This window comes from Candidatus Pelagibacter sp. PS_31, assembly GCF_059417865.1.
This window is the reverse complement of the sequence record NZ_CM182069.1, coordinates 409,797-466,734: the sequence shown is the minus strand read 5'-3', so window position 1 is coordinate 466,734 and position 56,938 is coordinate 409,797. Positions and strand designations below refer to the sequence as shown.

Annotated in this window: 60 protein-coding genes and 6 tRNA genes (2 of these 66 only partly in view); 20 read left to right on the top strand and 46 right to left on the bottom strand. The window is 31.0% G+C overall.

Annotated elements, in window-relative coordinates; translation table 11 throughout:
- From rpsS to AC5SLN_RS02410, 21 genes are all read right to left on the bottom strand, one after another.
- Positions 1–179, bottom strand: partial view of a 30S ribosomal protein S19 gene (gene rpsS, locus AC5SLN_RS02510; protein ID WP_006996815.1) — the 5' portion only. Its footprint begins 115 nt before the window's first position; 179 of the gene's 294 nt are visible here — the first part of the coding sequence; its start codon is at positions 177–179; the stop codon falls past the left edge of the window.
- Positions 179–1,024 (bottom strand): 50S ribosomal protein L2, encoded by an 846-nt coding sequence (gene rplB, locus AC5SLN_RS02505; protein ID WP_006996814.1) that lies wholly within the window; start codon positions 1,022–1,024, stop codon positions 179–181. Before rplB ends, rpsS begins: the two co-directional genes overlap by 1 nt.
- Positions 1,025–1,026: 2 nt before the next feature.
- Positions 1,027–1,320, bottom strand: coding sequence for a 50S ribosomal protein L23 (gene rplW, locus AC5SLN_RS02500; RefSeq protein WP_006996813.1), 294 nt, complete (start codon positions 1,318–1,320; stop codon positions 1,027–1,029).
- 1 nt (position 1,321) lies between these two features.
- Positions 1,322–1,945: a 50S ribosomal protein L4 gene (gene rplD, locus AC5SLN_RS02495; protein WP_011282156.1), complete on the bottom strand. Its 624-nt coding sequence runs from the start codon at positions 1,943–1,945 to the stop codon at positions 1,322–1,324.
- Positions 1,945–2,655 (bottom strand): 50S ribosomal protein L3, encoded by a 711-nt coding sequence (rplC, locus tag AC5SLN_RS02490; protein ID WP_018414175.1) that lies wholly within the window; start codon positions 2,653–2,655, stop codon positions 1,945–1,947. Before rplC ends, rplD begins: the two co-directional genes overlap by 1 nt.
- A gap of 2 nt (positions 2,656–2,657) precedes the next feature.
- On the bottom strand, positions 2,658–2,966 hold the full coding sequence (gene rpsJ / locus AC5SLN_RS02485) for a 30S ribosomal protein S10 (protein WP_006996810.1): 309 nt from the start codon (positions 2,964–2,966) through the stop codon (positions 2,658–2,660).
- A 5-nt stretch (positions 2,967–2,971) separates the two neighbouring features.
- Complete coding sequence (gene fusA / locus AC5SLN_RS02480) at positions 2,972–5,050, bottom strand: elongation factor G (RefSeq protein ID WP_006996809.1); 2,079 nt, start codon at positions 5,048–5,050, stop codon at positions 2,972–2,974.
- A gap of 6 nt (positions 5,051–5,056) precedes the next feature.
- Positions 5,057–5,527, bottom strand: coding sequence for a 30S ribosomal protein S7 (rpsG, locus tag AC5SLN_RS02475; protein WP_006996808.1), 471 nt, complete (start codon positions 5,525–5,527; stop codon positions 5,057–5,059).
- 2 nt (positions 5,528–5,529) lie between these two features.
- The gene (gene rpsL / locus AC5SLN_RS02470; protein ID WP_006996807.1) at positions 5,530–5,901 is read right to left on the bottom strand and encodes a 30S ribosomal protein S12; all 372 of its coding nucleotides are present in this window, start codon (positions 5,899–5,901) and stop codon (positions 5,530–5,532) included.
- A 171-nt stretch (positions 5,902–6,072) separates the two neighbouring features.
- Positions 6,073–10,242, bottom strand: coding sequence for a DNA-directed RNA polymerase subunit beta' (gene rpoC, locus AC5SLN_RS02465; protein ID WP_494593974.1), 4,170 nt, complete (start codon positions 10,240–10,242; stop codon positions 6,073–6,075).
- 2 nt (positions 10,243–10,244) lie between these two features.
- The gene (rpoB, locus tag AC5SLN_RS02460; protein WP_494593972.1) at positions 10,245–14,336 is read right to left on the bottom strand and encodes a DNA-directed RNA polymerase subunit beta; all 4,092 of its coding nucleotides are present in this window, start codon (positions 14,334–14,336) and stop codon (positions 10,245–10,247) included.
- Positions 14,337–14,391: 55 nt separating this feature from the next.
- Complete coding sequence (gene rplL, locus AC5SLN_RS02455; protein ID WP_006996804.1) at positions 14,392–14,757, bottom strand: 50S ribosomal protein L7/L12; 366 nt, start codon at positions 14,755–14,757, stop codon at positions 14,392–14,394.
- A gap of 27 nt (positions 14,758–14,784) precedes the next feature.
- Positions 14,785–15,285, bottom strand: a complete 501-nt coding sequence (rplJ, locus tag AC5SLN_RS02450) for a 50S ribosomal protein L10 (protein ID WP_006996803.1) — start codon at positions 15,283–15,285, stop codon at positions 14,785–14,787.
- Between the two features lie 5 nt (positions 15,286–15,290).
- A complete protein-coding gene (gene rplA, locus AC5SLN_RS02445; RefSeq protein WP_494593970.1) occupies positions 15,291–15,980 on the bottom strand; it encodes a 50S ribosomal protein L1 in 690 nt (229 codons plus the stop codon).
- Complete coding sequence (gene rplK / locus AC5SLN_RS02440; protein ID WP_006996801.1) at positions 15,980–16,405, bottom strand: 50S ribosomal protein L11; 426 nt, start codon at positions 16,403–16,405, stop codon at positions 15,980–15,982. Before rplK ends, rplA begins: the two co-directional genes overlap by 1 nt.
- Entirely contained in the window at positions 16,405–16,935 is a 531-nt protein-coding gene (gene nusG / locus AC5SLN_RS02435) for a transcription termination/antitermination protein NusG (protein ID WP_006996800.1), read from the bottom strand. Before nusG ends, rplK begins: the two co-directional genes overlap by 1 nt.
- Complete coding sequence (secE, locus tag AC5SLN_RS02430) at positions 16,935–17,126, bottom strand: preprotein translocase subunit SecE (RefSeq protein ID WP_006996799.1); 192 nt, start codon at positions 17,124–17,126, stop codon at positions 16,935–16,937. Before secE ends, nusG begins: the two co-directional genes overlap by 1 nt.
- 19 nt (positions 17,127–17,145) lie before the next feature.
- Positions 17,146–17,221, bottom strand: a tRNA-Trp gene (locus tag AC5SLN_RS02425).
- A 7-nt stretch (positions 17,222–17,228) separates the two neighbouring features.
- Positions 17,229–18,419 (bottom strand): elongation factor Tu, encoded by a 1,191-nt coding sequence (tuf, locus tag AC5SLN_RS02420; RefSeq protein ID WP_271563404.1) that lies wholly within the window; start codon positions 18,417–18,419, stop codon positions 17,229–17,231.
- A 47-nt stretch (positions 18,420–18,466) separates the two neighbouring features.
- Positions 18,467–18,540, bottom strand: a tRNA-Gly gene (locus AC5SLN_RS02415).
- A gap of 46 nt (positions 18,541–18,586) precedes the next feature.
- A tRNA-Tyr gene (locus AC5SLN_RS02410) sits at positions 18,587–18,672 on the bottom strand.
- A gap of 131 nt (positions 18,673–18,803) precedes the next feature.
- Here AC5SLN_RS02410 and rlmB point away from each other — a divergent pair.
- Both rlmB and AC5SLN_RS02400 read left to right on the top strand, forming a co-directional pair.
- Complete coding sequence (gene rlmB, locus AC5SLN_RS02405; protein WP_018414179.1) at positions 18,804–19,547, top strand: 23S rRNA (guanosine(2251)-2'-O)-methyltransferase RlmB; 744 nt, start codon at positions 18,804–18,806, stop codon at positions 19,545–19,547.
- A gap of 33 nt (positions 19,548–19,580) precedes the next feature.
- Positions 19,581–19,656 (top strand) — tRNA-Thr (locus tag AC5SLN_RS02400).
- A gap of 4 nt (positions 19,657–19,660) precedes the next feature.
- Here the strand turns inward: AC5SLN_RS02400 and AC5SLN_RS02395 are convergent.
- From AC5SLN_RS02395 to AC5SLN_RS02370, 6 genes are all read right to left on the bottom strand, one after another.
- Complete coding sequence (locus AC5SLN_RS02395) at positions 19,661–20,440, bottom strand: NAD kinase (RefSeq protein ID WP_494593968.1); 780 nt, start codon at positions 20,438–20,440, stop codon at positions 19,661–19,663.
- Positions 20,441–20,444: 4 nt separating this feature from the next.
- Positions 20,445–20,529, bottom strand: a tRNA-Leu gene (locus AC5SLN_RS02390).
- 22 nt (positions 20,530–20,551) lie between these two features.
- Positions 20,552–21,274 (bottom strand): FkbM family methyltransferase, encoded by a 723-nt coding sequence (locus tag AC5SLN_RS02385; RefSeq protein WP_494593966.1) that lies wholly within the window; start codon positions 21,272–21,274, stop codon positions 20,552–20,554.
- 4 nt (positions 21,275–21,278) lie between these two features.
- Positions 21,279–21,363, bottom strand: a tRNA-Leu gene (locus AC5SLN_RS02380).
- Between the two features lie 78 nt (positions 21,364–21,441).
- On the bottom strand, positions 21,442–21,843 hold the full coding sequence (locus tag AC5SLN_RS02375) for a gamma-glutamylcyclotransferase family protein (protein ID WP_011282161.1): 402 nt from the start codon (positions 21,841–21,843) through the stop codon (positions 21,442–21,444).
- 4 nt (positions 21,844–21,847) lie between these two features.
- Positions 21,848–22,597 (bottom strand): competence/damage-inducible protein A, encoded by a 750-nt coding sequence (locus AC5SLN_RS02370; RefSeq protein WP_494593964.1) that lies wholly within the window; start codon positions 22,595–22,597, stop codon positions 21,848–21,850.
- Positions 22,598–22,618: 21 nt separating this feature from the next.
- On the opposite strand from AC5SLN_RS02370, the gene sfsA reads away from it, so the two are divergent.
- Genes sfsA through grxD form a run of 9 tightly spaced genes read left to right on the top strand, consistent with a single transcriptional unit; the run spans position 22,619 to position 29,848 of the window.
- Complete coding sequence (sfsA, locus tag AC5SLN_RS02365; protein ID WP_494593962.1) at positions 22,619–23,317, top strand: DNA/RNA nuclease SfsA; 699 nt, start codon at positions 22,619–22,621, stop codon at positions 23,315–23,317.
- Positions 23,310–24,080 (top strand): type I methionyl aminopeptidase, encoded by a 771-nt coding sequence (gene map / locus AC5SLN_RS02360; RefSeq protein ID WP_020169493.1) that lies wholly within the window; start codon positions 23,310–23,312, stop codon positions 24,078–24,080. Before sfsA ends, map begins: the two co-directional genes overlap by 8 nt.
- Positions 24,081–24,083: 3 nt before the next feature.
- On the top strand, positions 24,084–25,376 hold the full coding sequence (gene purB, locus AC5SLN_RS02355) for an adenylosuccinate lyase (RefSeq protein WP_494593960.1): 1,293 nt from the start codon (positions 24,084–24,086) through the stop codon (positions 25,374–25,376).
- Positions 25,376–26,158 (top strand): phosphoribosylaminoimidazolesuccinocarboxamide synthase, encoded by a 783-nt coding sequence (gene purC, locus AC5SLN_RS02350; RefSeq protein WP_494593958.1) that lies wholly within the window; start codon positions 25,376–25,378, stop codon positions 26,156–26,158. Before purB ends, purC begins: the two co-directional genes overlap by 1 nt.
- A gap of 1 nt (position 26,159) precedes the next feature.
- On the top strand, positions 26,160–26,402 hold the full coding sequence (purS, locus tag AC5SLN_RS02345; protein ID WP_494593956.1) for a phosphoribosylformylglycinamidine synthase subunit PurS: 243 nt from the start codon (positions 26,160–26,162) through the stop codon (positions 26,400–26,402).
- Positions 26,403–26,408: 6 nt separating this feature from the next.
- Positions 26,409–27,092, top strand: a complete 684-nt coding sequence (gene purQ, locus AC5SLN_RS02340) for a phosphoribosylformylglycinamidine synthase I (protein ID WP_494593954.1) — start codon at positions 26,409–26,411, stop codon at positions 27,090–27,092.
- Positions 27,092–29,284 carry a phosphoribosylformylglycinamidine synthase subunit PurL gene (gene purL / locus AC5SLN_RS02335; RefSeq protein WP_494593952.1) on the top strand — a complete coding sequence of 731 codons (2,193 nt, stop codon included), beginning with the start codon at positions 27,092–27,094 and terminating at the stop codon, positions 29,282–29,284. Before purQ ends, purL begins: the two co-directional genes overlap by 1 nt.
- Before the next feature lies 1 nt (position 29,285).
- Positions 29,286–29,516 (top strand): BolA/IbaG family iron-sulfur metabolism protein, encoded by a 231-nt coding sequence (locus AC5SLN_RS02330; protein WP_006996786.1) that lies wholly within the window; start codon positions 29,286–29,288, stop codon positions 29,514–29,516.
- Positions 29,516–29,848 carry a Grx4 family monothiol glutaredoxin gene (gene grxD, locus AC5SLN_RS02325; RefSeq protein ID WP_494593950.1) on the top strand — a complete coding sequence of 111 codons (333 nt, stop codon included), beginning with the start codon at positions 29,516–29,518 and terminating at the stop codon, positions 29,846–29,848. Before AC5SLN_RS02330 ends, grxD begins: the two co-directional genes overlap by 1 nt.
- 4 nt (positions 29,849–29,852) lie before the next feature.
- On the opposite strand, the gene AC5SLN_RS02320 is transcribed toward grxD, so the two are convergent.
- The 9 genes from AC5SLN_RS02320 to AC5SLN_RS02280 form a co-directional block, all read right to left on the bottom strand.
- Positions 29,853–31,043, bottom strand: a complete 1,191-nt coding sequence (locus tag AC5SLN_RS02320) for a class I SAM-dependent methyltransferase (RefSeq protein WP_494593948.1) — start codon at positions 31,041–31,043, stop codon at positions 29,853–29,855.
- 137 nt (positions 31,044–31,180) lie between these two features.
- Positions 31,181–31,798 carry a 30S ribosomal protein S4 gene (gene rpsD, locus AC5SLN_RS02315; protein WP_018414188.1) on the bottom strand — a complete coding sequence of 206 codons (618 nt, stop codon included), beginning with the start codon at positions 31,796–31,798 and terminating at the stop codon, positions 31,181–31,183.
- 40 nt (positions 31,799–31,838) lie between these two features.
- Complete coding sequence (locus AC5SLN_RS02310) at positions 31,839–32,552, bottom strand: RNA methyltransferase (RefSeq protein ID WP_494593947.1); 714 nt, start codon at positions 32,550–32,552, stop codon at positions 31,839–31,841.
- Positions 32,552–34,153: a citramalate synthase gene (gene cimA / locus AC5SLN_RS02305; protein WP_494593945.1), complete on the bottom strand. Its 1,602-nt coding sequence runs from the start codon at positions 34,151–34,153 to the stop codon at positions 32,552–32,554. The genes AC5SLN_RS02310 and cimA overlap by 1 nt, the downstream gene beginning before the upstream one ends.
- Positions 34,150–35,511, bottom strand: a complete 1,362-nt coding sequence (cysS, locus tag AC5SLN_RS02300) for a cysteine--tRNA ligase (protein WP_494593944.1) — start codon at positions 35,509–35,511, stop codon at positions 34,150–34,152. Before cysS ends, cimA begins: the two co-directional genes overlap by 4 nt.
- 45 nt (positions 35,512–35,556) lie before the next feature.
- Positions 35,557–36,294, bottom strand: coding sequence for an NAD(+) synthase (gene nadE / locus AC5SLN_RS02295; protein ID WP_494593943.1), 738 nt, complete (start codon positions 36,292–36,294; stop codon positions 35,557–35,559).
- Positions 36,295–36,333: 39 nt separating this feature from the next.
- Positions 36,334–37,713 carry a class II 3-deoxy-7-phosphoheptulonate synthase gene (locus tag AC5SLN_RS02290; protein WP_494593942.1) on the bottom strand — a complete coding sequence of 460 codons (1,380 nt, stop codon included), beginning with the start codon at positions 37,711–37,713 and terminating at the stop codon, positions 36,334–36,336.
- A gap of 35 nt (positions 37,714–37,748) precedes the next feature.
- Complete coding sequence (glmS, locus tag AC5SLN_RS02285) at positions 37,749–39,569, bottom strand: glutamine--fructose-6-phosphate transaminase (isomerizing) (RefSeq protein WP_494593941.1); 1,821 nt, start codon at positions 39,567–39,569, stop codon at positions 37,749–37,751.
- Between the two features lies 1 nt (position 39,570).
- Positions 39,571–40,194: a DapH/DapD/GlmU-related protein gene (locus tag AC5SLN_RS02280; RefSeq protein ID WP_494593940.1), complete on the bottom strand. Its 624-nt coding sequence runs from the start codon at positions 40,192–40,194 to the stop codon at positions 39,571–39,573.
- A 70-nt stretch (positions 40,195–40,264) separates the two neighbouring features.
- Here AC5SLN_RS02280 and AC5SLN_RS02275 point away from each other — a divergent pair, with 70 nt between their 5' ends.
- From AC5SLN_RS02275 to AC5SLN_RS02260, 4 genes are read left to right on the top strand one after another with little or no spacing between them, the layout of a single operon-like run.
- On the top strand, positions 40,265–40,954 hold the full coding sequence (locus tag AC5SLN_RS02275) for an HAD-IA family hydrolase (protein WP_026225075.1): 690 nt from the start codon (positions 40,265–40,267) through the stop codon (positions 40,952–40,954).
- A gap of 50 nt (positions 40,955–41,004) precedes the next feature.
- On the top strand, positions 41,005–42,507 hold the full coding sequence (locus tag AC5SLN_RS02270) for an MmgE/PrpD family protein (RefSeq protein WP_494593938.1): 1,503 nt from the start codon (positions 41,005–41,007) through the stop codon (positions 42,505–42,507).
- The gene (gene prpB, locus AC5SLN_RS02265) at positions 42,507–43,403 is read left to right on the top strand and encodes a methylisocitrate lyase (protein ID WP_006996772.1); all 897 of its coding nucleotides are present in this window, start codon (positions 42,507–42,509) and stop codon (positions 43,401–43,403) included. The genes AC5SLN_RS02270 and prpB overlap by 1 nt, the downstream gene beginning before the upstream one ends.
- Complete coding sequence (locus AC5SLN_RS02260) at positions 43,403–44,527, top strand: bifunctional 2-methylcitrate synthase/citrate synthase (RefSeq protein WP_494593936.1); 1,125 nt, start codon at positions 43,403–43,405, stop codon at positions 44,525–44,527. Before prpB ends, AC5SLN_RS02260 begins: the two co-directional genes overlap by 1 nt.
- Here AC5SLN_RS02260 and AC5SLN_RS02255 read toward each other — a convergent pair whose 3' ends face one another.
- The 3 genes from AC5SLN_RS02255 to AC5SLN_RS02245 are packed head-to-tail and all read right to left on the bottom strand — an operon-like array spanning position 44,528 to position 48,115.
- Entirely contained in the window at positions 44,528–45,154 is a 627-nt protein-coding gene (locus AC5SLN_RS02255; protein ID WP_494593933.1) for a class I SAM-dependent methyltransferase, read from the bottom strand. It abuts the gene before it with no gap.
- A 4-nt stretch (positions 45,155–45,158) separates the two neighbouring features.
- A complete protein-coding gene (locus AC5SLN_RS02250) occupies positions 45,159–46,172 on the bottom strand; it encodes a ribonucleotide-diphosphate reductase subunit beta (protein ID WP_011282174.1) in 1,014 nt (337 codons plus the stop codon).
- Positions 46,173–46,177: 5 nt separating this feature from the next.
- Positions 46,178–48,115 carry a ribonucleoside-diphosphate reductase subunit alpha gene (locus AC5SLN_RS02245; protein ID WP_494593932.1) on the bottom strand — a complete coding sequence of 646 codons (1,938 nt, stop codon included), beginning with the start codon at positions 48,113–48,115 and terminating at the stop codon, positions 46,178–46,180.
- 155 nt (positions 48,116–48,270) lie between these two features.
- On the opposite strand from AC5SLN_RS02245, the gene AC5SLN_RS02240 reads away from it, so the two are divergent.
- Both AC5SLN_RS02240 and AC5SLN_RS02235 read left to right on the top strand, forming a co-directional pair.
- Positions 48,271–49,725 (top strand): phosphomannomutase/phosphoglucomutase, encoded by a 1,455-nt coding sequence (locus AC5SLN_RS02240; protein ID WP_494593930.1) that lies wholly within the window; start codon positions 48,271–48,273, stop codon positions 49,723–49,725.
- Positions 49,709–49,990 carry a hypothetical protein gene (locus tag AC5SLN_RS02235; RefSeq protein WP_494593928.1) on the top strand — a complete coding sequence of 94 codons (282 nt, stop codon included), beginning with the start codon at positions 49,709–49,711 and terminating at the stop codon, positions 49,988–49,990. The genes AC5SLN_RS02240 and AC5SLN_RS02235 overlap by 17 nt, the downstream gene beginning before the upstream one ends.
- Before the next feature lie 324 nt (positions 49,991–50,314).
- Here the strand turns inward: AC5SLN_RS02235 and AC5SLN_RS02230 are convergent, their stop codons facing one another.
- From AC5SLN_RS02230 to AC5SLN_RS02205, 6 genes are read right to left on the bottom strand one after another with little or no spacing between them, the layout of a single operon-like run.
- The gene (locus AC5SLN_RS02230; RefSeq protein WP_494593926.1) at positions 50,315–50,494 is read right to left on the bottom strand and encodes a hypothetical protein; all 180 of its coding nucleotides are present in this window, start codon (positions 50,492–50,494) and stop codon (positions 50,315–50,317) included.
- A complete protein-coding gene (locus tag AC5SLN_RS02225) occupies positions 50,481–51,344 on the bottom strand; it encodes a tetratricopeptide repeat protein (RefSeq protein WP_494593924.1) in 864 nt (287 codons plus the stop codon). Before AC5SLN_RS02225 ends, AC5SLN_RS02230 begins: the two co-directional genes overlap by 14 nt.
- A gap of 39 nt (positions 51,345–51,383) precedes the next feature.
- On the bottom strand, positions 51,384–53,060 hold the full coding sequence (locus tag AC5SLN_RS02220; RefSeq protein WP_494593922.1) for a DEAD/DEAH box helicase: 1,677 nt from the start codon (positions 53,058–53,060) through the stop codon (positions 51,384–51,386).
- A 1-nt stretch (position 53,061) separates the two neighbouring features.
- Complete coding sequence (locus AC5SLN_RS02215; RefSeq protein ID WP_494593921.1) at positions 53,062–53,259, bottom strand: HNH endonuclease; 198 nt, start codon at positions 53,257–53,259, stop codon at positions 53,062–53,064.
- The gene (locus tag AC5SLN_RS02210) at positions 53,256–53,531 is read right to left on the bottom strand and encodes a hypothetical protein (protein WP_494593919.1); all 276 of its coding nucleotides are present in this window, start codon (positions 53,529–53,531) and stop codon (positions 53,256–53,258) included. Before AC5SLN_RS02210 ends, AC5SLN_RS02215 begins: the two co-directional genes overlap by 4 nt.
- 9 nt (positions 53,532–53,540) lie before the next feature.
- On the bottom strand, positions 53,541–54,044 hold the full coding sequence (locus tag AC5SLN_RS02205) for a hypothetical protein (RefSeq protein ID WP_494593917.1): 504 nt from the start codon (positions 54,042–54,044) through the stop codon (positions 53,541–53,543).
- Between the two features lie 497 nt (positions 54,045–54,541).
- Here AC5SLN_RS02205 and AC5SLN_RS02200 point away from each other — a divergent pair, with 497 nt between their 5' ends.
- Both AC5SLN_RS02200 and AC5SLN_RS02195 read left to right on the top strand, forming a co-directional pair.
- Positions 54,542–55,105 carry a hypothetical protein gene (locus tag AC5SLN_RS02200; RefSeq protein ID WP_494593915.1) on the top strand — a complete coding sequence of 188 codons (564 nt, stop codon included), beginning with the start codon at positions 54,542–54,544 and terminating at the stop codon, positions 55,103–55,105.
- 3 nt (positions 55,106–55,108) lie between these two features.
- Positions 55,109–55,486, top strand: a complete 378-nt coding sequence (locus tag AC5SLN_RS02195) for a hypothetical protein (RefSeq protein WP_494593913.1) — start codon at positions 55,109–55,111, stop codon at positions 55,484–55,486.
- Between the two features lie 369 nt (positions 55,487–55,855).
- Here AC5SLN_RS02195 and AC5SLN_RS02190 read toward each other — a convergent pair whose 3' ends face one another.
- Complete coding sequence (locus tag AC5SLN_RS02190) at positions 55,856–56,761, bottom strand: aminotransferase class IV (protein WP_494593911.1); 906 nt, start codon at positions 56,759–56,761, stop codon at positions 55,856–55,858.
- A gap of 130 nt (positions 56,762–56,891) precedes the next feature.
- Here AC5SLN_RS02190 and AC5SLN_RS02185 point away from each other — a divergent pair, with 130 nt between their 5' ends.
- Positions 56,892–56,938: the beginning of an NADP-dependent oxidoreductase gene (locus AC5SLN_RS02185; protein ID WP_494593909.1), read on the top strand. 877 nt of this gene lie beyond the right edge of the window; 47 of the gene's 924 nt are visible here — the first part of the coding sequence; it begins with the start codon at positions 56,892–56,894; the stop codon falls past the right edge of the window.

Below are 56,938 nucleotides of genomic sequence, written 5' to 3'. Positions count from 1 at the left end.
ACTGGAATGAATTTTTTTCCATTATAAATCAAAAAACTAACCCCTATAAACTCAGGAATTATTGTTGATTTTCTTGACCACGTTTTAATAGGCATTTTTTTTGGATCTAATTTTTGTTTTTCAACTTTTTTAATCAAGCTCTCTTCAACAAAAGGTCCTTTCCATACTGATCTAGCCATTATTTTTTAGAATCCTTCCTGTTGTTTCTTCTTCTAACTATAAATTTATCTGTACTCTTATTGTCTCTAGTTTTTAATCCTTTTGCAGATTGACCTGTTGGAGATACTGGATGTCTACCACCTGCAGTTTTACCTTCACCACCTCCGTGTGGGTGATCAACAGGATTCATCACAACTCCTCTAGTATGAGGTCTTCTACCAAGCCATCTTGATCTTCCAGCTTTACCAATCTTAATGTTTTTTTGATCTGGGTTTGAAAGCACACCAATTGTTGCCATGCATCTTGAATCAATTTTTCTAACCTCTCCAGAGGTCATTTTAATTAATGAGTAATTTCCATCTAACCCACTGATAGTAACAGATGTACCTGCAGATCTAGCTATTTTTCCACCAGCTCCAGGTTTTAGCTCTACATTATGGATATTGATACCAACAGGAATATCTCTAAGTGGCATACAATTTCCAACTTTAATTTCTTTTTCCGATCCATTTTCAACTTTATCTCCAACTTTAATTTTTTGAGGAGCTAAATAGTAAAAATGTTGTCCATCATCAAACTTAACTAACATGATGTAGCAAGATCTATTTGGATCATATTCAATTCTTTCGACAGTACCTGGCATGTCGATTTTCTTTCTATAGAAATCAACCAACCTATACATTTTCTTGTGTCCACCACCTGACATATTACGAGAAGTTATGTGTCCATTATTATTTCTTCCACGCATTGAATTTTTTGGCTCAACTAAAGCCTTAAATGGTTTGCCTTTCCAAAGACCAGCTCTATCAACTAAGATTGTTCCTCTTGTTGATTTTGTATACGGTTTGAATGTTTTTAATGCCATTTTTAAATTCCAGATGTTAGGTCAATACTTTGACCCTTTTTAAGTGTTATTATTGCTTTTTTGTAACCTTGAACATTAACTTTTTTTCCCCTAGCTACTTTAGTTCGATTTTGTTTATTGATAATATTTATCTTCGTAACATTAACTTTAAAAATCTTTTCAATATTTTTCTTCAAATTAGTTTTGTTTGCAGCTCTTGGTACTTTAAAAACAATTTTGTTTTGTTCTGACAAGTTAGTAGTTTTCTCAGTAACCATTGGTGATAGAATTTTATCGTATAAATGTATTTTATCCATTTTAAGAATATCTCTTTTCTAGTTCTTTAATTGAACTTTCTGTAAAAACTACTTTTTTAAACTTTATAATATCAAATGCACTGAAATGATTAATATCCGTAACTTTAACATTTGGAATATTTCTAACTGACTTTTCAATTTTCTCTTTGGATGATTTATCTAAAATGATTAATGAATTTGTAATTTCAAATTTTTTAATAATTGAATGCATTTCTTTAGTTTTTTTAATCTCATTTCCAAAATCACTAAAAATTATCAAATTATTAAGTTTATTCTTCTCAGTAATTAGTGAAGCAATACTTAGTTTTTTTTCACTTTTATTTAATTTTCTTTTTTTGTATGCCAGTTCACCTTTAGGTCCATGTGCAACACCACCACCAACGAAAATAGGTGCTTTTCTACTTGCGTGTCTAGCTCCACCAGTACCTTTTTGAGCATAAATTTTAGATGTAGATCCAGTAATCTCATTTTGTTGTTTAGTTTTTGCGTGTCTACCTTTGTAATTAGCATTAGTTTTATATAATACGTTATCAACCAATCTTTTGTTAATTTTAGCAGAGAAAATTTTATCTAAAACTTCAATTGAATCTTTTTTACCGTCTAAGTTTAATTTATCAATTTTCATTATTTTTTCTTTTTATCTGGTGTTTTTTTAGCTTCTTCAGCAGCAGCAATTTTTTCATTAATAGTCATTTTGTTTATAACTTTTACTGATTTTTTAACTAAGATTTCAGTATTTTTTGATCCAGGAATTGATCCTTTTAAATATAACAATTCATTTTCAATATCTGTCTTAATAATCTCTAAATTTTGCATAGTTCTAACTCTATCACCCATATGACCAGCCATTTTTTTACCTTTAAAAACTTTACCAGGATCTTGTCTTTGTCCAGTAGATCCGTGAGATCTATGTGATACAGAAACACCGTGAGTAGCTCTTAACCCACCAAAATTGTGTCTCTTCATAGCTCCAGCGAAACCTTTACCAATAGTTTTTGAAGTTGTATCAACAAACTTAACTTCATTAAATATTTCAAGACCAAATTCGTTACCTTCTTTATATAGTTCTGTATCTTTAACTCTAAATTCTTTTAATTTTTTCTTAGCTTCTGTATTTTTCTTTGCATACAAGCCCTTCATTGCTTTTGTAAGTTTAGATGCTTTAATTTTACCAAACCCTAATTGCACAGCTTTGTATCCACGTTTTTCTTCTTCAATAACTTGGATCACTCTAGCCTTTTCCATTTTAATAACAGTCACAGGAACTAAACGTCCTGTTTTATAGAACTCTCTAGTCATACCAATTTTTTTTCCAATTAATGAAATCTCGGTCATATTTAAATTTTAATCTCCACATCCACACCTGATGCTAAATCTAATTTCATTAAAGCTTCAACAGTTTGAGGTGTTGGCTCTATAATATCTATTAATCTTTTGTGTGTTCTTGTTTCAAATTGCTCTCTACTTTTTTTATCAATGTGAGGACCTTTTAAAACGGTGTATCTTTCAATTCTAGTTGGTAAAGGTATTGGTCCTTTTATCGTGGCACCTGTTCTTTTTACAGTATTTACAATTTCTTCTGTAGATGCATCTAGAATCTTATTGTCGTATGCTCTTAATTTAATTCTTATATTTTGTTTTTCCATAATAATTAGCCTGCAATCTTTTTAGTTACTTCATCCTGAACATTTTGTGGGACTTTAGAGTAATGATCAAAAAACATTGAATACTGAGCTCTACCTTGAGACATTGATCTTAAACTATTTATATAACCAAACATATTAGCTAAAGGAACCATAGCTGTAATCACTGTTGCATTTCCTCTATTTTCTTGAGTACTGATTTGGCCTCTTCTACTATTCAGGTCACCAATAACATCACCCATATAATCTTCAGGTGTAACAACTTCAACTCTCATAACTGGTTCTAATAATTTCAAAGTTCCTCTAGTACAAGCTTCTTTAAAGCAAGCTCTACCTGCTAATTCAAATGCAAGAACACTTGAGTCAACATCATGATGTAATCCATCTAAAATTGTAACTTTATAATCAATCATTGGAAACCCTGCTAAAATTCCGCCATCTGAAATTGTTTCAATTCCTTTTTCAACACCAGGAATAAATTCTTTAGGAATTGCACCACCTTTAATTTTGCTTTCGACAGATCTACCTGAACCAGGCTCTTGTGGCTCAACCAAAAGTTTAACTTTTGCAAACTGACCAGCACCACCACTTTGTTTTTTATGAGTATATTCAAATTCTGAGGCATTTTGTAATGTTTCTCTATAAGCAACTTGAGGAGCACCTACATTTGCCTCTACATTAAATTCTCTTTTCATTCTATCGACAATAATATCAAGGTGTAACTCACCCATTCCTTTAATAATAGTTTGACCAGATTCTTCATCTGACGTTACTCTGAATGATGGGTCTTCTTTAGCCAATCTTCCTAATGCTTCACCCATTTTTTCTTGGTCAGCTTTTGTTTTAGGTTCAACGGCAATTTCGATTACAGGTTCTGGGAACTCCATTGGTTCTAATAAAACAGGATTAGCTTCATCACAAAGAGTATGTCCTGTTATCGTATATTTTAAACCAGCTAAAGCAACAATGTCACCCGTATTTGCTTCTTTGATATCCTCTCTTGAGTTCGCATGCATTAAAAGCATTCTACCAACTCTTTCTTCTTTATCTTTTGAAGTATTATAAACAGCAGTTCCAGTTCTAATTGTTCCCGAGTAAATTCTAATAAAAGTTAATGAACCAACAAATGGGTCATTAGCAACTTTAAATGCTAATGCAGAAAACCCTGTGCCATCATCAAATTTCATTTCAACAACATCTTCACTACCAGGTTTAGTTCCATTAATAGACCCAATATCGATCGGGCTTGGTAAGTAGTTAATTACAGCGTCAAGTAAAGGTTGAACACCTTTGTTTTTAAAAGCTGAACCTGTAGTTATTGGAACAAAACTAAAATTTAATGTTCCTTTTCTTATGCATTTTACCAAATCTTCTTCTTTGATTTCTTCCCCATTTAGGTAAGCTTCCATTAGTTTTTCATCTTGCTCTACAGCCATTTCAACTAATTCAGTTCTGTATTTTTGTGAAATTTCTTTTAAATCATCAGGAATTTCTTTGTATTCCCATTCAGCTCCTAAAGCTTCATTTTTCCAAACTTGAGCTTTCATTTTAACTAAGTCAACAACGCCAGATAAATCTGCTTCAATACCAATAGGGATTTGAATTGGTAGAGGTTTACAGCCTAATCTATCCTTAATCATTTCAACACATCTATAAAAATCAGCACCCGTTCTATCTAACTTGTTTACAAAACAAATTCTTGGAACTTTATATTTATCAGCCTGTCTCCATACTGTTTCAGATTGAGGTTCTACACCGGCAACACCATCAAAAACACAAACAGCACCATCTAAAACTTTTAATGATCTTTCTACTTCAATCGTAAAGTCAACGTGTCCAGGCGTGTCGATGATATTAATTCTATGATCATTCCAGAAGCAAGTTGTTGCTGCTGATGTAATTGTAATACCTCTTTCTTGCTCTTGTTCCATCCAATCCATTGTTGCAGCACCATCATGTACTTCACCAATTTTATGACTTTTTCCTGTGTAATATAAAATTCTTTCGGTCGTAGTAGTTTTACCAGCATCAATATGGGCCATGATACCAATGTTTCTGTATTTATTTAATGTATGTGTTCTAGCCATAATTTATTACCACCTAAAATGAGCAAAAGCTTTATTTGATTCTGCCATTTTATGTACATCTTCTCTTTTTTTAACTGCAGAACCTTTTTTTTCATAAGCATCATACAGTTCGTTAAAAATTTTATCTGACATATGTTTGTCTTTTCTTTTTCTAGAAGCATCAACTAACCATCTAATTGCTAGTGCTTGTGCACGTTTAGTTTTAACTTCAACAGGAACTTGATAAGTTGCACCACCTACTCTTCTAGATCTAACTTCTACAGTTGGTTTAATATTATTTATTGCTTCATTAAAAACATTAATGGGCTCTTCTTTTGTTTTTGATTTTATTTTTTCTATAGCTTCATAGACAATTTTTTCAGCAACTACTTTTTTGCCGTCGTACATTATTGAGTTAATTAATTTAGGGATTATTGTAGAATTAAATATTGGGTCTGGAGTAACAACTTTTTTGGGTTGTGTTTTTTTTCTAGACATAATTATTTACCTTTTTTAGTTCCATACAAAGATCTACGTTTCTTTCTATTTGCAACACCTTGTGTGTCTAGGTTTCCTCTAAGGATATGATAACGAACACCAGGTAAATCTTTTACACGACCGCCCCTAATTAAAACGACTGAGTGTTCTTGTAAATTGTGACCTTCACCACCAATATAAGCTGTAACTTCAAAACCATTAGATAGTCTAACTCTAGCAACTTTTCTTAATGCTGAGTTGGGTTTTTTAGGAGTTGTTGTATAAACTTTTACACAAACACCTCTCTTCAAAGGTTGTTTCTGAAGTGCAGGAACTTTATTCCTAGCAACAGGTTTAATTCTTTTTTTTCTTAACAACTGGTTAATAGTTGGCATAAATTTTTTAAATTAATTAATATATTTTTGAGTGAAAATAACTGACAGGTTATTTTGTGGCAGCGTTTAGTTCCGTAAAGTAGGTACTACATTCCAACCAAAAACAGCGTCAAAATACTATTAAATCTCTGATTGTCAAACTAAAACTACAAGTTAAACGTGTTTTTTTTATTAATTTGCTGGAGTTTCTGTAGTCTCTAAAGGCTCAATTTTCTCTTGCTCAGCTAAGAATTTATTATCGGCATCAATGGCATTCTTATTCCATTTGTTCTTAATGTGACCTGTTCCAGCTGGAACTAATCTACCTACAATAACGTTCTCTTTTAAGCCATTTAATGGATCGACTTTACCTTTAATCGCAGCATCAGTTAAAACTCTAGTAGTTTCTTGGAATGAAGCAGCAGAAATAAATGACTCAGTTTGAAGTGAAGCTTTAGTAATGCCCATTAAAACTCTTTCACCAGATGCTGGATTCTTTCCTTCAGCAACTAGTTTTTCATTTGTATTATCAAACTTAATTCTGTCTATCATTTCACCTGGTAAGTAAGACGAGTCGCCAGACTCTTTGATTTCAACTTTTTTAAGCATTTGTCTTAATATCGTTTCGATATGTTTGTCGTTAATAATTACACCTTGTAACCTATAAACTTCTTGTACTTGGTTAACAAAGTATTCTGTTAAATCTTTTATACCAAGTATTCTTAAAATATCATGTGGCAACGGTTGTCCATCTAAAAGATACTCACCTTTTTTTATTTTTTCACCTTGGTTAAAATTAATATGTTTACCTTTTGGAATTAGATAATTTGAAGGTTCACCATTATCTGGTTGTATGGAAATTCTTTGTTTTCCTCTAACTTCTTTACCAAATAAAACTTGGCCATCATTTTCTGCAATTATTGCGCTATCTTTTGCTTTTCTAGCTTCAAATAATTCTGCAACACGAGGCAATCCTCCAGTAATATCTTTTGTTTTAGTAGTTTCCTTTGGAAGTCTAGCTATTATGTCACCAGCAAATATTTTTTGACCATCTTTCACTGAAAGAATTGAATCTGGAACTAAATAATATCTGGCTTCATTATCATCAGCTTTTTTAATAACATTCCCTTTATCATCTCTTAAAGTAATTCTTGGTTTTAAATCAGTATTTTTAGATTGAGCTCTCCAATCAATAACTGATTTAGATGAAATTCCTGTTGCATCATCAGTTGTTTCTTGAATTGAAACACCATCAATTAAATCTACATAACCAGCTATACCACTTTTCTCTGCGATAACTGGAGTTGTATAAGGATCCCATTCACAAATTTTTTCATTTGCTTTAACTTTATCACCATTCTGGAAGAATAATTTCGAACCGTAAGCAACTTTGTAAACTGCAACTTGAACTCCATTATTATCTTCAATTGATAATTGAGTGTTTCTTCCCATTACAATTAAATTTTTCTTAGAATCTTCTAATAGGTTAGAATTTATAATTTTTAAAGTTCCAGCTGTTTTCGTTACGATCTGAGACTCTTGTTTAACAGAAGCAGTACCACCAACGTGGAAAGTTCTCATTGTTAACTGAGTACCTGGTTCACCAATCGATTGTGCTGAAATCATACCAATTGCTTCACCAACATGAACCATTTTTCCTCTAGATAAATCTCTTCCATAACAAGTAGCACAAACACCGAGTTTAGAGCTACAAGTCATAACTGAATAAGCTTTGATAAATTTAACACCAGCTGCATCAATTTTATCGCAACCAGCTTCATCAATCATTGTTTCTTTTTTAATGACTACTTCGCCAGTGATTGGATTTTTTACATCGAAAGCTGTAACTCTACCAAGTGCTCTTTCTGATAAACTAACAACAACATTTCCACCTTCCAAAATTTCTGCTAATTCAATAAAACCTGGATTATCACACTTAATTTTAGATATAGTAAGATCTTGAGCTACGTCACAAAGTCTTCTTGTTAAATAACCCGAGCTTGCAGTTTTCAGGGCTGTATCAGCTAAACCTTTTCGGGCTCCGTGTGTTGAGTTGAAATATTCTAGTGCAGTTAAACCTTCTTTGAAATTAGAAATAATTGGTGTTTCGATAATTTCTCCAGATGGTTTTGCAATAAGACCTCTCATACCAGCCAACTGTTTCATTTGCGCAGCGGAACCTCTAGCTCCACTATCTGCCATCATAAATACTGAGTTAATCTTCATGCCATCAGGAGTACTTTCAGTAGCTGAAATACCTCTCATCATTTCACCAGCAACTTTATCTGTACATTTTGACCAAGCATCAACAACTTTGTTATATTTTTCACCTCTAGTAATTAAACCTTCTGAATATTGATTTTCATAATCTGCAATTAATTTTTTAGTATCTTCAATTAGTTGTCCTTTATTTACAGGAATAACCAAATCATCTTTACCAAAAGAAATACCAGCTTTAAATGCATGTTTGAAACCTAAATCTTTTAAATGATCGCAAAATATAACTGTAGTCTTCTGACCACAAAATCTAAATACACTATCAATAATTTCTGAAACAGTTTTTTTAGGAAGCAATCTATCAATCATTGAAAAAGTAATATCTTTATGTTTTGGAAGTAAATTAGCTAATAAGAATCTACCAGCTGTCGTTGTGTGTTTTTCAACTCTTTTGTTTCCCTTCTCATCTAATGTTTCAAATCTAGAAACAATAGTAGAGTGAACTTTTATTTGACCTGTAGATAGTGCATGTTCAATTTCATCATTATTTATGAAGTAACCATCTGGCTTTTCAGTTTGAAAAGGCGCTTGAGATAAATAGTAAAGACCTAAGATCATATCCTGACTGGGTACTATGATAGGTTTACCGTTTGATGGACTTAAAATATTATTTGTTGATAACATTAAAATTCTTGCTTCTAGTTGGGCTTCTAAACTTAGAGGAACGTGAACAGCCATTTGGTCACCATCAAAGTCAGCATTAAAGGCTGCACAACATAAAGGATGAAGTTCAATTGCATCTCCTTCAATCAACTTAGGTTCAAAAGCTTGAACCCCAAGTCTGTGAAGCGTTGGTGCACGGTTTAATAAAATTGGATGTTCTCTTACAATAAGTTCTAATGCATCCCAAACAGCATTTGTTTCTTTTTCTACCAATTTTTTTGCTTGTTTGATTGTAGAAGCTAATCCTAGTTTATTTAATCTAGCATACAAGAATGGTTTGAATAATTCTAAAGCCATCTTCTTAGGTAAACCACATTCATGTAATTTAAGGTCTGGCCCTACAACGATTACAGATCTTCCTGAATAATCTACTCTTTTTCCCAGTAAGTTTTGTCTAAATCTACCCTGTTTACCTTTAAGCATCTCCGCTAAAGATTTAAGTGGACGTTTACCAGTTCCGGTAATTACTCTTCCTCTACGACCATTATCAAATAATGCATCAACAGATTCTTGAAGCATTCTTTTCTCATTTCTAACAATGATATCTGGAGCTTTTAAATCCATTAATCTCTTAAGACGATTATTTCTGTTTATAACTCTTCTATAAAGATCATTAAGATCTGATGTAGCAAATCTTCCACCATCTAATGGAACTAAAGGTCTTAATTCAGGTGGTATAACTGGTATTACAGTTAAAATCATCCATTCTGGCTTTTGACCAGTTTCAATAAATGATTCAATCAATTTAAGTCTTTTAATTGATCTTTCTTCATTAACTTTTGATTTTGTTTCTTTAATTGTATTAATTAAAAGCTTTCTTTCAAGCTCAAGATCCATTGATTTAAGAATAGATAAAATTGCTTCAGCTCCAATACCAGCTTCAAATGACTCTTCACCAAATTCGTCTTGGTATTTTGCTAATTCTTCTTCGTTAAGTAATTGATTTTTTTGAAGACCAGTTAAACCAGGCTCAATAACTATGAAGTTTTCGAAATAGAGAACTCTTTCAACTTCTTTTAACTTCATATCAACGGCTAATGAAATTCTACTAGGTAAAGATTTTAAAAACCAAATGTGTGCAACGGGAGTAGCAAGGTTTATGTGACCCATTCTCTCTCTTCTTACATTGGATTTTGTAACTTCAACTCCACATTTCTCACAAATAATTCCTCTAAACTTCATACGCTTGTACTTACCGCACAAACATTCGTAATCTTTTATAGGACCAAAAATTCGAGCACAAAACAAACCATCTTTTTCTGGTCTGAAAGTTCTATAGTTAATAGTTTCAGGTTTTTTAATTTCACCATATGTCCAAGATTTAATTTTTTCAGGGCTAGCTAAAGTTATTTTAATACTATTAAAATTTTGTGCTTCAGAAACTTCACTATTTTTAAATAAATCTGTTAATTCTTTTTTCATATTTAATTTAACTCTATGTTTAGTGCTAATGATTTAATTTCTTTAACTAGAACGTTGAATGACTCTGGAATACCAGACTCAAAATTCTCTTCACCTTTAACAATTGTTTCGTAAACTTTAACTCTTCCAGCAACATCATCTGACTTAACTGTTAAAATTTCTTGTAATGTGTACGAAGCTCCATATGCTTCAAGAGCCCACACTTCCATTTCACCAAATCTTTGTCCACCAAGTTGTGCTTTACCACCCAATGGCTGCTGTGTAACAAGACTATAAGGGCCAGTAGATCTTGCATGAATTTTATCCTCAACCAAGTGATGCAGTTTAAGCATATAAATAATACCAACGGTTACAGGTCTATCAAACATTTCACCTGTTCTGCCATCCCATAAGTTAGTTTGACCTGAAGTAGGTAATTTTGCTAACTCAAGCATTTCAGAAACATCTTTTTCTTTAGCTCCATCAAATACTGGAGTTGAAATAGCTATACCATTTTGTAAGTTTTCACATAAATCTGAAAATTCGGTTTTGTTTAATTTGTCAATTCCTCCATCAAACACTTCATTACCATAAACAGATTTTAGGAATGATGAAATTTTTTCAGTTTTTTCAAATTTTTTATTATTTTCATTAACTAATCTTTTAACTTCTTCACCAAATTCTTTACAAGCCCAACCAAGGTGAGTCTCTAGGATTTGACCTACGTTCATACGACTTGGAACTCCAAGTGGATTCAATACAATGTCAACAGGTCTGCCATCTTCTCTATAAGGCATATCTTCAACAGGTACAATTTTACTGACTACACCCTTGTTTCCGTGTCTACCTGACATTTTATCACCTGGTCTTAATCTCCTTTTAATCGCAACGAAAACTTTTACCATTTTCATAACACTTGGTAATAAATCGTCACCACTTCTAATTTTTAAAACCTTATCTTCAAATCTTTCTTGAATATCTTGTTTTGCTTGATTGTATTGATCTTTTAATTGAGCAATACTCGCTTCATCATTAACATTGCCTACTGTTATTTTGAATACATCGTTAATATTAATTTTATTAATTGTCTCAAGATCAAGTTTGGTGCCCTCGTCTAAATCTTTTATTTTTTTAGATAAAGAAGCTCCTGATAAAATTTGATTAGCTCTTTGTTTTATGCTTCTTTCTAGAATTTCTTCCTCTACAATTTTGTCTTGTTGAACAGTATCAATTTCTGCTCTTTCAATTGTAATAGATCTTTCATCTTTTTCTATACCATGTCTATTAAATACTCTTACATCAACAACCGTTCCACTGCTTCCTCGAGACATTTTTAATGATGTATCAGTTACATCGATTGCTTTTTCACCAAAAATAGATCTTAATAATTTTTCCTCAGGTCCAGATGCTGAATCTCCTTTAGGTGTAACTTTACCAACTAATATATCGCCAGCTTTTACTTCAGCGCCTATATAAACAATTCCAGATTCATCAAGGTTTTTTAGGGCTTCTTCATTTACATTTGGAATATCTCTAGTGATTTCTTCTTCACCCAATTTTGTATCTCTAGCCATAACTTCATATTCAACAATATGAACTGATGTAAATACATCATCCGTGACACATCTTTCTGATATTAAAATAGAATCCTCAAAATTGTAACCTTGCCAAGGCATAAATGCTACTGTCACATTTTTTCCGAGTGCTAACTCACCTAGTTTAGTAGATGGTCCGTCAGCAATAATATCTCCTGATTTAACTTTATCACCTACTCTAACAAGTGGTTTTTGATTAATACATGTATTTTGGTTTGATCTTTTAAATTTTTGCAGGTTATAAATATCCACACCTGATTTAGTGAAATCTGTTTCTTCAGTTGCTTTGATTACAATTCTTTTTCCATCAATTTTATCTACTGTACCATCACGACTAGCAACAATAGTTACACCTGAATCAAGAGCAACATCACTTTCAATTCCAGTACCAACTAAAGGAGACTCTGGTTTTAATAAAGGAACCGCTTGTCTCATCATGTTAGATCCCATTAGAGCTCTGTTCGCATCATCATTTTCTAAGAAAGGGATTAGAGAGGCTGCAACAGAAACTAATTGTTTAGGTGAAACATCAATATAATCAATTTTACTTGGATTTGACAAAACGAAGTTTAAATTTTCTCTACAAGGAACAAGTTCTTCTAAAATTTTTCCAGATTTATCTATTTTTGCATTAGCTTGAGCAATTGTATATTTTGTTTCTTCCATTGCTGAAAGATATTCAACTTTATCTTGAACTACACCGTTTAGAACTTTTTTATAAGGACTTTCAATGAAACCATATTTATTAATCTTAGCATAAGTAGATAAGCTATTAATCAAACCAATATTCGGTCCTTCAGGCGTTTCAATTGGACAAATTCTTCCGTAGTGAGTTGGGTGAACGTCACGTACTTCAAATCCAGCTCTTTCTCTAGTTAACCCACCTGGTCCTAAAGCTGAAACTCTTCTTTTATGTGTAATTTCTGATAATGGATTTGTTTGATCCATAAATTGAGAAAGTTGTGAACTTACAAAAAAATCTTTAAGAGAAACTGTTAATGGTTTTGCGTTAATCAAATCTTGTGGCATTGCTGATTCAATATCAAGAGTTGTCATTTTTTCTTTAATCGCTCTTTCCATTCTGTAAACACCAATACGCGCTTGGTTTTCAACAAGTTCACCAACAGATCTTACTCTTCTGTTGCCCAAATGATCAATATCATCAACTTCATCTTTACCATCTCGTAAATCTAACATTTTATGAACGATAGCAATTATGTCGTCATTTCTTAAAATTGTAATTTTATCAGAACACTCAAGGTTAAGTCTCGAGTTCATCTTAACTCTACCAACATCAGAAAGATCATATCTGTCTGAACTAAAGAACAAGTTGTTAAATATCTGTGTAGCAATCTCAACTGTTGGCGGTTCACCTGGTCTTAAAACCTTGTAAATTTCAGTAATTGCATCATTTTTTGAATTATTTTTATCATTTAATATTGTTGTTAATAAATAAGGTCCTTTATTAATAGAATTAGTAATAGAAATTTCAATTGAGCTAATATTAGCCTCTAAAATTTGCTTAATAATGGCGTCATTTAACTCTGTACCTATTCCAAAAGTACCTTCTTCTTCATCATCACTAACTTTAACTTCATTATGTAAATATTTTCCAATTAAAGACTCTTGAGATACTAGAATGTCTTTAAGCCCATCTGAAGCTAACTTTTTAGCAGTTAAAAAATTAATTTTATCACCAAGTTTAATTACAACATCTCCTGTTTTAGCATCAGTAACTTCTTCAGAAAAATTTTTTGCTTTGTAATTTTCAGGATTAAATTTTGTTTTCCATTTTCCTGTTTTTGCATCAAATGAATAAGTGTCTTTATCATAAAACTCATCAGCAATTTCTGATTTAGTTAAACCTAAAGCCATCAAAAGAGTTGAAGCAAATATTTTTTTCTTTCTATCAATCTTAAAATATAAAAAATCTTTAACATCGTATTCTAAATCTAACCAAGATCCTCTGTTAGGAATAACTCTGCAATTAAATAATAGTTTACCACTTGCATGTGATTTGCCTTTATCATGATCAAAGAAAACACCGGGACTTCTATGCATTTGGTTTACAACAACTCTTTGAACACCGTTTGTTATAAAAGTTCCACTATCAGTCATCATAGGCACTTCACCCATATAAACTTCCTGCTCTTTGGCAGATAAAATATCTTTAGTATTGTTTTCTTGGTCAATTTCGTAAACAACCAATCTTAAAGTACATTTTAGTGCTGACGTAAAAGATAATCCTCTTTGAATACATTCTTCAGTATCAAATTTTGGTTTTTCAAGTCTATAAGAAACGTATTCTAATGTGGCTTTATCATTTAAATCTTCTATCGGAAAAATACTTTTAAAAACTCTATCAAATCCTTTTGATAAATCTCCAGCTTCACTGTCAAAATCAGTAAGTTGTTTGTATGAATTTTTTTGAACTTCAATTAAATTTGGAATAGATAAAGTTTCCGCAAGCTTTCCAAAGCTTTTTCTTACATTTTTCTTTTGAGTAAAAGATAATTGCATTTATTACTAATCACTGATTAATAAATTAACCAGTTATGAAATCTTTCTAATTAATTTATTTAAGTTCTACTTTTGCGCCAGCTGCTTCCAACTTAGCCTTGATCTCTTCAGCATCTTTTTTGTTTACACCAGACTTAACTTCTTTTGGTGCACCCTCAACTAAATCTTTTGCTTCTTTAAGACCTAAAGATGTTGCTGCTCTAACTTCTTTAATAACATTAATTTTTTTATCACCTGCAGAAATTAACATGATTGTAAAATCATCTTTTGCTTCTTCAGCTGCTCCACCTGCTGCTGCTGCTGGTGCTGCTGCAGCCATAGCTGTAACACCCCACTTTTCTTCAAGCTGTTTTGAAAGTTCAGCTGCTTCAACAACAGTTAAACTTGATAAGTCTTCAATAATTTTATTTAGATCAGGCATATTTTTTTTTACTCTTTAGGTTGTTTTTTAAGAATTTTCTGGGCTCAAACTACTCATTTTTTCGGATCGTGCAAGTAAAATACTTACTAATTTTGATGCTGGTGTAGCCAAAATTCCGACAAGGTTAGCTCTTGCTTCATCAAGTGTTGGTAAATTTGCTACATTTTGAACTGCAGCTTGGTCTAATACCTCATTACCCATAATTCCACCTAAAAGTTTCAAACTTTCGTTTGTTTTGGCAAATTTAGATAAAATTCTAGCTGATATTATCGCGTCATTAGAAAAAGCAACTGCAGTAGCGCCTGTAAATAAATTTGATAGCTCCTTACACTTAGTTTTTTCTAGTGCAATTTTTGTAATTCTATTTTTTGTTATAGTGAACTTAATGCCATGTTCTCTCATTTGCGCTCTAAGTTCATCAAGTTGAGACATTGTAAGTCCTTGGTAGTGAGTTACCATTACAGCTTCATTATTCTGAAACTGTGTTTCCATTTCACTAATGTAATTCTTTTTTTGTTCCTTGTTCATCATAACTATATAGCTTTTCCTAATTTAACTTTATACGAAACACCCATGCTTGACGTTATAAAAGTATTTTTTATTAAATCACCTTTTAAAGTTAGGTTTCCTTTTTCTTTTTCTAAAGTATCTAAAATAGCATGAAAATTTTTAAGTAATTGATCATCATGAAAAGATTTCTTACCTATACTTACACCAATATTTCCATCTTTATCGTTTCTAATTTCTGCTTGTCCAGATTTAGCATTTGTTACAGCTTGCTTAATATCCTCTGAAACTGATCCTAATTTAGGGTTAGGCATTAATCCTTTTGGTCCTAAAACTTTTCCAAGCTTAGATAATTTAACCATCATACCTGGTGTACAGATTAATTTTTCAAAATTAAGTTCACCTGCTTTAATTTTATCTATAAATTCATCGCTACCAACTACATCAGCACCAGCATCTTTGGCTTCTTTAGCTTTTGTATCCTCACAAACAACAGCTACTTTCACTTTTTTACCTGTTCCGCCAGGTAAGTTAACTACAGTTCTGATATTTACTTCACCTTTTTTTTGTTTGTTGTTTACTTGAAAGCTCAAGTCAATTGATTCATCAAATTTTGTAGTACAATTTTTTTTAACAGTCGCTAATAAATTTTCAATAACATCAGCAGTTAAATCTTTTGTTTTTTCAGGCAATTGTTTAAATCTTTTTGATGGCATTAGTCTTTAACCTCTATCCCCATTGATCTTGCTGATCCTGCAATAATTTTTACCGCTTGCTCGAGATCGTGAGCATTAAGATCTTTCATCTTTTGGGTTGCAATTTCTTCTGCTTGTTTTTTTGTAATTGATCCAGCAATACTTCTGCCTGGTTCTTTAGATCCACCTTTAAGTTTGGCAGCTTCTTTAATAAAATGTGATGCTGGCGGTGATTTAATTTCAAAATCAAATTTTTTATCTTTATAAACAGTGATTACTACTGGAATTGGTTTTCCAGCAAAAGCTTTTGTTTTATCGTTAAAAGCTTTACAAAATTCCATTATATTAATTCCACGTTGACCTAACGCAGGACCAACTGGTGGTGCTGGATTAGCTTGGCCACCCATAATTTGTAACTTTATATATCCACTAATTTCTTTTGCCATTAACTTGCTTTCTCTACTTGGTTATATTCTAAATCAACTGGTGTTGGTCTCCCAAATATTGAAACTGAAACCTTAAGTCTTGATTTCTCTTCATCTATATCTTCAACCATACCGCTGAATGATGCAAAAGGACCGTCAACGACCTGAACTTTTTCACCAATGCTGTATTCTATACCAGATTTTGGCTGAGCTACACCATCTTTTATTTGTCCTAAAATCTTTTCTATTTCTTTATCAGAAACAGGAACTGGAATGCCCTTTGAACCTAAAAACCCACTTACACGCTTTAAGTTTTTAATTAAATGATAAAGGTCATTATCCATTTCACTTTTAATCAAAACATAACCCGGAAAGTATTTCTTTTTTCTTTGAATTCTCTTTCCTCTTTTTACTTCTGTTACATCGTGTGTTGGAACAACAATTTCTTCAATTTTGTCAGAAATTTTTGCTTTTTCAGCTTCTTCCTTAATTAATCCAGCAACTTTATTCTCAAAATTTGAGTGAGATTGAACAATATACCAATTTTTCATTAAATACTTACCTTTAGTAAAGCTTCCAATAAAAATTTAAGTACTTGATCAAGAAGCAAAAAGAAAAGAGACATAATAACTGCCATAGCAAATACCATTAATGCACCTTGCATTGTCTCTTTTCCTGTAGGCCAAGAAACTTTAAAAGCTTCTTGTTTAACTTCTTGGATAAATTTTATCGGGTTTTTCATAATATACTGTTTAGCTTATTGGCAGGAGCGGAGGGAATCGAACCCTCAACCTCCGGTTTTGGAGACCGGCACTCTACCAATTGAGCTACACTCCTATAGAGTTTACTCTATAATTTTAGTTACTACTCCAGCTCCAACTGTTCTACCACCTTCACGAATAGCAAAGTTTAATTTTTCACTCATCGCAATTGGAGTAATTAATGTAACAGTGAATTTAGCATCATCACCAGGCATAACCATTTCAGTTCCAGCTGGTAATGTAACTTCTCCAGTTACATCAGTTGTTCTAAAGTAAAACTGAGGTCTGTATTTAGTAAAGAATGGAGTGTGTCTTCCACCCTCATCTTTTTTAAGTACATAAGCCTGAGCTTCAAATTTAGTGTGTGGTGTAATTGAAGCGGGTTTACAAAGAACTTGTCCTCTTTGAATATCATCTCGCTCAACACCTCTTAATAGAATACCAACGTTATCACCTGCTTCACCTGAATCTAAAAGTTTTCTGAACATTTCAACACCAGTACAAACTGATTTTTTAGTTGCAGTAACTCCTACGATTTCAACTTCTTCACCTGTTTTAATAACACCAGATTCAATTCTTCCAGTTGCAACAGTTCCTCTACCTGAAATTGAGAAAACATCCTCAACAGGCATTAGGAAAGGCTTGTCAATATCTCTAGTTGGTTGAGGAATAAATTCATCAACAGCTTTCATTAATTCTACAATAGAATTTTTTCCAATTTCTTCATCTCTGCCTTCAACAGCAGCTAATGCAGATCCTTTAACGATAGGAGTTTTATCACCTGGATATTTGTATGAAGTTAAAAGTTCTCTAATTTCTTCTTCAACAAGTTCAATCATATCTTTATCATCAACTTGATCTACTTTATTTAAGTAAACAACAATTGCAGGAATACCAACTTGTCTTCCTAAAAGAATGTGTTCTCTAGTTTGAGGCATAGGACCATCAGCAGCATTAACCACTAAGATAGCTCCATCCATTTGAGCTGCACCTGTAATCATGTTTTTTACATAGTCAGCGTGACCTGGGCAATCAACGTGTGCGTAGTGTCTTTTTTCAGTTTCATATTCAACGTGAGCAGTTGAAATTGTAATCCCTCTTTCTTTTTCTTCAGGGGCTTTATCAATCTGATCGTAAGCAACAGCTTTTCCTCCACCAAGTTCTGCTAATGTAATTGTGATAGCAGCTGTTAATGTTGTCTTACCGTGGTCGACATGACCAATTGTACCGATGTTACAGTGTGGTTTATTTCTTACGAACTTTTCTTTTGACATTACGTTTTTACCTCAGTTTTAGTTTTATTAATAATTTCTTTTTTTCTTGGAGCGGGTAAAGAGAATCGAACTCTTACATCCAGCTTGGAAGGCTAGCGTTCTACCATTGAACTACACCCGCACAACATCAAGAATAACACTCCATTGTTATAAAAAATTTTATTGATTGGTGGAGGGGGAAAGATTCGAACTTTCGAAGACCGAAGTCAACGGGTTTACAGCCCGCCCCATTTGACCGCTCTGGAACCCCTCCTTTTTGGGGAAGTGTCCCCTTGCTCAATAAAGCTTCAAACAACATGCGTTTTATATATTTTTATTATGCAATTGCAACACGAGATTTACTGTGAAAATGGAGGAAAATACGTATAAAACAAAGATAATTTTATGAATAAATCATCTTTTTTAATCGTTGGTCAACATGCTGTAATTGAGGCTTTAAGAAACCCAAAAAGAAAGGTTTTAAAAGTTTTTTTAACGGAAGAAAGTAAAAAAAATATTCATAGAAAGAACCCAAAGAAAAATGTCCTTGAAGACGTTAAAGTTTATTTTAAATCAAAAAAAGAATTAGATAAGTATACCTCTAAAGATCAAATTATGCACGGTGGGTACATTGCAGAAGTTGAGCATATTGATCAACCCGACTTAAAAGAATTTATAAAAGGAAAAAATAAATTAACATTTGTTTGTATTGATGAAGTAACGGATCCTAGAAATATTGGATCGTTAATTAGAAGTGCTTCTTCATTTCATATAGATGGATTAATAGTTAAAGAAAGACAATTCCCGTCTGATAGTAAGCTTATGTATAAAGCCGCAAGTGGATGCATGGAGCATATTAATATTTTTGAAGTATCAAACATAAATTCAACACTTAAAAATTTAAGAGAAAAGAATTTTTGGGTTTATGGGTTTGATGCAAGAGGAGAAAAAGACTTTACAGATATCAAATGGGAAGGGAAAAATGTTCTTTTGTTTGGATCTGAAGGTTTTGGTATGAGAGAGCATACTGGAAAGTACACAGATTTTTTTGTTAAAATTGATATAAATAAAGATGTAGAAAGCTTAAATATCTCGAATAGTGCAGCGATTGTGTTTCATCATTTAAGTTATTTGAAAAAAAATTCTTGATTAGTATAAGATTTATTAATAGAAATCGGTTATGCCCTTGTAGCTCAGCTGGTAGAGCAATTGATTTGTAATCAATAGGTCCGCGGTTCGACTCCGTGCGGGGGCACCATCACTTAATTATTTGAAGTTTCTTTACGTGTTTGTTCAATCTTTATTTTTTTGTGAAGACTGTTATTTTTATCATATAATAATTCAAAGCTAATTTTTTTATTGGCTTGAATTTTAATTGTCTTTGCATTTCTAACCTCAAAATTGTCTGCAGCAGCACTAATAGGTCTTTTACTTGTATCTAAATTTTTTATTAAAATTTTAGATTTATCACTAATAATTGTACCCTTCCATCTTCTAGGTCTAAAAGGACTAATCGGAGTTACTGCTAATTTTCTTGAATCTAAATTTAAAATTGGTCCATGTGCTGATAAATTATAAGCTGTACTACCTGCCGGTGTTGAAACTAACACGCCATCAGAGATTAGATTTTTAATAATATTTTTCTTATTAGCGGTAATCGAAATTGATGATGCCTGCTTACTTTGTCTTAATATTGACACCTCATTGATAGCTATTGATTTTTTTGTTTGATCTTTTTTATTAGTCACAGTCATTTGTAGAGGATAAATCTTTACACTGTTAGAGATATTCAAATTTTTAATAAAGTTTTTATTAGAAAACTTATTCATCAAAAAACCATAGTTCCCAGAATTAATTCCATAGAAAGGTTTTTTATATATATGTAATTTTTTTAAAGTTTGAAGCATGAAACCATCACCTCCTAAAACAATTATTATGTTGGACTTTCTTAAAGATGTAATGTTAACTTTTTTAATAAGAATTGATTTAATCTTAAGAGAGACTTTAGTTTTATCAAATACTAAATATACTTTATCTCTCATTTAGTGGTGCCCTCGGCCAGACTCGAACTGGCACTCCAAAAAGGCACGGATTTTAAGTCCGTTGTGTCTACCAATTTCACCACGATGGCGTTCCTGATATTCATTATTTAATTAATATTTATAATTATATTTATTATAAAAAACAGCATCAAATTGAAATAATTGACCAACTAACTTTTTTTTATAACCTGGAAAAATATTCCAAATATCATAATTATGGTCATTCATGAAATTTAAGATTTCTCTATATAAAGTTTGTCCTTCATACAATGTTTGTAAGCTTAATTCTATTTGAATTAGTTTAAATTTTGATAAATTATTTATGGCACTTTTTAATACATTCATCTCACTTCCTTGGACATCAATTTTAAGCATTAAATTCTTTTTATTCAATGAATAATAATTTATTAAATTATCTAACGTGTCACTCTCAACTTCTTCTTTATGTGTATATTTAGAGTTTTGATGATTTTCTTTATGAAGTTTAGATAGGTTTAATACAGAAGAATTATCATAGTCTTTAGAAACATTAATAAAAAGTTTCTTTATTTTTTTGTCTGAAATAATTATTTTTTTGTGTACCTGCCAATTAGCATCATTCAAAGAATTTTTTAAAAGTTTACTATGTGTTTTGCTTACTGGTTCAAAAGATATAATTCTTTTTCTATAACCAAATCGTCTCAATGTTTTTGCATAACCACCCCAACTTGCCCCTACATCAAGAACCACATCTATATTATGAAAATTAATAATTCTTAATAAATCGAAAGAATTTTCATAAATTTTTGAATACTTTGAAAATTTACTTATTAGTCTTCTAAGAAGGTCTTTCATCTAGTGGTGCCCTCGGCCAGACTCGAACTGGCACTCCAAAAAGGCACGGATTTTAAGTCCGTTGTGTCTACCAATTTCACCACGAGGGCATGTACTATTTTCATTTGTTAACTTTTTTTATTTATAACTCAACTTCTTTTTGTTAGCAAATCATATCAATATTTTAATTAAGCTTTTAATGCTTTTTTAAGAATACGATTATCTAAATTACAATCTTTATAACCTCTCTTTACAACATTTAAATATCGTTCTGTTGGATATGCAAATAAAGTTTTTTTAGTCATGGTATAGGTCATTACTTTTTTACCATAATAAGTAAAATAATATTTTTTATATAGAACTGGATAATCTTCATAAACATCTAATTTTTTTTCATCACTTTTAGATATTTCAAATAAAGCACCAGGAACAATTGAGTTTTTTTTAGGTTCTATATCAGCAGCTCTATATTTGCTTCTAAAGGTTAGTTTAAAATTAGTTAAATTAATTTTTTTTAAAAAGACACTGTCCTTGCATCTTCTTTTCATTTGAAAATGATTAAGATTACTTCCGTAAGCAAAATAAAGCATTAAACTATCTAACAACTACTTCTATTTTTTTTTGATTAACAAACTCTAATACTTCAGAGCTACACTTATCAATTTTAAGTTGATCTTCAGATCTTATTACTATTGATACGCCTAATTTTCCTGCATGAAAAAATGGGTAACTTCCAATTTCAACATCTTTATTGTTATCTTGAACATTGGTTAAAGAGTTTGCAATTTCACTTTCAACAGTTTTTAAACTTATTGTATGGCTTAATATTGGATCTCCCCCTACTATCTTGTTTTTTAATCCACCCAACATTGATTTTAAAATTGAAGGAACTCCTGGTAAGCAAAAAACGTTTTCTATATTAAATCCTGGAGCACCACTTGTTGGATTTAATATTAAATTAGCATTACGTGGCATCCATACCATTTTTTGTCGACCTTCGTTAAATTCACCCACTTTGTAGTAAGCTTCTAATATTTTAAAAGCTTCTTTATGAATTTCATACTCAAGATTAAATGCTTTAGAAATAGACTGAGCAGTAATATCATCATGAGTTGGTCCTATACCACCAGTTGTAAATACATAATTATTAACCTTTCTTAAATGATTAACAGTCTCAATAATTGTATTTTCTATATCTGGAATAACCCTAACCTCGTTAACTTTTACACCAATTGAGTTTAACCATTGTGCAATTGTGCTGGTATTAGTGTCTTGCGTTCTTCCAGATAGGATCTCATTACCTATAATAAGTATTGCTGCATTAAATTTTGTATTTTGGTTCATTATTAAATATACAATTTAAATATGGAATTTACCAAAGCTTTAATAAAAGGCAAACTGATCAAACGTTATAAGAGGTTTTTTGCAGACGTTAAAATTGGCAAGGAAATTGTTACGGCGCATTGCCCTAATACTGGATCTATGAAGGGCTTATTAGATGAAGGAAATGAGGTTTATGTATCTAAAAATGATGACCCAAAAAGAAAATTAAAATATACCCTTGAAATAGTTAAAGTTAAAAAAAATTTAGTTGGTGTTAATACTCATTTTGCAAATAAAATTGCCTTCCATGGTTTAACAAATAATCTAGTTAAAGAAGTTGCTAACAATGATAGTATCAAAGCTGAGGTATTTTTTGATAAAGAAACACGGTTTGATTTTTTAATTGAAAAAAATAAACAAAAAATATTTGTAGAAGTTAAAAATGTTACTTTATTTAGAGAAGAAAAAACTGCAGAATTTCCAGATGCTGTTACCACTAGAGGGTCAAAGCATTTAAAAACACTTATAGAGGCAGTTAAAAAGGGCTATAAATCCTATCTATTATTTTTAGTCCAAATAGAGGGTGTGGATAATTTTAAAATAGCAAAAGACATTGATAAAGAATATTATGAAAATTATTTACTTGCAAAAAAAGCTGGGGTTAACTTTTTGGCTTATCAATGTAAAATAAATTCAAAAGAAATTAAAATAGATAAAAAAATTAAAATTATTAATGCCTGATTATTTAGAAAAATTTGAAAAGATGAGAGTTGCTGGAAATCTTGCAGCAAGAACTCTTGATATGCTTACAGATAATATTAAGCCAGGTGTAACTACAGAGTTTGTAGATAAACTAGGATATGAATTTATTAGGGACAACGGTGGTTACTCAGCTCCACTTTTTTATAGAGGTTTTAAAAAATCATTATGCACTTCTTTAAATCATGTTGTCTGTCACGGTATACCTTCTGATAGAGTTTTAGTTGAAGGTGATGCTTTAAATGTTGATGTAACAGCTATAGTTGATGAACATTATGGTGACACAAGTCGAATGTTTTGTGTTGGAAAAACTCCTGTTAAAGTTAATAACTTAATTGATGCTACATACGAGTCGATGATGAGAGCAATCAACTTATTAAAACCAGGATTAAAATTGGGTGACATTGGATATGAAATACAATCTTTTGTTGAAAAAAAAGGCTACTCAGTCGTTAGAGATTTTTGTGGTCATGGAATAAGTACAACATTCCACGAACCACCTAATATTTTACATTACGGAAGAAGAAATACAGGGATGGAACTTAGACCTGGAATGACTTTTACAATTGAGCCTATGATAAATATCGGTGAATGGGATGTAAAGATGCTAAAAGATGGCTGGACTGCAGTTACAAAAGACAAATCTTTATCAGCACAATTTGAACATACGTTAGGTATTACTGAAAATGGTTATGAAATCTTTACAGAATCTGTTAAAGGTTATTCTAAGCCCCCTTACTTATAATTAATGATTGAACGATATTCTAGAAAACCACTAACTGACATATGGTCAGAACAAAACAAATACCAAATTTGGCTCGATGTAGAGGTTGCAGCAGCAGAAGCCATGGAAAAATTAGGTCAAATTCCAAAAGGTGTTTCATCAATTGTTAGAAGAAAAGCTAAAATAAACGTTAAAAGAATTCATCAAATTGAGAGTAAAGTTAAGCACGATGTTATAGCATTTTTAACATCTGTTACTGAAAAAGCAGGGATTAAAGCAAGATACCTTCACCAAGGTATGACCTCTTCTGATGTTTTAGATACCAGTTTAAATATTCAATTAGTTCAATCTGGTAAAATTTTACTCAGTGATATCGATCAAATTCTAAAAGTTTTAAAGAAACAAGCCAAAAAATATAAATACACTCCTTGCATGGGCAGAAGTCATGGAATTCACGCTGAACCTATAACTTTTGGTTTAAAATTAGCTTCATTTTATGAAGAGTTTAAGAGAAATAGAAAAAGATTAGTTGATGCAATTGATGAAATTTCAACATGCGCAATCTCTGGTGCTGTTGGCACATTTGCAAATATTAATCCTAATGTTGAAAAACATGTAGCAAAAAAACTTGGATTAAAAGTTGAGCCTATATCAACACAGGTAATACCAAGAGATAGGCATGCTTTTTATTTTTCAATTCTTGGAATTATTGCAGGATCAGTTGAAAGAGTTGCAATTGAGATTAGACATTTACAGAGAACTGAAGTTTATGAAGTTCAAGAGTTTTTTTCAAAAGATCAAAAAGGTTCATCTGCAATGCCTCATAAAAAAAATCCAATCCTAAGTGAAAATTTAACAGGTCTTGCAAGAATAGTTCGAAGTGCTGTAATCCCTGCTCTTGAAAATATTGCACTATGGCATGAAAGAGATATTTCTCACTCAAGTGTTGAAAGAAATATTGGTCCAGACGCAAATATTACCTTAGATTTTGCTTTAGCAAGACTAAGTAATATTTTAGATAAAATGATTGTCTATCCAAAAAAAATGATTGAAAATTTAAATATAACTAAGGGTTTAATTTTTTCACAAGAAGTAATGTTAGAGCTAACAAAATCAGGTTTAAGTAGAGAACAATCTTACAAAATGGTTCAAAATTATGCAAAAAAATGTTTTGCAGAAAATCTAAATTTATTTGATGTTATATCAGATGATAAATTCATAATGGCTAAAATTTCATCAAAAAGATTAAAAGCTATATTCAATTATTCATCGCATTTTAAAAACGTAGATTTAATTTTTAAAAGAGTATTCAAATAATGAAAAAAGGTAAAAAATTATACGAAGGCAAAGCTAAAATAATTTACGCAACATCTGATAAAAATTTGGTTATTCAATATTTCAAAGACGATGCAACTGCTTTTAATAATTTAAAAAAATCAACAATTGAAGGCAAAGGTGTTTTAAACAATAGAATTTCAGAACATATTTTATCAAACCTAACTCAAATTGGGATTAAAAATCATTTAGTAAAAAGACTAAATATGAGAGAACAAATTATCAAATTAGTTGAGATTATGCCTATTGAATTCATTGTTCGTAATGTTGCAACAGGCTCTATTACTAAAAGATTAGGTATCGAAGATGGAACAGTTTTAAAACAGCCACTATTAGAGTATTGCCTTAAAGATGATAAATTGGGTGATCCACTTATTGCTGAAGAACATATTTTAGCTTTTGATTGGGCTACAAAATCTGAATTAGAAAAAGTTAAAAAAATGATCCTTAGAATTAATGATTTTATGATTGGAATGTTTAGAGGAGTTGGGATTAAGCTAATTGATTTCAAACTTGAATTTGGAAGACTTAAAGAAAATGGGAAAAATGAGGTTATTCTGGCTGATGAAATTAGTCCTGACACTTGCAGATTATGGGACAGTATTACTGATAAAAAACTAGATAAAGATAGATTTCGTAAAGATTTAGGTGATTTAATACCCGCATATACTGAAGTTGCAAAAAGACTTGGTATATTGCATGAGCAATCAAATTTAAGTGCTGTTAATGTTACTAAATTAAGATCAGTTAAAAAAAGAAAATAATATGAAAATATCTGTAATTATAACTCTTAAAAAAGATGTTTTAGATCCTCAAGGTAAAGTTATCCATCAAACCCTGGATGGTATGGGGTTTGAAGGAATTAATGAAGTAAGACAAGGAAAATATTTTGAAATTAATACTAAAGAAGACGATAAGAAAAAAGCTGAAAAAAAAGTTGAAGAAATGTGTAAAAAACTTTTAGCAAACTTAGTAATAGAAGACTTTAAAATTATTGGATCACAATAATAAAAAATGCATTCATCCGTAATAACCTTTCCAGGATCCAATTGTGACAGAGATATGGATGTTGCTTTAAAAAAATTTGGCTTTAAAAATAAAATGGTTTGGCATGACGATGTTGAGCTGCCAAAAAGTGATTTAGTAGTTTTACCAGGTGGATTTTCATACGGGGATTACCTTAGATGTGGAAGTATGGCATCGAAATCAAAAATTATGAAATCGGTATTAAACTTTGCTCAAGGGGGTGGTAAGGTTATGGGAGTTTGTAATGGGTTTCAAATTTTAGTTGAGTCAGGTTTGTTGCCAGGAGTTCTGCTTAGAAATAAATACTTAGAGTTCATTTGTAAAAATGTTTTTGTAAAAGCTAACAATAAAGATAACTCTTATTTTAAAGATGATAAAAAAGACGTCTACGAGTTTCATATAGCTCATAATGAGGGAAATTACTTTTGCTCTAATGATCAAATTAAAGAAATTAATGACAATAACCAAATAGCTTTATTTTATTCTGATGAAAACGGAAATGTTAATGAACAATCTAATCCAAATGGTTCATTACAAAATATAGCTGGTATATTTAATAAACAAAAAAATGTTTTAGGAATGATGCCTCATCCAGAAAGAATGATAGACCCTGCTCTTTCAGGTGAAGATGGTTCAATTTTTTTTCAAAACTTAATTAATAATTTAAAATAATGATAGTTAACGAACAGCTTGCAATCGATCATGGTTTAAAAAAAGATGAATATAAAAAGATCTGTAATTTGTTAAAAAGAGTTCCCAATATTACTGAGCTTGGTATCTTCTCAGCAATGTGGAATGAGCATTGCTCTTATAAATCTTCAAGATTTCATCTTAAAAACTTACCTACTAAAGGAAAAAACGTAATTCAAGGTCCTGGTGAAAATGCTGGTGTTATTGATATTGGCGATGATGATGCAATAATATTTAAAATTGAAAGTCATAATCACCCTTCATTTATTGAACCTTATCAAGGTGCCGCAACGGGTGTTGGTGGAATTATGAGAGATGTCTTTACAATGGGAGCAAGACCAATAGCTAATTTAAACTCAATTCATTTTGGATCACCTCAACATAAAAAAACTAAAAATTTATTACGTGGAGTTGTTCACGGTATAGGTGGATATGGTAATTGCATGGGGGTTCCAACAATTGCTGGTCAAACTAGTTTTGACGAGTCTTATAATGGTAATATTTTAGTAAATGCTATGACCCTAGGTCATGTAAAAAAAGATAAAATTTTTTATTCAAAAGCTGCAGGTTTAGGAAAACCTGTGATTTATGTTGGTTCAAAAACAGGTCGAGATGGAATTCATGGTGCAAGCATGGCATCAGCTTCATTTGATGATAAAATTGAAGAAAAAAAACCTACTGTTCAAGTTGGAGATCCTTTTACAGAAAAACTATTATTAGAGGCTTGTTTAGAATTAATGGCAGGAGATTCGATTATTGCTATTCAGGATATGGGTGCTGCAGGATTAACTTCTTCAAGTATTGAAATGGCTTCAAAAGGAAATTTAGGAATTGAGATCAATTTAAATAAAGTTCCTTGTAGAGAAGCAAACATGTCCCCTTATGAAATTATGCTATCTGAAAGCCAAGAACGAATGCTTATTGTTTTAGAAAATGGGAAAGAAGAAATGGCAAAAAAAATATTTGATAAATGGAATTTAGATTTCGCTGTAATTGGTCAAACAACAAAAAGTAAAAAGATTGAACTTTATTTTAATGAAGAAAAGGTAGCAGATATTCCTGTTAACACATTGGTTGAAAACTCACCTATGTATGATCGAAAATGGAAAAAAGCTAAATTACCTAAAAAAATTAAAGTTGAGAAAGAACAATTTAAAACCTTAAAAATAAAAAATATTTTAAACAAAATATTATCTAATCCAAATGTGTGTAGCAAAGAGTGGATTTGGCAACAATACGATCATACTGTTATGGGAGATACTATTCAAAAACCTGGCGGAGATGCTGGTGTTGTTAGGGTTCATGGTACCAATAAAGCTGTTGCTGCATCTGTAGATTCATCTGCTGTATATTGTTGGGCTCACCCTTTAAGTGGAGGAAAGCAAATTGTTTGTGAAAGTTGGAGGAACTTAATTTCAGTTGGTGCTAAACCAATTGCTATTACTAATTGCTTAAATTTTGGTAGTCCTGAAAATGAAGAAAATATGGGTGAGTTTGTTGAATGTGTTCAAGGTTTAGGTGAAGCGAGTGCTTACTTAGAGTTTCCAGTAGTTTCTGGAAACGTTTCATTTTACAACCAAACTAAAGATATTGGGATTAAACCTACACCAGCAATTGGGGGGGTTGGTTTAATTAAAGATTACCAAAACATGGTTACAATGGATTTAAAAGAAGTTGGTAATATACTTTTAGTTATTGGTAAAACTGAGGGTCACTTGGATCAAAGTTTATTTGCAAGAGATATTCTAAATGAAAAAAATGGACCTCCTCCTGAAATTAATCTTTTTAATGAAAAAAATAATGGTGAAACAATTTTAAAGCTTATTGATAAAAAATTTATAAAATCTGCTCACGATGTTTCTTTAGGTGGAATAATTACTGCTCTTTCCAAAATGTGTATTAAAGGTAAAAAAGGTGCAACTCTTAAAAAATCTAATTACTTAATTAATAAATTTGAATACTTATTTGGTGAAGATCAGGGAAGATACATTATTGAAATTAGTAAAGATGATCTAGAAAATGCTACTAAAATACTTCAAGAAAACTCCGTACATTTTGATGAACTTGGGTTGGTAAATGAAGATAATTTAATAATTGACGATAAGACAAAAGTATCAATTGACGATTTGATTAAATCACATACAAATTGGCTAACGAACTACATGGAAAATTAAAATGGCAATGGATATAAAAGAAGTTGAAACACTCATTAAAGAAGCTTTACCAGATGCTATAATAGAAATTCAAGATCTTGCTGGAGATAGTAATCACTACTCAGCAACAATAACCTCTAAAGAGTTTTCAGGAAAAAGTAAAATTGAACAACACAAAATGGTATACAATTCTTTAAAAGGAAAAATGGGTAACGAACTTCATGCATTAGCAATTAAAACAAAGGAACAATAATGGACGATAGCACAAAAAATTTAATTCAAAGTCATATAGACACCAACGAAGTATGTTTATTTATGAAAGGAACACCAGATGCTCCTCAATGTGGATTTTCTATGGCTGTGTCAAATATGTTAAAAATTTTAGAAGTGAATTACAAAGGAATAAATGTTCTTGAATCTCAGTCTTTAAGAGAAGGTATAAAAGAGTTTAGTGACTGGCCTACTATTCCACAAGTTTACATTAAAGGTGAATTTGTTGGTGGCTGTGACATCGTTAAGGAAATGTATGAAAACGGTGAACTTAAAAAAGTCCTTGAGGATAAAAGAATTAATTTTAAAAAATAATTTATTACTTATAAATATAATCTCTAGTATTAGGAGTTGACATATAGTTCTTTGTTAGTTGGAACTGATAAACAACTTGGTCTCCCCACTTAAAAGCACTTTCACAGCTAGCTAAATAAAATTCCCACATCCTAAAAAATTTTTCATCAAACATATTAACTATTTGGATTTTATTTTTAATACAATTTTCTTTCCAGTGTCTAAGAGTGTGAGAATAATGCAATTTAAGAACCTCTATGTCAGATACTATTAATCCAGCTTTCTCAACAGGTGTTACCACCTCACTGAGACTAGGCGTATAACCACCTGGAAAAATATACTTAGTTATCCAGGGGTGTGGGTCTCTAGGAGGATTAACTGAGCCAATAGTGTGAACTAGTGAAACACCATCATCTTTAAGCAAATTATCAATTTTCTTAAAGAAATTTTTATAAAATTTCCTACCCACATGTTCAAACATTCCAACACTTACAATTCTATCAAACTTTTCGTCTAACTGACGGTAATCTATTAGCTTAAAGGTAACTTGATTTTCTAAATTAAGCTTTTTGGCTTTTTTAACACAGTAGTTAAACTGATTTTCGGATAGAGTAATTCCAGTAACTTCACAATTATTACTTTTTGCAATATCAATAGCTAAAGATCCCCAGCCACAACCTATATCAAGAACTTTTTGATTTGGCTTTATATTAAGTTTTTTTATTATATGTTGTATTTTATTATTTTGAGCATCTTCTAAAGTATCATTTTCATTTATAAAATATCCACAAGAGTATTGTTTTTTAGGATCTAAAAATAAACTATATAGTTCATCTGAGAGATCATAGTGATGTGCCACATTCATTTTTGATTTTTTTATAAAGTTAAAGTTTGTCAAATATCTATAAGAACCATAAAGCTTATTTATCAACATACTAAAAAAATTTAATTCACCTCTTCCTATATTCATAAGCGCTATATCTAAGAAATCAGTTAAACTTCCGTTTTCAATTTGTATATCTCCATTAGAATAAGCTTCACCAAAATATAAATCTGGCCTAAAAAATAATTTATAATGGAGTTTTTTATCTAATATTTTAACTGTGATTGGCTTATTGTTTTTCGGTGTGCCTATAATATATTTATTTGAATTTGCATCAATTAAAAGAAAACCATCTTTCTGGAACAATTTATTTAGATATCTTGCCAGTTGCATTTAAAATCTCATAAAAATTTTATTTATAAGAAAAAATATATAATGAATTTATGTAAAATTCACTCAGGATTAATCCACAATTTTATTGAAATTTTAAGAACAATATTAAAAGAATTTTTTAAAAAAAAGAATATTTATTATCTAGAGTAATATTCAATTACTAAATTAGGTTCCATTACTACTGGGTAAGGAACTTCGTCGAACTTAGGCGTTCTAACAAATGTAACTTTTTTATTTTTTTCATCTAAATTAATGTATTCAGGAGTTTCTCTTTCTTTGCTAGCTAGAGCAATATCAATTATAGCTAACTGTTTAGATTTATCTCTAATTTCAATTATGTCTTCTTCTTTAACAACGTAACTTCCAATGTTAACTTTTTTACCATTAACTCTTACGTGACCATGGTTAATAAGTTGTCTCGCTGAAAATACTGTTGTTGAAAATCTTGCTCTATAAACAACAGAATCTAATCTTCTTTCAAGCAAACCAATTAAATTTTCACCCGTATCCCCTTTTAACATGGTAGCTTTTTTATAAATATTTCTGAATTGTCTTTCGTTAATGTTACCGTAGTAACCTTTTAATTTTTGTTTAGCTTGTAGCTGAATTCCGTAATCAGAAGGTTTTCCTTTTCTACCTTGTCCGTGTTGTCCTGGACCATAATCTCTTTTATTAAAAGGACTTTTAGGTCTACCCCATAGGTTAATTTTTAACCTTCTATCTATTTTATGTTTAGCGCTTATTCTTTTTGTCATTTGATAGGTGGGTTTATAAACTTACTCATTATTTTGTCAATCAACCTTTTTTGGACAAACTTGCAAATACACTGGATAAAATACGTGTTTCTTTCTCAGAAAGCTCCATTTTAGAAAAAATACTTCTTAAGTTTTCAAGCATAATAGGTCTCTTCTCCAAGGGTTTGAAAAAGTGTTTTTCCTCTAGTTTTTTGATGCACAAGTTAGTCATAGCTTGAATATCCTTTTTGCTAGCGACAGTTACTTTTTTTGATTTAGAATATTTTGCACCCTTTAAATTAATGATGCTTGCTACTGTATGAGCAATAATAATAACACTGTGAGACAGGTTTAAAGATTTAAAATTGGGGTTAGTTGGGATTTGCATAGTGTAATTAGCATAACTGATCTCATTATTAGATAAGCCAGAGGCTTCAGAGCCAAATAAAAAAGCTATCTTTTTATTAAAATCAATTTTTTTTAAATCATCTAAATTAATATGTTTAATATTTTTATTTCTAAATCTTGCAGATGTTGCAATAACGTAATCTACTTTTTTTACAGCAGATTCTAAAGTTTCATGTACTTTGGCATTAATAATTAGATCTTTTGCACCAACTGAAGTTGCTAAAATTTTATCATTTGGAAAAATTGGTTTTGGCTTAACAATAACTAGTTTTTTAAAGTTAAAGTTTTTAAGAGCTCTCGCACAAGCTCCAATATTTTCAGATAATTGAGGTTGATGTAAGATAAATGATATATTGCTAAAAGACATTAAAGACTTGCTGGAGCTTTATCTTTAAATAATTTATAATCTAAACTATCAACCAATGCTTTAAATGAAGCATCAATTATATTTGCTGAAACACCAATGGTGAACCAATTTTTGCCTTTTGAGTCTGTGCTTTCTATTGAAACTCTAGTGATTGCCTCAGTACCTGTATTTAAAATTCTAACTTTGTAATCAACTAATTTTAAATCTTTTAAATATTTAGAGTATTTGTTTAACCGATCTACATTTTGTCTAATAGCATTATCTAGTGCATTAACAGGACCATTTCCTTCACCGGTACACATAATTTTTTCACCATCAACTTCAAGCTGAGCTTTTGCAGAAGAAACAATTGTGCCTGATGAATCTTTTTTAACAGAAACATCATATTCTTTAATCAATATATACCTTGGTATTTTGCTAATAATCCTTCTGGCCAATAATTCAAAAGATGCGTCAGCACCATCATAACTATAACCTATAAATTCTCTATCTTTTACTTCATCTAAAAGTTTTTTAATTTTAGGGTCACTCTCCTCTATTTCTATACCAATAGTTTTTAATCTTGAGATTATATTGGATTTTCCAGATTGATCTGAAACTACTATGTTTCGAGAATTTCCAACTTCTACTGGATCAATATGTTCGTAAGTTTTTGGATCTTTTTGAACCGCTGATACATGAAGGCCACCTTTATGAGAAAAAGCAGCAGCACCAACGTATGGAAGATGTTTGTTAGGTTTTCTATTTAAAATCTCATCTAACAATCTAGAGCATTCTGTTAATTTTTTAATATTGTCTGGTTTAATTTTTAATTCAAAATTAGTTGCAAAATCTTCTTTTAAAAAAAAAGTAGGGATTAGTGACATTAAATTAGCATTACCACACCTTTCACCTAAACCATTAATGGTTCCTTGCACCTGTCTAACTCCAGCCCAAACTGCAGCTAAAGAATTCGCAACTGCATTACCCGTATCATTGTGTGCATGTATCCCTAAATTTTTTCTAGGTATAGTTTTAGAAACTTCTGTAACTATTTTTGTAATTTCATGAGGTAAGGTTCCACCATTAGTGTCACATAAAACAATCCACCTTGCTCCCTCATCAAATGCTACTTTAAGACATGATAAAGCATAATTTGGATTGGCTTTGTATCCATCAAAGAAATGTTCTGCATCAAACATGAATTCTTTATTCATTTTAACAAAGTGTTTTGCTGTCTCTTTAATGTTTTCTAAGTTTTCTTCATTAGAAATACCAAGTGCTATATCAACATGAAAATCCCATGATTTTCCTACAATACAAACTGCCGGTGTGTTTGAGTTTAAAAGCGCTGATAGTCCAGGATCATTATCGGCACTGCGACCAGTTCTTTTGGTCATACCAAAAGATGTTAGTTTAGCATTATTAAATGAATGTTTTTTTTGAAAAAATTCAGTATCTGTAGGATTTGCACCTGGCCACCCACCCTCAATATAATCAACACCTAAATTATCTAAAGCTGAGGCAATTTTTAATTTATCATCTACAGAAAAGTCTACACCTTGTGTTTGTGCACCATCTCTTAGTGTTGTATCAAATATAAAAAGTTGTTCTTTGCTCATTTTAGTTTCCAAATTGTTTTACCATCTTTGTCTTCTATTAAAACCCCTTTATCTAAAAGCTTATTTCTAATGATATCAGCTTCTTTATAATTCTTATCTTCTCTTGCTTTGTTTCTAAGTGAAATCATTTCTAAAATGTCATCTTCATTAATGGATGATTTTTTCTTTTTAAATTCAATCCACTCTTCTTTTGTTTTATTTAAAATACCAATAAAATTACAAGCTAATACAAATAAACTTTTCTCTTCATTTCCTCCTTTTAAGGCCTTATCATAAAGTTGATGTAACTTTGCAATGTAGCCAGGTGTATTCAAATCATCGTATAATGGAGACAAAATATCTTCATCTAAAACTATTTTGTCTTTTGGGGGTAAATAAACTTCATACCATTTATCAATAGTATTTTTGCAATCTTCTAAGAGCTTTTCGTTCCAGTCTAATGGTTGTTTGTAGTGAGCACTCATAAGAGCAAGTTTTAAAACTTGTCCGTCAACATTATCTTTAAAATCTTTAATCTTAAGTATGTTGCCAGTTGATTTAGCCATTTTTTCATTGGACATAGTAATAAATGCGTTATGGATCCAATAATTTGCAAAAACTTTACTATCATTCGCACATCTTGATTGTGCAATTTCATTTTCGTGATGTGGAAAAATTAAATCAATTCCACCTCCGTGAATATCGAATACGTTACCTAGATATTTTTTAGACATTGCAGAACATTCTAAATGCCAACCAGGTCTTCCTTTACCCCAAGGAGAATCCCAAGAAGGTTCATCATCCTTAGAGGGTTTCCATAATACAAAGTCTTCTGATTTTTTTTTATTCTCTGAAACTTCAACTCTAGATCCTGCAATTAAATCTTCTAATTTTTTATTCGATAGCTTTCCATAATCATCAAATTTGCTAACTTCAAAATAAACATGGTCGTTTGCATCATAGGCAAAATTTTTTTCTATTAAAGTTGATATCATTTTAATCATGAGATCAATATGATCTGTAGCTTTTGGCTGTTGGGTTGGATTATCTAAATTTAAGTAATTACAATCATCATTAAAATCTTTAATAACATTGTTTGTTAATTCAGATATTGAAAGATTTTTTTCTTTTGCTGATTTAATTATCTTATCATCAACATCTGTAATATTTCTTATATAATTTATTTTATCATGACCATATTTTGATTTTAAAACTTTGAACAAAATATCAAAAATAACAAGAGGTCTAGCATTACCTATGTGTGGGTTGTCATAAACAGTTGGACCACAAACATACATTCCAATGTTTTCTTTATTTATTGGAACAAATTTTTCTTTTTTATTATTTAGATTGTTTGTTAAAAAAATATCCATGTTCATTATCTTAGAATTATACTTTAATTATAGATTTGTGAATCTATAAGATTAGTTGGGAATCTTGCAAACTGGGATTGGTTCCATTTTATGCAAGTTCATCTTTCTTATTTTTTCGTATTTTTCACGATTTATTGAATTAACATTGTTCATAGCTTCTTCTAATTCCTCGTATTTAAGACCTAACTGACCTTCATCAGTTCTGCCATCATCCCATAATCCATCTGTTGGAGCAGCATCAATTATCTCTTGAAGTATATTAATAGATTTACCTATTTCCCATACTTCTGATTTATTACAATCAGCAATAGGAGATATATCAACTCCACCATCTCCATATTTTGTATAAAACCCTACCCCAAAATCCTCAACTTTATTTCCAGTACCAACTACAATACCTTTGTTTGCAGCTGCTACTTGATAAAGAGTGGTCATTCTAATTCTAGCTCTAGAATTTGCCATACCAAGCTCACTATCAAAATTAGATAACGTACTCACAAACGTTTCAAATAATTTATCTAAATTTATTGTGTGTGCTTCAACATTATCAAAATTTTTAACAAGCCATTCTTGGTGTTTTAAACTTAAATCATGCTGTGATGATTTTTGTTTAATAGGCATTGATAAAACAATTGTTTTAATACCTGTCATTGCGCTCAATGTGCTTGATACAGAAGAATCTATTCCTCCAGAAATTCCAATAATTAAAGATTGTGCCTTACTTGGCATCTTGTTCACATAATCTTTAATCCAATTGCTTATAAATTGTGCTTTTTCTAAAGGTTTCATTTCCTAAAATTTAAACGAAATTGTGTTTAATACAATGCTTTAAGATGCCGCTTTAATATTTTTTTTAGAATAAGCAGCATTTTTTTTAATCTCATCAGAAATTAAAAAAGCTAACTCTAACGCTTGGTTAGCATTAAGTCTTGGATCACAATGAGTATGGTAACGGCTAGATAAATCTTGGTCAGATATTTTCTGAGCACCACCTGTGCATTCCGTAACATTTTGACCGGTCATTTCAATGTGTAATCCGCCTGCATAACTTCCTTCACTTTGGTGGCATTCAAAAACATTTTTTACTTCTTTGACAACACTATTAAAGGGTCTTGTTTTAAATCCAGTTGTAGCTTTAATTGTATTTCCATGACAAGGGTCACATGACCATATTACATTTAAACCTTCTTTTTTGATTGCTCTAATTAATTTTGGTAAAAATTTAGAAACATTTTCATGGCCAAATCTAGAAATTAAAGTTATTTTACCTTTTTCATTATTTGGATTAATTTTATTACAAAGGTTTATCAAGTCTTCAGCTTTTAATGTTGGTCCACATTTAATTCCAATTGGATTTTCAATTCCTCTACAAAACTCAACATGTCCACCATCTAGTTGTCTTGTTCTATCTCCTATCCAAACAAAGTGAGCTGAGGTATCATGATATTCACCTGTTGTTGAATCTACTCTCGTCATTGCTTGTTCAAAAGGAAGTAATAAAGCTTCATGTGAAGTCCAAAAATTTACTGTTTTTAATCTTCTATTAAAGTCAGAATTAATTCCGCAAGCATCCATAAATGCTAGGGCATCTGCAATTCTGTCTTCTAAATCTTTAAATTTTTTAGCAGCAGGTGTATTTTTAATAAACCCTAAGTTCCAAGTATGTACTTTTTTAAGATCTGCAAAACCTCCATGAGAGAAAGCTCTTATAAGGTTAAGCGTTGATGCTGATTGAGAATAAGCTTTAAAAAGTCTTTTTGGATCAGGAACTCTTGATTTTTCATTAAATTCCATTCCATTAATATTATCACCTAGGTAACTAGGCAGTTCAACACCATCAATACTTTCAACAGGGGAACTTCTTGGTTTTGAAAACTGTCCAGCAATTCTTCCCAGTTTAATAACTGGTAATGATGCCGAATAAGTAAGCACTAACGACATTTGCAGTATCAGTTTAAATGTATCTCTAATGTTATCAGGATGAAATTCTGCAAAACTTTCCGCACAATCTCCACCTTGTAATAAAAAAGCTTTTCCATCGACAACATCAGCTAATTGTTCTTTTAAATGTCTCGTCTCACCAGCAAAAACTAATGGTGGGAAATCTTTAATTTTACTTAAAACACCATCCAATTCTTTTTGATCAGGATATTCAGGAATGTGTTTTACAGGATAATTTCTCCAGCTATTTATTTTCCAATTTTTCATATTCAACCTAGGGGTGTTGTAACAGAGTTTAATTATTATTCAACTGTGACTGATTTTGCTAAATTTCTAGGTTTATCAATGTCATACCCTTTTTTAAGAGCTGAATAATAAGCTAATTTTTGCAATGGAACAGTTAATAAAAAAGGCAACAAGTCATCATTGGCACTTTCAACTAATACAGTTTCCCAAATATTTTCTGAAAAAACTTCGTCTTTGCTCTTGTTAGTAATCAATAAAACTTTAGCCCCTCTTGCTATTACTTCCTGCATATTAGAAATTGTTTTTTTATAATAATTATCCCTTGGTGCTAAGACAACAACTGGCATTCCATCTTCAATTAAAGCTAATGGACCATGTTTCATCTCACCTGCAGGGTATCCTTCAGCATGAACGTAAGCTAATTCCTTTAATTTTAACGCCCCTTCTAATGCAATTGGGTAAGAAAAACCTCTCCCTAAAAACATCGAACCTTTTGCATCAGTAAATGAACTTGAAACTGTCTGGATTTTACTCTCTGTAAGTAAAGTTTGCTCAACTAACTTAGGTAATAACTTTAAGTCTTTAATTTTGTTTAAATATAAATCTTTATCCAAGTCTTTTCTTAAAATTCCTAATTTTAATACCAAAATATATAAAACCAACATTTGACCCATAAAAGCTTTTGTGGATGCAACACCAATTTCTTGCCCACAATGAATAGGTAAAACAAAGTTAGAGTCCCTTGCAATAGAGCTTTCTATAACATTAACTACACTGCAAGTTTTCATGTTATTTTTATTACATAAATCTAGAGCCGCATAAGTATCTGCTGTTTCACCAGACTGAGAAACAAAAATATATAAATTATCATCTTTAAATCTATTTTTTCGGTATCTAAACTCAGATGCAATATCAATTGTTACATCAAATGTAGTATTTTCTTCAAACCAATATTTTGCCATTAAGCAAGAGTGATAAGCTGTACCACAGCCAATTAAAGTAACTGAAGAAATTTCCTTAATATTCCAGGGAAAATTGTAGATGTTGATATCATTGTTAATTTTATCAATATACTCATTTATACAATTCTTTAATGTTGTAGGCTGTTCTTCAATCTCTTTAGCCATAAAGTGTTTAAAATCACCTTTGTCATAATCCTGCTCTTTTGAAGATAATTCTAAAACTTTTTTATTAACCTTTAAGCCCTCTTCATCAAAAAACTCAACTTGGTCTTTTTTTATAATGCAAAACTCTCCATCATTTAAATATGAAATTTTATTAGTCATAGACTTTAAAGCGTAAGAATCTGAGCCTAAATAATTTTCATTAGGACCATAACCAACTGCAAGTGGTGAGCCTCTTCTTGCACCTACTATAAGATCAGGTTGATCTTTAAAGATTATACCTAAAGCAAAACTTCCATGTAATTGTTTAAGGGTTTTAATAATTGCCTCTTTTAAATCTAGTTCTTTTAAATATTCTGTTATTAAATGAACAATTACTTCAGTATCTGTCTGAGATTTAAATACATGACCCTTGTTTATTAAATGCTTTTTTAAAAGTGTAGAATTTTCAATAATCCCATTATGTACAACCGATACACTCTCTGAAGAATGAGGATGTGCATTAATAGTATTTGGAATACCGTGCGTTGCCCATCTAACATGCCCAATTCCAATAGGGCCTGACATATTCTTAACAGCAAGGTTTTTTTCTAAAATATCAACTCTACCTTCTGATTTTGCTTCACTTACAATTCCATTTGATAGTGTGGCAATTCCTGCAGAGTCGTATCCTCTATATTCTAATTTTCTAAGAGAATTAATAATTGTAGATGAAACCGGTTTATTACTAGCTATACCTATTATTCCACACATTTTATTTCGTTCTTCTTTTATAGTTTTTAACTTCTGTTTGAGCGCTTCTAGTTAAAGCTAATGAATTTTTTTTAACTTTCTTTGTGATAACTGATCCTGCCCCAACAATACTATTTTTTTCAAGAGTAATTGGTGCAACTAATGATGAGTTAGATCCTATAAATACATTATCTCTAATTTTTGTTTTACTTTTTTTAACCCCATCATAATTGCAGGTAATTGTACCAGCTCCAACATTTACACCTTTGCCCAATTCACTATCACCAATATAGGATAAATGATTAATTTTTGATTTTTTTCCGACTGTACTTTTCTTAACTTCTACAAAATTTCCAATTTTAGACCCTTCTTCAAGAATAGTTCCTGGTCTTAATCGTGCATAAGGTCCAACTTCAACTTTATTTTTTATTTTACAATCTTCTAAATGTGAAAATGAATTGATAGTTACATTATTTCCAATTTTAACTTTTGGCCCAATGACAACATATGGATTAATAGTAACGTTTTTTCCAATCTTTGTATCTTTTGAAAAAAAAATAGTTTCAGGACCAATCATCTTTACACCAGACTTGATAAAAAATTTACGAAGTTTTTCTTGTTCAATATTAGAATTTATTTGTTTCATCTGGAAATATTTTTATATTAAGTGTATAGATAGCTTAATTCACAATTTATTTCTTAAAAATACTTTATTAATGACTCAAAAATACTCAATATTATTCGACCTAGATGGAACATTAGTCGATACCGCACCTGATTTAATGAATGCTCATAATCATGTAATGAGAAAATATGGTTATCCAACAAAATCTACTGCTGACATTAGAAATTTAGTGGGTCAAGGAGCTGGTGCGATGATTGGTAGATCTATATGGGGACAAGCAAAAAAAGAGTTTGGTAAAATTGATGATCAAAAAATTAAAGCTGAAATGGTAAAAGATTTTGTTAATTTTTATGGAAAAAATATTATTAAAGAAAGCACACTTATTAATGGGGTAAAAGAATTTTTAAAATGGTGTAAAGAAAAAGAAATTTCAATGGCAGTTTGTACCAATAAACAAGAACACCTAGCAATTGATCTTTTAAAAAAGATTGGAATTTATGATTACTTTGAGTACGTTGCAGGTTCAGATACGTTTGATTATTGCAAACCTGATCCTAGACACATAACAAGTATTATTGAAATCATCGGGGGTGATGTAAAAAAATCTCTAATGTTTGGGGATAGTGAAACTGATGCAAATGCAGCAAAGGCTGCCTCTGTTCCTGTTATTTTATTAGAAAATGGTTATACAGAAAAAAATTCTAATGAAATTTACCATAATCATTTAATAAAAGACTTTATTGGTGTTGAAAAAATAGTTTCAACTTACTTAAAAGATTGATTTAATTTTTTTTCTTACTATTAATAGGTTTGCACAATTAAGGAGGCCTAATGATTTCACATAAAGTTAAAGTTTACCCATCAAAAATTGATTTACCTAAAAAAAATCAATTAGCATGGAAAATTGCTGAAATAGCCTCTGATAATGCAAAGTTAGATAAAGCTGCCATTGAGATGGTTATCAATAGAATAATTGATAATGCTTCAGTTGCCATTGCTTCTTTAAATAGAAAAGCGGTTATCTCTTCAAGAGAAATGGCCCTAAAACATCCTAGAAAAAATGGTGCGAATTTATTTGGTATTGATTCAAAATTAAAATTTGATTGTGAATGGGCTGCTTGGTCAAATGGAACAGCTGTTAGAGAACTTGATTTTCATGATACTTTTTTAGCAGAAGATTACAGTCATCCTGGAGATAACATTCCACCCATTTTAAGTGTTGCACAACAAACTAAAAAAAGTGGACTAGATTTGTTAAGAGGAATTATCACAGGTTATGAAGTTCAAGTTAATTTAGTTAAGGGAATTTGTTTACATAAACATAAAATAGATCACATAGCACACTTAGGACCAAGTGTTGCAGCAGGTTTAGGTACGATGTTAAAGCTTAACACTGAAACAATTTATCAAGCAGTTCAACAAGCTCTACATACAACAGTTTCAACAAGACAATCTAGAAAAGGTGAAATCTCTAGTTGGAAAGCTTACGCTCCTGCTCATGCTGGTAAACTTGCAATCGAAGCAGTTGATAGAGCAATGCGTGGTGAAGGTGCACCAAGTCCTATTTATGAAGGAGAAGACAGTGTTATAGCTAGAATATTAGATGGCAAGAAAGCTTTATACAATGTTCCTCTGCCTAAGAAAAAAGAATCTAAGAAAGCGATACTTGAGACCTATACAAAAGAATATTCAGCTGAGTATCAGTCTCAAGCACTAATAGATATTGCTAAAAAACTTAATAAGAAAATTCCTAATTTAAATCAAATAAAAAAAATTGATATTCACACAAGTCATCACACTCATTACGTAATTGGAACTGGTGCAAATGATCCACAAAAAATGGATCCAAATGCAAGTAGAGAAACACTTGATCACTCTATTATGTACATTTTTGCAGTAGCACTTGAGGATGCTGATTGGCACCATGTTAAATCATATACTAAACAAAGAGCTAATAGAAAAAGCACTATAAAAATTTGGAAATCAATTACGACGTTTGAAGATAAAAAATGGACTAAAAAATATCACGATCCTAATCCAAAAAATAAATCATTTGGTGCAAGAGTTGTAGTTACTTTAAATAATGGTAAAAAAATTACAGAACAATTAGATAGAGCAGATGCTCATCCATATGGAGCACGTCCGTTTAAAAGACAAAATTATATAAATAAGTTTTTAACGTTAACAGACGGTATCTTAGATAAAAAAGAGAGTGCACGTTTCTTAAAAATTGTTCAAAATCTTAAAAACCTGAAAGCTGGAGAGTTAAATAAATTAAACATCCAGGTTAAAAGAAGTCAGATAAAGAAAAATACGAAACAAGGAATTTTTTAATGCATTTTGTAGAAAAAGAGCCCAGTCAAAAAAGAGCTGACTTTGTTAGTAAACTAAAATCAAATAAAATTTTAAGAGTTCCTGGTGCTTATAACCCACTAACAGCAAAACTAATTGAAGAAATTGGGTATGATGCAGTTTATGTATCAGGTGGAGTTATGGCTAATGATTTAGGATTTCCAGATATTGGTTTAACTACGCTGCAAGATGTTAGTACTAGATCTTATTTAATATCTAGAGTTACAAGTTTACCTACCATCGTTGATATCGACACTGGCTTTAAGTCTTGTGAAGAAACTATTAAAACTTTTGAAGAATTTGGGGTGTCAGCAGTTCACTTAGAAGATCAAGTAGAACGAAAAAGATGTGGTCACTTAGATAACAAAGAATTAATTTCAACAGAAGCAATGGTTAAAAAAATTAAAGAATGTGTAGCCGCAAAACAAGATGAAAATTTTAAGATTATAGCAAGATCTGATGCTAAAGGAGTTGAGGGAATAGATAAGATGATTGATAGATGTAAGGCATATATTGATGCTGGAGCTGAAATTATTTTCCCAGAAGCTTTACAGGATGAAAAAGATTTTGAAAAAGTTAGAAAAGAACTGTCCTGTTACTTGTTAGCGAATATGACAGAATTTGGAAAATCTAAGTTATTCAATTACAAAGAATTAGAAAATTTTGGATATAATATTGTGATTTATCCAGTAACCACACAAAGATTGGCTATGAAAAATGTTGAAGATGGTCTTAGAGACATTTTTGTGAATGGACATCAGAACAACATTATTGATAAAATGCAAACTAGAAAAAGACTTTACGAATTAGTAGAATATGAAAAGTACAATTCGTTAGATGAAAAAATTTATAACTTTAGTACGGAAGGACATGAATAATGAGTGATGATATTAAAAAAGGTTTACTAGGGATAGTTGTTGATGAAACAGAAATTTCAAAAGTTATGCCAGAAATCAACTCTCTTACTTATAGAGGTTATGCAGCTCAAGATTTATGTGCAAGATGTGATTTTGAAGAAGTTGCTTACTTAATTTTAAATAAAGAATTACCTAATAAAAAACAATTAAAAGAATTTAAGAAAGAATTATCTAAAGAAATAACTTTATCAAAAAATTTATTAAATATTTTAAAACAAATTCCTAAAAATTCTCATCCAATGGATGTTGCAAGAACTGCGGTTAGTGTGATGGGTCTTGAAGACAAAGAAACTAGAGACAACTCACCAAAAGCAAATTTAAGAAAAGCAATTAGAATTCTTGCAAAAACACCTACTGCCTTAGCAGCTTTTTACAGACTTAGAAAAGGAAAAAAAATTATAGCTCCAAAGAAAAATCTTACTTTTTCTGAAAACTTTTTCCATATGTGTTTTGGAAAAGTTCCAAATAAAGAAATCGTTAAAGCTTTTGATGTATCACTAATTTTATACGCTGAGCATAGTTTTAACGTATCAACTTTTACAGCAAGAACTATTACCAGTAGCTTATCTGATATTCATGGAGCAATAACAGGTGCGATCGCAAGTTTAAAGGGTCCTCTTCATGGGGGTGCTAATGAAGAGGTTATGCACATGATGAAGAAAATTAAAAAACCTGAGAACGCTTTAAAATGGATTAACAATGCTTTAAAAAATAAAGATGTGGTAATGGGTTTTGGTCACAGAGTTTATAAAAGTGGAGACTCTAGAGTTCCAACAATGAGAGAATATTTTAAAAGAGTAGCAATTATTAAAAAAGATAAAACTTTTGAAAAAATTTACGACATTGTTGAAAAAGTTATGATTAAAGAAAAAAATATTTATCCAAATGTTGATTACCCAACAGGTCCAACTTACCATTTAATGGGATTTGATACCGATTTCTTTACACCTATATTTGTAATTTCAAGAATTACCGGTTGGTCAGCACATATTATGGAGCAACATGCTGCTAATAAATTAATTAGACCTCTTGCAAGTTATAAAGGTAGTAAGCACAGAAAAGTAATACAACTTAACCAAAGATAATTAATTTTTTTCTATTTTAGCAAATCTTTCAAAAATAATTTCTGATTTAAGATTGTTATTATTAACAAATTCATCTATGGCTTGTTTGACCCCTGGTGCTTGACTTAAGTTGTAGTCATCACAAAGAATGGTTCCATTATTATCTAGAACTGGTTTTGAATAATGAAGGTCATTTTTAACCGTCTCATAAGCATGTCCTCCATCTAAAAAGACATAGTCAATTTGAGATATATCCATTTTTTTTAAAAGTAAATTTGAATTCCCTTTAATTAAATGAATATTTTCTTTAAATTTTTTTAAAAGATAGGTTACCGCATCAACTGAGTATGGATCTTTTCTTAAGATATATTTAAAATATATTTGCTTTAAGGGATTATTAAACCTAGTGTTTGGTATAACTTCATTAGCATTTTCAGCACTTTCACCAAACAAATCTAATCCTATATATTTGAAATCACTTCCATGAATGCTGTGTAATAACTCACAAACATTTCGTGCAGTAACACCATGAAACACACCAATCTCAAGGAAATTTTTAGGTTTCTTGGAGGCTATTTCATTAAGAAAATGCTCTCCAATACCTTCTTGTTTAAGGCTAGTTTTTCTAAAATATTTCTTATATTTCAAAAGATTAACTAAAAGCTTCTGTCCAAGTTCCTTGAGTTGCTGCTTTAGAATATTCAGTTGAACGACCTTCAAAGAAGTTCATATGTTCAACCGCATTCAACATAGAATCTAACCAAGTAAGTGGGTTCTTGTCCACATCATAAATTGGCTCTAATCCAAGCTGAGATAATCTTCTATTAGCAATAAATCTTATATAAAGTTTTACATCTTGTGCTGTAAGACCTTGCATAGGACCCATTTCAAAAGCTAAATCAATGAAAGCATCTTCATGCTCAATGATTGTTCTACATGCTTTGTAAAGTTCTGCTTTTAATTCAGGAGTCCAGATTTCTGGGTTCTCATGAATGAACTCTTTAAACAATCTAATCATAGAATTACAGTGCAACGTTTCATCTCTTACTGACCAAGTAACAATTTGGCCCATCCCTTTCATTTTATTATGTCTTGGGAAGTTAAGTAAGATTGCAAAACTTGCAAATAATTGTAAGCCTTCAGTGAACGCACTAAATACAGCTACCGTTAATGCAATATCTTTTTTTGAACTCATGTCAAAATTTTGCATGTAGTCGTATTTATCTTTCATCTCTTTATATTTCATGAACGCAGAATATTCAGACTCAGGCATTCCAATCGTATCAAGTAAATGAGAGTAAGCAGCGATGTGAACTGTTTCCATTGAAGCAAAAGCAGTCATCATCATTAAAACTTCTGTAGGTTTGAATACAGTTGTATAATGTCTTAAATAACAATTTTGTACTTCAACATCAGCTTGAGTAAAAAATCTAAAAATTTGTGTTAATAAATTTTTTTCAGATTGAGTTAAATTTTTCTGCCAATCTCTAACATCATCACCAAGAGGCACTTCCTCTGGTAACCAATGAATTCTTTGTTGAGTTAACCAAGCATCATAACACCATGGATATCTAAAAGGTTTGTAAACTGGGTTTTCAACTAGTAGTCCCATTTTTTGGGGTTTAACTATTTCCTCTTTTGGTGGTTGAATAATTTTAGTATTCATTTTTTCTACTGACATGATAGGCACTCCTCGTATTCTGGTTGTTCAGTTGTTTGTGGTTTTGATTTGTAAACATTTGCGTTAACATCTGTCGCTTTAGTGTCATTAACATTTTCCGCACGTTGAATTGATTTTGATCTACAGTAATAAAGGCTCTTTAAACCTTTTTTCCAAGCATCAAAATGAATTTTGTGTAATTCTCTTTTGTGAATATCAGCTGGCACGAATAAGTTAATTGATTGAGCTTGAGAAATATACGGCGTTCTATCTCCACTTAATTCAATAATCCATTTTTGATCCAATTCAAAAGCAGTTTTGAAAACATCTTTTTCTAAATCAGTTAAAAAATCTAAATGAGAAACGGATCCTTGATTTGTTGTAATACCCGACCAAACATCATCAGTATTTTTCCCATGTTTTTCTAATAATTCTACTAAGTATCTATTTCTAACATTAAATGATCCAGATAAAGTTTTGTGCGTGTAACTATTTGCTGCAACTGGCTCTACTCCGGGGGATGCTCCACCACAGATAATAGAAATAGAAGCTGTTGGTGCAATCGCAGTTTTGTTAGAAAATCTTTCATTATAACCATAGTCAGCAGCATCAGGACAAGCTCCTCTTTCATCAGCTAAATCTTTTGAGGCTTGATCAACATGTTCTTGAATATGTTTGAATATTTTTTTATTCCAAGCTTTGCTCATAACTGACTCAAGTGGAATACTATGTTTTTGTAAATAAGAATGGAAACCCATAACACCTAGGCCAACACTTCTTTCTTTTTCAGCAGAATATTTTGCATCATCAAATTGCTCTGGAGCTCTTTCAATAAAATCTGTTAATACATTATCTAAAAATCTCATAACATCATTGATCATAACGTTATCGTCTTTCCACTCATCATACTTTTCTAAGTTTAAAGATGATAAACAACAAACAGCAGTTCTATCTCTGCCATTTTTATCTATTCCAGTAGGTAATGTGATCTCACTACAAAGATTAGAAGTTTTAACAGTTAGATTTGCTAACTTATGGTGTTGTGGAATTTGTCTGTTAACAGTATCGATATAGATAATATAAGGTTCACCCGTTTCAATTCTTGCAGTTAATAATCTAATCCATAAATTTCTTGCAGAGATCGTTTGTTGCACAGTTCCATCAGCAGGACTTTTTAGTGCCCACTGTTCATCTGTTTCAACCGCTCTCATAAATGCATCGGATACTAAAACGCCATGATGAAGATTTAATGCTTTTCTATTTGGATCACCACCTGTGGGTCTTCTCATTTCAATAAATTCTTCAATTTCAGGATGCTCAATTGGAAGATAACACGCAGCTGATCCTCTTCTTAATGAACCTTGGCTAATTGCCATTGTTAACGAGTCCATTACTTTAATGAAAGGAATTATTCCTGATGTCTTTCCAACTTTACCAATTTTTTCTCCAATAGATCTAAGGTTACCCCAGTAACTTCCGATCCCACCACCTTTAGCAGCTAACCAAACGTTCTCACTCCATAGATCAAGTATTCCATTTAAGCTGTCTGATGCTTCATTTAAAAAACATGAAATTGGTAAACCTCTTTTAGTTCCTCCATTTGATAAAACTGGAGTTGCTGGCATGAACCACAAATTACTGATGTAGTTATAAATTCTTTGTGCATGTAAATTGTCATCTGCATATGAACTTGCAACACGAGCAAACAAATCTTGATAAGATTCATTATGACCCAAATATCTATCTTTTAAAGTTGCTCTACCAAAGTCTGTTAATTTATTGTCTCTTGATCTATCAATTTTAATAATGATACCTTTTTCATTTTGAAAAAGTTCAGTGTCATTGCTAAGTGAAAATAAATCTGGTCCTTTATTTTTTGAAAGTTCGCTATTATCTGGGCTATATTCGGAGACAGCTTTCTTGAGTGCCTGTGATAGAATTTTGTTCATATTTTAAGTTTATTTTAGTTTTTTTAACAAAACAACTATATGTTGTATGCTGAAAGCATTGATACACCATATAAATCATTATTCAACAGAACGTTTATAGAACATAGAAAAAAAATATCAATAAAAAAATTAAATTGATTGTAGAAACATAAGCAATGACAACAGAATTAAAAATAGATCCATATGGCTTCAGGGAGTATGACGCGAGGTGGTTGTATGAGAAGGACATAAACAGAATCGGAATAGAGAATCTAGGCAAAGGTTTAGGCACTCAAATTATTAAACATACAAAAAAAGCGAATCCAAGAGTAATTGTAGGTCACGATTATAGATCTTACAGTGAAGAAATAAAATCTGCTCTTAAAAAAGGTCTGCTTTCAACTGGATGCAATGTTGAAGACATCGGTTTATCATTATCCCCTACTGTTTATTTTGCACAATTTAATTTAGATGCTGATGCTGTTGCAATGGTTACTGCTAGTCACAATGAAAATGGTTGGACTGGAGTTAAAATGGGTATCAAAAAAGGATTAACCCATGCACCAGAAGAGATGAAAGAATTAAAAGAAATAACTTTAAATGAAAATTTCACAAAAGGTGAAGGAGTTGAGAAACAAATAGAAGGTTTTCAACAAATTTATAAAGACGATTTAATAAATAAAAATAAAATAACAAAAAAAATTAAAGCAGTTGTTGCTTGTGGTAATGGGACAGCTGGAATATTTGCCCCTGAAATTTTAAGAGGAATTGGTTGTGAGGTAATAGAGCTTGATTGTGATCTTGATTGGACTTTTCCAAAATATAATCCAAATCCAGAAGATTTAGAAATGTTACATGCAATTGCAAAAGCGGTAAAAGATAATAACGCAGATATTGGTTTTGGCTTTGATGGTGATGGCGATAGAGTTGGAGTGATAGACAACATTGGAGATGAAATCTTTTCAGATAAAATTGGATTATTAATTGCAAGAAACTTATCTAAAACTCATAAAAATTCTAAATTTATTGTCGATGTAAAATCAACTGGATTATATGCAACTGATAAAGTTTTAAGTGAGAATAACTGTGAAACCATTTATTGGAAGACAGGGCATTCTCATATTAAAAGAAAAGTTAATACTGAAAAAGCTTTAGCGGGGTTTGAGAAAAGTGGACATTTTTTCTTTAACCAACCTTTAGGTTTTGGTTATGATGATGGGATTAATTCAGCAATTCATGTGTGCCATTTATTAGATAACCAAAATAAATCTATGAATGAAATTATAAAAGAACTGCCTAATACCTTTCAAACACCCACAATGGCTCCATTTTGTAAAGATGAAGAGAAATATCAGGTTGTTGAAGATTTAGTTAAACAAGTAAATCAAATTAAAGATAATAAAACTAAAATTGATGACCAGGAAATTAGTGAAGTCTTAACGGTTAATGGTATCAGATTTTCTTTTAAAGATGGTTCATGGGGATTAATTAGAGCTTCATCTAATAAACCATCTCTTGTAATTGTTACTGAAAGTCCAACATCGAATGAGAGAAAGAAAAAGATCTTTGATTTTATTGATGATCTTTTACAAAAAACTGGCAAAGTTGGCGAATATGATCAAAAAATATAAATATTTACTAATTTTTATCCTCCTGTTTACCTCTAAAAGTCACGCTTTAAGCCCTGAATATGAGAAGGAATTATACATTGGTTGTTACTCTAACTCTAAAGCTTATATTGGCCCGGATGGTGCTAAAATATACTGTCAGTGCACCGTTGATAAATTAAGCGCAAAATTTAGTGATGAAGAGATGGATGAAGTCTTCAGCAAAGAGCCTGAAGAGATTATGGAGCAAACAGCATTTGCAACAGAGGAATGTGAAAATAACAAATGATGACCCCAAAAGATTATATATCCCTATATTTACTAGTTATTGTCTTAACGGTAGTCTCAGTTAACTTCATGTACCGTCTCTATTTTTAGAAGCAACCTCTATCTTTAGCTATGAAAGAAAATTTTATTAAGCTTACTGATTTGTAATCAATAGGTCCGCGGTTCGACTCCGTGCGGGGGCACCACACAATCCTTTACTTATTTCACTTTTTGAATCCTTAGAAAAAAAACTGTAAGAAAAAATAGTAGAACAAAGACTATACAAAGGAAGAAAGTAGAACTCACTGTAGTGAAATTGTAGTGAAATTGTAGTGAAATTGTTTTATTAATGTAAAACCTTATCTAGAATATTAATAATGACATAACGATGATGTTCATCACTCTCTACATCAAATTCAATTTGTGGGTTTATATCTCCTATCACAACGTCTGCCATTAAACTTATATAATCACCTAGCTCATTATCTGTTGCATAATAATCAAATGTTTTTTTAAATGTTATCATTTTTTTGATCAAGAGTTTCAAAAAGTGATTTAAATAAGTTTGCTTCAGTCCAGTATTTTTTTGTTTCATCTTCTTTTCCTTGAAGCTCTAATACTTCAGCCTTATTACCTATTAATAGAAAATAAGTTTTATTTTTAAATAAACTATAAAAAAGTGTGTTAAAAAAATTAGGCATTATGAGGAATGTTTTTTTTCCATCTTTTGTTATTTGTTCAGACCAGTATAGAGATTTTCTACTTTCATCTAAAGTTATTGCTTCAGCAGCAGCACCGGAAGGTGCTGATATAGAATCGTAATTTTTTTTTACTGTTAATAAGATTGCAGCATCCATGGCATATTTTGTAAAGAGTGGAGCTTTAAACATATTATCACTATGAGGGTAAAAAACAGAATTTTTACTATTGTTTAATGATTTTACTATATTCTTTAAATGAACGTTTATAGCTGTTTCGTAGTTTGTTTCAGCCTTATCATATTGTTTCAAATATTTTTGGGATATGCCAATGCTATTCCATGTTGAAGGTTGGGTATCATCTAAACCTAAAGATTTTGTGTGTAAGTTAATTGCCTCATTGTATGAACCAACTTGGTGATAAACTATACCAAGGGCTTTTAAGTTTAAAGAGTTTTCAATAGTTTCAATTGATTTTTGTAAGTACCATACAGCATTTTTATAATCTTCTTTAAATCGATAAGATTGACCTATTAAATGATAAATATTCCAAATAGGAATATCCGTCTGTTTATTATTTTCAGTACTTTTAATTAGAGGTAAAAGTTTCTCTATAACTTCATTAAATTTCTTATCTTTAAAAATTTTTTCAATTTCCTCTATTAATATTTTGTTCACAGTTTTTTTGAGTCTTTTATTCTGTATTTTCTAAAAGTTCTATTCACCAGCTTTATTCAAAATTCTTTTTAACTTAACCAATGCTTCATCTGGAAATAAACTTAAAACTTCTATCACCCTTGCATCACCACTTGCTAATATTTCTTTTCTAATATCTTTATAGTATTTTTCTGCTTGCTGAACATCATCTTCGTCAACATCCATTTCTCTTGCAATTCCACCCATTCTTAAAGCATTGTCTAAAGTAATAATAAAGTCATGACCAAGTTTTTCACCACAACTTTGGCATTCATCTAAATGTACTGGATTTGGATGATTACAATCTTCATTTTCACAAGTTTTAAATCTTGTTTTTCTCTGTGGAAACTCATAACCACAAAATTTACATTCAACATTTTTTTTGTCGTTTTCTTCTTCACACTTAGGACATATTTTTGTATTTTTAGATGAGTCTTTTATATCTATAAGCTTCATTTCTCTTTCCACTCTTCTTGCATATTCTTCAAATATATTGTGTGTAGGCATAACTACGTATGCACTTGAGTCATCATCTTTTCCTGCTGACCTAACTACCCTTCCTAATGCTTGTCTAAATGATAATTCTGTTTGTGCATTTGGCAAATACACAAGCACTCTTAACCTCTTGATGTCCACACCTTCACTAATCATTGCTACAGAAACAATCCAATCTTTATTACTTTCTCTAAAGGCTTCGATCAAACCATCAGCATTTGACAGATTGCTGTGAACGAGCATAGGTTTTTCACCTGTTAATTCTTTTAAAGTTTCAGCCATGTATTCAGCTACTTTAATATTTGGTGCAATAACTAAACCTCCAGCATTTGGTAATCTTTCTTTAATATTGTCTAATTTTGAAATACCCCATTCAAGCATAGATGCCTGATATGAGTTTAAATCAGGAGTTTTACCATCTTTTTTATATTTTGGAGATCTTGCTAATGTATAAAAATCACAAGATTTTTGTATGGCACCTATAAATTTCTTAGTATGTTTTTTATCATCAATTTTAATACCTGAAGTACCTGACACAAAAATTGGTTCTCCTTCTTCCTTAAGCACAACAGTAAACTTTCCTTCATGCCTATGAAAAAAAGCAGGTCTACAATATTTTAAATCTACTGCTTCACCATAAGTTAAAGTATACTGGCCACCGATAGGATGAGTTAGTTCACCTCCAGAATATTGAAACCACACAGGTTGTTCCCCATCACTTCTGATAGGTGTACCTGTTAGAATTAATACGTATTTAGCTTTTTTAAAAGCACTATCCGCACTTTGACCCCAAACTGCGCTTACAGCTGCGTGGTGATGTTCATCACAAATAACTAGTGTATTATCTGTTTCACAAATTGTTTGAAATAGATCTTTTTGATCATCGACAGAATTCCATGTAGCACAAACATCTAGTCCTTGATCTTCATTTTTTCCAACAACTACTAACATACTTCTACCAGTTACTACCTTAAATTCCTCTTTCCATTGCTTAACAACTTCTTTTCTAGGTGCTATTACTATTACTCTCTTAATAGCTTCTTTTTCAATTAATCTTTTAGCTATTACAGCTGCACAAATTGTTTTTCCAGCACCAGGAGCTGCATTAATTAAGAACTTATTATTTGACTGATTTTGACTAGAATACCAATTTAAGGATTTATTAATTGCTTGATCTTGCCAAGATCTTAAAGATAAGGCCATACTATTTATTACCTTTTTTTAAATTACATTTAGGACAAAGTGCTTGTCCATTTTTAAGAATTGTTTTTCCTTTTTTTGAATACGCAACAACATGGTCTGCATGAAAACCCTCTTTAAGATTTTTTCCACATAACTGACATGTGTTTCCTCCTACAATTGAAAGTATCTGTCTTTGTCTTTGACTAAAAGATCTGCTCATTTACTTATCCACCATTCACTCATATTAATATCTCTAATTGGTAGATTTTCTGGGGCTTCACATTCTAAGTCTTTATTAATTCTTCTGATTATTTTGGCCATTGAAACAGGAGTTTTCTTAACTATAAATCCTTTTCTTTTAATTAGCGTTAATACTGCAGTGAAATTTTGTACACCAAATAACAAAAGTGACTCTAATCTTGAAACACGATTTCCTTCAATCATATATTCTGTTAAAGCAGAAGTATTTCCATATTTAATTTTTTGTGTCATTATTGTACCTTAGGTAATATCAACCAAACCATATGCTTTAATATTATTGGAATTTGTATTTTTTTCAACTTTTAAGCCATCTTTTTCAAATCTATTGTTGATTTTATCAGTAATAGGTTCATTTAAGTCATAATCATTTTCTAAATATTCAGGTCGATCACTTCTAATTAACTCTTCAGATATCATGGCAAAAGGCAACCTTGTTATCATTAAATAAGTATCAAATGAAAAAAAGTATGGACGGCCTTCTCTTGATTTAATTTCTTTTATTTTTCCTTTTTCATCAATGACAGTTTCACTTATTAGTGCATTAGATAACAAAACCACTTCTTCTTCAGAAATATCAATTTTAAATTCATCTGAAATTGTTTCAACTGCTTCTCTTATTTTTAAAGCTTGTTTTATTTCAACAATTGATTCAATTTTTGAAATATCAATATCTTTTTTTATTTTTTTCTTTAAGAATTTTTTCCATTCCTGTTTAATGAAATCAATTCTTTCAAAATCATTCATTTTTTTTATAGACACACCTCTCCTATAATTTTTTTTAAATATTTTTTTGTTTCAATTCATTATTTCATGGACAAAACTATATTACTCATATATAAGTAATAGTATCTAAATCGGGACACAATTAAGCCCAAAAATCATCAAAAAAATAAATTAGAAGTGAATCATGCATTGGATTTCATTCCTTTTCACCCGTTTACGTTTCTTTTCATTGTTCTCCTCTTTACGTAGACCCCTAGATAAGAGAAGGGGTGAAACCATTACTAACTACAAATTACTAACCATTAAAAATACAACCAATCATAGGAGTTCTAATATATGGAAATAGACCGTATTAATAAATACTGTCATGTAAGTGCTTATATAGCTTACGATAACTGTAGCCCAGTTTACAAACAAACCTTTCAATTCAAAATAAATCCTAGTGAACATAATTCTATTATTTGGGACAAAATAATAAGGACCCTTAAAAAAATTGGTGTAAATGCGGAGCTCAAATCTTGAAGCGGTTCTTAATTTTTGTATCAGCTCATTTATTTTTGTTTCTATTAGTAATTGTTTACCAGGCTCAAGCAGATGATGAAGAATGGAATATTAATAGATATGAAAAGTTAGTTTATGCGAGAGTTTCAGGTGAAGTTACCCACGGAGACTCGCTTAACTTTTTTATACACGTTAATGATGATTGTGATCGTGTGTGGAATAACTTTACTTTTTACACTTATGAAAAACCAGGTGATATCAAGCAATTAATAGGTAAACACATCCCAATAAGAATTAATAACCAAGAAGAAACTGCTGAAGTTGAGGCGGTAACACCTTTTCTAATGGGTTATCGTGTTTTGTTTTCTATAGGTACTTTTGATCTTCAAAAATACATCTACAAATTAAATGATTTTTATAATGAGGAAAAAAGATTTGAAATTGAAATAGTTGATGGAGTTGGTTTTAAAGCAGCAAAATACTTTGACATCCCAAATAATAATTGGAAATTAGATAAACTTGTTCCCTCTGTATTAGAAGCTCGTAAACTTTGTAAAACTATTGATCAGGTGGGTAGTTAGATAATGTTAAGAATTATTTTATTTATCTTACTGTTATTACCTACAACCTCTAACGCTGATCAAGGTTTAAAAATCTCATGTCTTAATATGAAAGATGTAATCATTGGAAGAAAGCATGACCCTTTAAATTTTACAATGCAAGCAGTAGGGCTTGAGTACTTTGATAAAGAAAAAGGAGAATTTATTATGATTGAAGCTAATAAATTAGATATTGGTGAAAACCAAGTGACTGCAAGATTTGCAGATTACGAATTAGGGTTTCAAATGATTGTATTTGATGGAGATACAGAACCTAGCATGACCATGTCAAAATATGATTTTAAAAATAATAGGTTCTTAGAGCATTATCAGTGTGATTTTGAAACTACAAATATTGAATAAAATCAGTTATCTAGGTGAAGGAATGAGAGTTAATCAACTAAAAGATTGTAGAATTTAAATATTGATTAATAAAACTATTATAGCGATAGCTATTAACAAAGCACTGACAATAATATAATTCAATCTAATATTAAATTTTTTAAAGACTATTTCAGTAATCTTTTCCCAGAATAATACGATTAAGAAGATAATTATAGCTGGCAGAATATATTTGATCATAAATCCATAATTATTGTGTAAGCTAAATAAGTAAGTTCAATGGCTAATAGTATTTCAAGTCCAGACATAATTTAAACCTACCAAACCTTAAATCAGGTGTCCAGTTGATGGAATGAAGACGAAGATAACTGCTTGTTTAATGTTCATTTTTTATAATATGTCATTTATAGATGTACTCCACATAGGATCTGAATGCTTATCCCAATAGAGTTTGTGAATTTTTCTTGTAATATCCCCTACCGTTCCTTGTTTAATATTTTCCCCACTTACTTTTGTTATTGGCATTACCCCTCCTGCAGTTGAGGTTGCAAATAACTCTTTAGATGATTTTAACATTTCAATCGTTATAGATTTTTTATTAACTTTGATATTTAGTTCTTTAGCTAAATCAATAACGGTTTGTCTTGTAATTCCTTCTAGTACTCCATGGTCTGGGGTATTAATTCCATTTTCATCAACAGAGAAAATATTAAAGCCTGGGCCTTCAGAGATATTATTATCCTCATCAACTAATAAAGCAGTATGATGTCCTCTTTCATAAGCATCAAGCATACCGGTGACTAAATCCATCCAATGATAATTTTTAATAGTTGGATCAACTGAACTTGGAGGAATTCTTGTTATATCGGTTAAATATACATCTAATCCTTTTTCAAAATCTTCTGGCTTAAGTATCCAACCAAAGGGTACTGCAAAAGCCATAAAACGTGGTGTCGCTTTACGAGGATCTCTAACAAAGTTTGGAGACATTCCTCTTGTTTGTATCATTTCAACATAAGAGTCTTCAAGATCAGCTTTTTTAACACAGCCTGCTAATATTTTTTTTATTTCTTCACGACTAAGTCTGCATGGCATTCTCAGTTTTTCTGTTGATTTAAAAAAACGATCAATATGTTTATCTAATTGAAAAAATCTATCCTTCCAAACATGGACAACATCATATGTGGCATCAGATCTTAGAAAACCCCAATCTAAAATAGGAATTTTAGCTTCAGAAAGTTGAATGAATTCACCGTTCATCCATGCCGATCCTTTTGGAAAAATATCACTCACCATCCAACCCTACCAATATTCAAATCAGGTGTCTAGGTGATGGAATGATTGTTATTTAATAAAATATACACTACATAGCTTTCTTTACGTTTTAATAAATCTTAAAAAGTTATTTAATTAAAAAGGATTCACAATGAAAGCTGTCGTTTATAAAGATTATACTGCCAATATTGAAATTAT

Excerpts from the sequence above, each read along its gene's own strand:
- nusG (WP_006996800.1), bottom strand. The coding sequence starts at position 16,935 with ATGAAAAATTGGTATATTGTTCAATCTCACTCAAATTTTGAGAATAAA.
- rlmB (WP_018414179.1), top strand. The coding sequence starts at position 18,804 with ATGAATAAATCATCTTTTTTAATCGTTGGTCAACATGCTGTAATTGAG.
- AC5SLN_RS02220 (WP_494593922.1), bottom strand. The coding sequence starts at position 53,060 with ATGGCCTTATCTTTAAGATCTTGGCAAGATCAAGCAATTAATAAATCC.
- AC5SLN_RS02270 (WP_494593938.1), top strand. The coding sequence starts at position 41,005 with ATGATTTCACATAAAGTTAAAGTTTACCCATCAAAAATTGATTTACCT.
- AC5SLN_RS02250 (WP_011282174.1), bottom strand. The coding sequence starts at position 46,172 with ATGAATACTAAAATTATTCAACCACCAAAAGAGGAAATAGTTAAACCC.
- cysS (WP_494593944.1), bottom strand. The coding sequence starts at position 35,511 with ATGAACATGGATATTTTTTTAACAAACAATCTAAATAATAAAAAAGAA.
- AC5SLN_RS02190 (WP_494593911.1), bottom strand. The coding sequence starts at position 56,761 with ATGGTGAGTGATATTTTTCCAAAAGGATCGGCATGGATGAACGGTGAA.
- grxD (WP_494593950.1), top strand. The coding sequence starts at position 29,516 with ATGGACGATAGCACAAAAAATTTAATTCAAAGTCATATAGACACCAAC.
- AC5SLN_RS02385 (WP_494593966.1), bottom strand. The coding sequence starts at position 21,274 with ATGAAAGACCTTCTTAGAAGACTAATAAGTAAATTTTCAAAGTATTCA.
- rplC (WP_018414175.1), bottom strand. The coding sequence starts at position 2,655 with ATGACCGAGATTTCATTAATTGGAAAAAAAATTGGTATGACTAGAGAG.
- AC5SLN_RS02205 (WP_494593917.1), bottom strand. The coding sequence starts at position 54,044 with ATGAATGATTTTGAAAGAATTGATTTCATTAAACAGGAATGGAAAAAA.
- AC5SLN_RS02330 (WP_006996786.1), top strand. The coding sequence starts at position 29,286 with ATGGCAATGGATATAAAAGAAGTTGAAACACTCATTAAAGAAGCTTTA.
- AC5SLN_RS02320 (WP_494593948.1), bottom strand. The coding sequence starts at position 31,043 with ATGCAACTGGCAAGATATCTAAATAAATTGTTCCAGAAAGATGGTTTT.
- AC5SLN_RS02310 (WP_494593947.1), bottom strand. The coding sequence starts at position 32,552 with ATGTCTTTTAGCAATATATCATTTATCTTACATCAACCTCAATTATCT.
- cimA (WP_494593945.1), bottom strand. The coding sequence starts at position 34,153 with ATGAGCAAAGAACAACTTTTTATATTTGATACAACACTAAGAGATGGT.
- glmS (WP_494593941.1), bottom strand. The coding sequence starts at position 39,569 with ATGTGTGGAATAATAGGTATAGCTAGTAATAAACCGGTTTCATCTACA.
- AC5SLN_RS02245 (WP_494593932.1), bottom strand. The coding sequence starts at position 48,115 with ATGAACAAAATTCTATCACAGGCACTCAAGAAAGCTGTCTCCGAATAT.
- rplK (WP_006996801.1), bottom strand. The coding sequence starts at position 16,405 with ATGGCAAAAGAAATTAGTGGATATATAAAGTTACAAATTATGGGTGGC.
- AC5SLN_RS02235 (WP_494593928.1), top strand. The coding sequence starts at position 49,709 with ATGATCAAAAAATATAAATATTTACTAATTTTTATCCTCCTGTTTACC.
- purB (WP_494593960.1), top strand. The coding sequence starts at position 24,084 with ATGATTGAACGATATTCTAGAAAACCACTAACTGACATATGGTCAGAA.
- secE (WP_006996799.1), bottom strand. The coding sequence starts at position 17,126 with ATGAAAAACCCGATAAAATTTATCCAAGAAGTTAAACAAGAAGCTTTT.
- AC5SLN_RS02370 (WP_494593964.1), bottom strand. The coding sequence starts at position 22,597 with ATGAACCAAAATACAAAATTTAATGCAGCAATACTTATTATAGGTAAT.
- rpoB (WP_494593972.1), bottom strand. The coding sequence starts at position 14,336 with ATGCAATTATCTTTTACTCAAAAGAAAAATGTAAGAAAAAGCTTTGGA.
- AC5SLN_RS02280 (WP_494593940.1), bottom strand. The coding sequence starts at position 40,194 with ATGAAACAAATAAATTCTAATATTGAACAAGAAAAACTTCGTAAATTT.
- rpsL (WP_006996807.1), bottom strand. The coding sequence starts at position 5,901 with ATGCCAACTATTAACCAGTTGTTAAGAAAAAAAAGAATTAAACCTGTT.
- sfsA (WP_494593962.1), top strand. The coding sequence starts at position 22,619 with ATGGAATTTACCAAAGCTTTAATAAAAGGCAAACTGATCAAACGTTAT.
- rplJ (WP_006996803.1), bottom strand. The coding sequence starts at position 15,285 with ATGAACAAGGAACAAAAAAAGAATTACATTAGTGAAATGGAAACACAG.
- fusA (WP_006996809.1), bottom strand. The coding sequence starts at position 5,050 with ATGGCTAGAACACATACATTAAATAAATACAGAAACATTGGTATCATG.
- prpB (WP_006996772.1), top strand. The coding sequence starts at position 42,507 with ATGCATTTTGTAGAAAAAGAGCCCAGTCAAAAAAGAGCTGACTTTGTT.
- tuf (WP_271563404.1), bottom strand. The coding sequence starts at position 18,419 with ATGTCAAAAGAAAAGTTCGTAAGAAATAAACCACACTGTAACATCGGT.
- purL (WP_494593952.1), top strand. The coding sequence starts at position 27,092 with ATGATAGTTAACGAACAGCTTGCAATCGATCATGGTTTAAAAAAAGAT.
- rplB (WP_006996814.1), bottom strand. The coding sequence starts at position 1,024 with ATGGCATTAAAAACATTCAAACCGTATACAAAATCAACAAGAGGAACA.
- nadE (WP_494593943.1), bottom strand. The coding sequence starts at position 36,294 with ATGAAACCTTTAGAAAAAGCACAATTTATAAGCAATTGGATTAAAGAT.
- rpsJ (WP_006996810.1), bottom strand. The coding sequence starts at position 2,966 with ATGGAAAAACAAAATATAAGAATTAAATTAAGAGCATACGACAATAAG.
- AC5SLN_RS02260 (WP_494593936.1), top strand. The coding sequence starts at position 43,403 with ATGAGTGATGATATTAAAAAAGGTTTACTAGGGATAGTTGTTGATGAA.
- map (WP_020169493.1), top strand. The coding sequence starts at position 23,310 with ATGCCTGATTATTTAGAAAAATTTGAAAAGATGAGAGTTGCTGGAAAT.
- rplA (WP_494593970.1), bottom strand. The coding sequence starts at position 15,980 with ATGCCATCAAAAAGATTTAAACAATTGCCTGAAAAAACAAAAGATTTA.
- rplW (WP_006996813.1), bottom strand. The coding sequence starts at position 1,320 with ATGGATAAAATACATTTATACGATAAAATTCTATCACCAATGGTTACT.
- purS (WP_494593956.1), top strand. The coding sequence starts at position 26,160 with ATGAAAATATCTGTAATTATAACTCTTAAAAAAGATGTTTTAGATCCT.
- AC5SLN_RS02275 (WP_026225075.1), top strand. The coding sequence starts at position 40,265 with ATGACTCAAAAATACTCAATATTATTCGACCTAGATGGAACATTAGTC.
- AC5SLN_RS02395 (WP_494593968.1), bottom strand. The coding sequence starts at position 20,440 with ATGAGAGATAAAGTATATTTAGTATTTGATAAAACTAAAGTCTCTCTT.
- AC5SLN_RS02230 (WP_494593926.1), bottom strand. The coding sequence starts at position 50,494 with ATGATAACATTTAAAAAAACATTTGATTATTATGCAACAGATAATGAG.
- rpsD (WP_018414188.1), bottom strand. The coding sequence starts at position 31,798 with ATGACAAAAAGAATAAGCGCTAAACATAAAATAGATAGAAGGTTAAAA.
- rplL (WP_006996804.1), bottom strand. The coding sequence starts at position 14,757 with ATGCCTGATCTAAATAAAATTATTGAAGACTTATCAAGTTTAACTGTT.
- purC (WP_494593958.1), top strand. The coding sequence starts at position 25,376 with ATGAAAAAAGGTAAAAAATTATACGAAGGCAAAGCTAAAATAATTTAC.
- AC5SLN_RS02290 (WP_494593942.1), bottom strand. The coding sequence starts at position 37,713 with ATGAAAAATTGGAAAATAAATAGCTGGAGAAATTATCCTGTAAAACAC.
- purQ (WP_494593954.1), top strand. The coding sequence starts at position 26,409 with ATGCATTCATCCGTAATAACCTTTCCAGGATCCAATTGTGACAGAGAT.
- AC5SLN_RS02375 (WP_011282161.1), bottom strand. The coding sequence starts at position 21,843 with ATGCTTTATTTTGCTTACGGAAGTAATCTTAATCATTTTCAAATGAAA.
- AC5SLN_RS02215 (WP_494593921.1), bottom strand. The coding sequence starts at position 53,259 with ATGAGCAGATCTTTTAGTCAAAGACAAAGACAGATACTTTCAATTGTA.
- AC5SLN_RS02195 (WP_494593913.1), top strand. The coding sequence starts at position 55,109 with ATGTTAAGAATTATTTTATTTATCTTACTGTTATTACCTACAACCTCT.
- rplD (WP_011282156.1), bottom strand. The coding sequence starts at position 1,945 with ATGAAAATTGATAAATTAAACTTAGACGGTAAAAAAGATTCAATTGAA.
- rpoC (WP_494593974.1), bottom strand. The coding sequence starts at position 10,242 with ATGAAAAAAGAATTAACAGATTTATTTAAAAATAGTGAAGTTTCTGAA.
- AC5SLN_RS02210 (WP_494593919.1), bottom strand. The coding sequence starts at position 53,531 with ATGACACAAAAAATTAAATATGGAAATACTTCTGCTTTAACAGAATAT.
- AC5SLN_RS02240 (WP_494593930.1), top strand. The coding sequence starts at position 48,271 with ATGACAACAGAATTAAAAATAGATCCATATGGCTTCAGGGAGTATGAC.
- rpsG (WP_006996808.1), bottom strand. The coding sequence starts at position 5,527 with ATGTCTAGAAAAAAAACACAACCCAAAAAAGTTGTTACTCCAGACCCA.